The 54,532-nt window shown below is 70.9% G+C and carries 61 protein-coding genes (2 of these 61 running past the window's edge); 35 read left to right on the forward strand and 26 right to left on the reverse strand.

Going from position 1 to position 54,532, the window contains the following annotated elements; all coding sequences use genetic code 11:
- Positions 1–380, forward strand: the 3' portion of a protein-coding gene (locus QWI33_RS07580; protein ID WP_289956467.1) for a hypothetical protein. Its footprint begins 88 nt before the window's first position; the window shows 380 of its 468 coding nt (coding positions 89–468); its start codon lies beyond the left edge, outside the window; its stop codon occupies positions 378–380.
- Positions 377–3,142: a M48 family metalloprotease gene (locus tag QWI33_RS07585; protein ID WP_289956468.1), complete on the forward strand. Its 2,766-nt coding sequence runs from the start codon at positions 377–379 to the stop codon at positions 3,140–3,142. Before QWI33_RS07580 ends, QWI33_RS07585 begins: the two co-directional genes overlap by 4 nt.
- A 127-nt stretch (positions 3,143–3,269) precedes the next feature.
- Here QWI33_RS07585 and QWI33_RS07590 read toward each other — a convergent pair whose 3' ends face one another.
- Positions 3,270–3,941 carry an alpha/beta fold hydrolase gene (locus QWI33_RS07590; protein WP_289956469.1) on the reverse strand — a complete coding sequence of 224 codons (672 nt, stop codon included), beginning with the start codon at positions 3,939–3,941 and terminating at the stop codon, positions 3,270–3,272.
- The gene (locus QWI33_RS07595) at positions 3,934–4,914 is read right to left on the reverse strand and encodes an EamA family transporter (RefSeq protein ID WP_289956470.1); all 981 of its coding nucleotides are present in this window, start codon (positions 4,912–4,914) and stop codon (positions 3,934–3,936) included. Before QWI33_RS07595 ends, QWI33_RS07590 begins: the two co-directional genes overlap by 8 nt.
- Positions 4,915–5,265: 351 nt before the next feature.
- Here QWI33_RS07595 and QWI33_RS07600 point away from each other — a divergent pair, with 351 nt between their 5' ends.
- Entirely contained in the window at positions 5,266–5,868 is a 603-nt protein-coding gene (locus QWI33_RS07600) for an N-acetylmuramoyl-L-alanine amidase family protein (RefSeq protein WP_289956471.1), read from the forward strand.
- Between the two features lie 117 nt (positions 5,869–5,985).
- Here the strand turns inward: QWI33_RS07600 and QWI33_RS07605 are convergent, their stop codons facing one another.
- Together QWI33_RS07605 and QWI33_RS07610 are read right to left on the reverse strand one after the other, a co-directional pair.
- A complete protein-coding gene (locus tag QWI33_RS07605) occupies positions 5,986–6,174 on the reverse strand; it encodes a DUF397 domain-containing protein (protein ID WP_289956472.1) in 189 nt (62 codons plus the stop codon).
- The gene (locus tag QWI33_RS07610; protein WP_289956473.1) at positions 6,107–6,997 is read right to left on the reverse strand and encodes a Scr1 family TA system antitoxin-like transcriptional regulator; all 891 of its coding nucleotides are present in this window, start codon (positions 6,995–6,997) and stop codon (positions 6,107–6,109) included. The genes QWI33_RS07605 and QWI33_RS07610 overlap by 68 nt, the downstream gene beginning before the upstream one ends.
- Before the next feature lie 360 nt (positions 6,998–7,357).
- Between QWI33_RS07610 and QWI33_RS07615 the strand changes: the two genes are divergently transcribed.
- From QWI33_RS07615 to QWI33_RS07635, 5 genes are all read left to right on the forward strand, one after another.
- A complete protein-coding gene (locus QWI33_RS07615; RefSeq protein WP_289956474.1) occupies positions 7,358–7,684 on the forward strand; it encodes a hypothetical protein in 327 nt (108 codons plus the stop codon).
- Positions 7,677–7,973: a hypothetical protein gene (locus tag QWI33_RS07620; protein WP_289956475.1), complete on the forward strand. Its 297-nt coding sequence runs from the start codon at positions 7,677–7,679 to the stop codon at positions 7,971–7,973. Before QWI33_RS07615 ends, QWI33_RS07620 begins: the two co-directional genes overlap by 8 nt.
- Positions 7,974–8,247: 274 nt before the next feature.
- Positions 8,248–8,703: a hypothetical protein gene (locus QWI33_RS07625; protein WP_289956476.1), complete on the forward strand. Its 456-nt coding sequence runs from the start codon at positions 8,248–8,250 to the stop codon at positions 8,701–8,703.
- A gap of 242 nt (positions 8,704–8,945) precedes the next feature.
- A complete protein-coding gene (locus QWI33_RS07630; RefSeq protein ID WP_289956477.1) occupies positions 8,946–9,725 on the forward strand; it encodes an SDR family NAD(P)-dependent oxidoreductase in 780 nt (259 codons plus the stop codon).
- A 106-nt stretch (positions 9,726–9,831) separates the two neighbouring features.
- Entirely contained in the window at positions 9,832–11,037 is a 1,206-nt protein-coding gene (locus QWI33_RS07635) for a sulfotransferase family protein (protein ID WP_289956478.1), read from the forward strand.
- Between the two features lie 57 nt (positions 11,038–11,094).
- On the opposite strand, the gene QWI33_RS07640 is transcribed toward QWI33_RS07635, so the two are convergent.
- Positions 11,095–11,388 (reverse strand): hypothetical protein, encoded by a 294-nt coding sequence (locus QWI33_RS07640; protein ID WP_289956479.1) that lies wholly within the window; start codon positions 11,386–11,388, stop codon positions 11,095–11,097.
- A gap of 265 nt (positions 11,389–11,653) precedes the next feature.
- Here QWI33_RS07640 and QWI33_RS07645 point away from each other — a divergent pair, with 265 nt between their 5' ends.
- The 3 genes from QWI33_RS07645 (at position 11,654) to QWI33_RS07655 (ending at position 13,940) form a co-directional block, all read left to right on the forward strand.
- Complete coding sequence (locus QWI33_RS07645; protein WP_289956480.1) at positions 11,654–12,400, forward strand: SAM-dependent methyltransferase; 747 nt, start codon at positions 11,654–11,656, stop codon at positions 12,398–12,400.
- Positions 12,401–12,515: 115 nt separating this feature from the next.
- Positions 12,516–13,355, forward strand: coding sequence for an alpha/beta fold hydrolase (locus QWI33_RS07650; protein ID WP_289956481.1), 840 nt, complete (start codon positions 12,516–12,518; stop codon positions 13,353–13,355).
- A gap of 291 nt (positions 13,356–13,646) precedes the next feature.
- Complete coding sequence (locus QWI33_RS07655) at positions 13,647–13,940, forward strand: hypothetical protein (protein WP_289956482.1); 294 nt, start codon at positions 13,647–13,649, stop codon at positions 13,938–13,940.
- 224 nt (positions 13,941–14,164) lie between these two features.
- Here QWI33_RS07655 and QWI33_RS07660 read toward each other — a convergent pair whose 3' ends face one another.
- The 4 genes from QWI33_RS07660 to QWI33_RS07675 are packed head-to-tail and all read right to left on the reverse strand — an operon-like array spanning position 14,165 to position 17,257.
- Positions 14,165–15,067 (reverse strand): ABC transporter substrate-binding protein, encoded by a 903-nt coding sequence (locus QWI33_RS07660; protein ID WP_289956483.1) that lies wholly within the window; start codon positions 15,065–15,067, stop codon positions 14,165–14,167.
- On the reverse strand, positions 15,064–15,783 hold the full coding sequence (locus tag QWI33_RS07665) for an ABC transporter permease subunit (RefSeq protein ID WP_289956484.1): 720 nt from the start codon (positions 15,781–15,783) through the stop codon (positions 15,064–15,066). The genes QWI33_RS07660 and QWI33_RS07665 overlap by 4 nt, the downstream gene beginning before the upstream one ends.
- Positions 15,780–16,448 (reverse strand): ABC transporter permease, encoded by a 669-nt coding sequence (locus QWI33_RS07670; RefSeq protein ID WP_289956485.1) that lies wholly within the window; start codon positions 16,446–16,448, stop codon positions 15,780–15,782. Before QWI33_RS07670 ends, QWI33_RS07665 begins: the two co-directional genes overlap by 4 nt.
- Positions 16,445–17,257: an ABC transporter ATP-binding protein gene (locus QWI33_RS07675; protein ID WP_289956486.1), complete on the reverse strand. Its 813-nt coding sequence runs from the start codon at positions 17,255–17,257 to the stop codon at positions 16,445–16,447. Before QWI33_RS07675 ends, QWI33_RS07670 begins: the two co-directional genes overlap by 4 nt.
- Positions 17,258–17,510: 253 nt before the next feature.
- Between QWI33_RS07675 and QWI33_RS07680 the strand changes: the two genes are divergently transcribed.
- Together QWI33_RS07680 and QWI33_RS07685 are read left to right on the forward strand one after the other, a co-directional pair.
- Entirely contained in the window at positions 17,511–18,329 is an 819-nt protein-coding gene (locus QWI33_RS07680) for an NAD(P)H-binding protein (protein WP_289956487.1), read from the forward strand.
- A 149-nt stretch (positions 18,330–18,478) separates the two neighbouring features.
- The gene (locus QWI33_RS07685; RefSeq protein ID WP_289956488.1) at positions 18,479–20,422 is read left to right on the forward strand and encodes a potassium transporter Kup; all 1,944 of its coding nucleotides are present in this window, start codon (positions 18,479–18,481) and stop codon (positions 20,420–20,422) included.
- 51 nt (positions 20,423–20,473) lie between these two features.
- Here QWI33_RS07685 and QWI33_RS07690 read toward each other — a convergent pair whose 3' ends face one another.
- On the reverse strand, positions 20,474–21,340 hold the full coding sequence (locus QWI33_RS07690; RefSeq protein ID WP_289956489.1) for an NmrA family NAD(P)-binding protein: 867 nt from the start codon (positions 21,338–21,340) through the stop codon (positions 20,474–20,476).
- 97 nt (positions 21,341–21,437) lie between these two features.
- On the opposite strand from QWI33_RS07690, the gene QWI33_RS07695 reads away from it, so the two are divergent.
- From QWI33_RS07695 to QWI33_RS07710, 4 genes are all read left to right on the forward strand, one after another.
- Entirely contained in the window at positions 21,438–21,830 is a 393-nt protein-coding gene (locus QWI33_RS07695) for a winged helix-turn-helix transcriptional regulator (protein WP_289956490.1), read from the forward strand.
- Between the two features lie 61 nt (positions 21,831–21,891).
- A complete protein-coding gene (locus tag QWI33_RS07700) occupies positions 21,892–23,007 on the forward strand; it encodes a PP2C family protein-serine/threonine phosphatase (protein WP_289956491.1) in 1,116 nt (371 codons plus the stop codon).
- 298 nt (positions 23,008–23,305) lie between these two features.
- Positions 23,306–26,254, forward strand: a complete 2,949-nt coding sequence (locus QWI33_RS07705) for an RICIN domain-containing protein (protein WP_289956492.1) — start codon at positions 23,306–23,308, stop codon at positions 26,252–26,254.
- 135 nt (positions 26,255–26,389) lie between these two features.
- Positions 26,390–26,983, forward strand: a complete 594-nt coding sequence (locus QWI33_RS07710; protein WP_289956493.1) for a 3'-5' exonuclease — start codon at positions 26,390–26,392, stop codon at positions 26,981–26,983.
- A gap of 6 nt (positions 26,984–26,989) precedes the next feature.
- Here the strand turns inward: QWI33_RS07710 and QWI33_RS07715 are convergent, their stop codons facing one another.
- The 4 genes from QWI33_RS07715 to QWI33_RS07730 form a co-directional block, all read right to left on the reverse strand.
- The gene (locus QWI33_RS07715; protein WP_289956494.1) at positions 26,990–27,496 is read right to left on the reverse strand and encodes an RDD family protein; all 507 of its coding nucleotides are present in this window, start codon (positions 27,494–27,496) and stop codon (positions 26,990–26,992) included.
- 147 nt (positions 27,497–27,643) lie between these two features.
- Entirely contained in the window at positions 27,644–30,148 is a 2,505-nt protein-coding gene (locus QWI33_RS07720; protein WP_289956495.1) for an ATP-binding protein, read from the reverse strand.
- A 200-nt stretch (positions 30,149–30,348) separates the two neighbouring features.
- Positions 30,349–31,293 carry an aldo/keto reductase gene (locus tag QWI33_RS07725; protein WP_289956496.1) on the reverse strand — a complete coding sequence of 315 codons (945 nt, stop codon included), beginning with the start codon at positions 31,291–31,293 and terminating at the stop codon, positions 30,349–30,351.
- 129 nt (positions 31,294–31,422) lie between these two features.
- Positions 31,423–32,196 (reverse strand): SDR family oxidoreductase, encoded by a 774-nt coding sequence (locus tag QWI33_RS07730; RefSeq protein WP_289956497.1) that lies wholly within the window; start codon positions 32,194–32,196, stop codon positions 31,423–31,425.
- Positions 32,197–32,364: 168 nt separating this feature from the next.
- Between QWI33_RS07730 and QWI33_RS07735 the strand changes: the two genes are divergently transcribed.
- The 8 genes from QWI33_RS07735 (at position 32,365) to QWI33_RS07770 (ending at position 37,482) form a co-directional block, all read left to right on the forward strand.
- Complete coding sequence (locus QWI33_RS07735) at positions 32,365–33,216, forward strand: helix-turn-helix transcriptional regulator (RefSeq protein ID WP_289956498.1); 852 nt, start codon at positions 32,365–32,367, stop codon at positions 33,214–33,216.
- A 123-nt stretch (positions 33,217–33,339) separates the two neighbouring features.
- On the forward strand, positions 33,340–33,795 hold the full coding sequence (locus tag QWI33_RS07740) for an SRPBCC domain-containing protein (RefSeq protein ID WP_289956499.1): 456 nt from the start codon (positions 33,340–33,342) through the stop codon (positions 33,793–33,795).
- A complete protein-coding gene (locus tag QWI33_RS07745) occupies positions 33,792–34,145 on the forward strand; it encodes an ArsR/SmtB family transcription factor (protein ID WP_289956500.1) in 354 nt (117 codons plus the stop codon). The genes QWI33_RS07740 and QWI33_RS07745 overlap by 4 nt, the downstream gene beginning before the upstream one ends.
- A gap of 14 nt (positions 34,146–34,159) precedes the next feature.
- A complete protein-coding gene (locus QWI33_RS07750) occupies positions 34,160–34,606 on the forward strand; it encodes an SRPBCC family protein (protein WP_289956501.1) in 447 nt (148 codons plus the stop codon).
- A gap of 112 nt (positions 34,607–34,718) precedes the next feature.
- Positions 34,719–35,267, forward strand: coding sequence for a hypothetical protein (locus QWI33_RS07755; protein WP_289956502.1), 549 nt, complete (start codon positions 34,719–34,721; stop codon positions 35,265–35,267).
- Between the two features lie 50 nt (positions 35,268–35,317).
- Complete coding sequence (locus tag QWI33_RS07760) at positions 35,318–35,980, forward strand: class I SAM-dependent methyltransferase (RefSeq protein ID WP_289956503.1); 663 nt, start codon at positions 35,318–35,320, stop codon at positions 35,978–35,980.
- Positions 35,981–36,043: 63 nt separating this feature from the next.
- Positions 36,044–36,688 (forward strand): TetR/AcrR family transcriptional regulator, encoded by a 645-nt coding sequence (locus QWI33_RS07765; protein ID WP_289956504.1) that lies wholly within the window; start codon positions 36,044–36,046, stop codon positions 36,686–36,688.
- Positions 36,685–37,482, forward strand: a complete 798-nt coding sequence (locus QWI33_RS07770; protein WP_289956505.1) for an NAD(P)H-binding protein — start codon at positions 36,685–36,687, stop codon at positions 37,480–37,482. The genes QWI33_RS07765 and QWI33_RS07770 overlap by 4 nt, the downstream gene beginning before the upstream one ends.
- 16 nt (positions 37,483–37,498) lie before the next feature.
- Here QWI33_RS07770 and QWI33_RS07775 read toward each other — a convergent pair whose 3' ends face one another.
- Entirely contained in the window at positions 37,499–38,785 is a 1,287-nt protein-coding gene (locus QWI33_RS07775) for an APC family permease (protein WP_289956506.1), read from the reverse strand.
- 80 nt (positions 38,786–38,865) lie between these two features.
- Here QWI33_RS07775 and QWI33_RS07780 point away from each other — a divergent pair, with 80 nt between their 5' ends.
- Positions 38,866–39,330, forward strand: coding sequence for an Lrp/AsnC family transcriptional regulator (locus QWI33_RS07780; RefSeq protein ID WP_289956507.1), 465 nt, complete (start codon positions 38,866–38,868; stop codon positions 39,328–39,330).
- Here the strand turns inward: QWI33_RS07780 and QWI33_RS07785 are convergent, their stop codons facing one another.
- Positions 39,331–39,759 carry a hypothetical protein gene (locus tag QWI33_RS07785; RefSeq protein WP_289956508.1) on the reverse strand — a complete coding sequence of 143 codons (429 nt, stop codon included), beginning with the start codon at positions 39,757–39,759 and terminating at the stop codon, positions 39,331–39,333.
- A 93-nt stretch (positions 39,760–39,852) separates the two neighbouring features.
- Here QWI33_RS07785 and QWI33_RS07790 point away from each other — a divergent pair, with 93 nt between their 5' ends.
- Positions 39,853–40,239, forward strand: coding sequence for a MerR family transcriptional regulator (locus QWI33_RS07790; protein ID WP_289956509.1), 387 nt, complete (start codon positions 39,853–39,855; stop codon positions 40,237–40,239).
- Here the strand turns inward: QWI33_RS07790 and QWI33_RS07795 are convergent.
- Entirely contained in the window at positions 40,193–40,813 is a 621-nt protein-coding gene (locus QWI33_RS07795) for a TetR/AcrR family transcriptional regulator (protein WP_289956510.1), read from the reverse strand. The genes QWI33_RS07790 and QWI33_RS07795 overlap by 47 nt on opposite strands.
- A 37-nt stretch (positions 40,814–40,850) precedes the next feature.
- Here QWI33_RS07795 and QWI33_RS07800 point away from each other — a divergent pair, with 37 nt between their 5' ends.
- Both QWI33_RS07800 and QWI33_RS07805 read left to right on the forward strand, forming a co-directional pair.
- The gene (locus tag QWI33_RS07800) at positions 40,851–41,177 is read left to right on the forward strand and encodes a rhodanese-like domain-containing protein (protein ID WP_289956511.1); all 327 of its coding nucleotides are present in this window, start codon (positions 40,851–40,853) and stop codon (positions 41,175–41,177) included.
- Between the two features lie 113 nt (positions 41,178–41,290).
- A complete protein-coding gene (locus tag QWI33_RS07805; protein ID WP_289956512.1) occupies positions 41,291–41,749 on the forward strand; it encodes a DUF2871 domain-containing protein in 459 nt (152 codons plus the stop codon).
- Between the two features lie 54 nt (positions 41,750–41,803).
- On the opposite strand, the gene QWI33_RS07810 is transcribed toward QWI33_RS07805, so the two are convergent.
- Complete coding sequence (locus QWI33_RS07810; RefSeq protein WP_289956513.1) at positions 41,804–42,745, reverse strand: NADP-dependent oxidoreductase; 942 nt, start codon at positions 42,743–42,745, stop codon at positions 41,804–41,806.
- 188 nt (positions 42,746–42,933) lie between these two features.
- Between QWI33_RS07810 and QWI33_RS07815 the strand changes: the two genes are divergently transcribed.
- On the forward strand, positions 42,934–43,551 hold the full coding sequence (locus tag QWI33_RS07815; RefSeq protein WP_289956514.1) for a cellulose binding domain-containing protein: 618 nt from the start codon (positions 42,934–42,936) through the stop codon (positions 43,549–43,551).
- Positions 43,552–43,555: 4 nt separating this feature from the next.
- On the opposite strand, the gene QWI33_RS07820 is transcribed toward QWI33_RS07815, so the two are convergent.
- From QWI33_RS07820 to QWI33_RS07840, 5 genes are all read right to left on the reverse strand, one after another.
- Positions 43,556–44,026, reverse strand: coding sequence for an OsmC family protein (locus tag QWI33_RS07820; RefSeq protein ID WP_289956515.1), 471 nt, complete (start codon positions 44,024–44,026; stop codon positions 43,556–43,558).
- Positions 44,023–45,213, reverse strand: coding sequence for a winged helix DNA-binding domain-containing protein (locus tag QWI33_RS07825; RefSeq protein ID WP_289956516.1), 1,191 nt, complete (start codon positions 45,211–45,213; stop codon positions 44,023–44,025). The genes QWI33_RS07820 and QWI33_RS07825 overlap by 4 nt, the downstream gene beginning before the upstream one ends.
- Positions 45,214–45,218: 5 nt before the next feature.
- Positions 45,219–46,067 carry an NAD(P)H-binding protein gene (locus QWI33_RS07830; RefSeq protein WP_289956517.1) on the reverse strand — a complete coding sequence of 283 codons (849 nt, stop codon included), beginning with the start codon at positions 46,065–46,067 and terminating at the stop codon, positions 45,219–45,221.
- Between the two features lie 134 nt (positions 46,068–46,201).
- Complete coding sequence (locus tag QWI33_RS07835) at positions 46,202–46,630, reverse strand: SRPBCC family protein (protein ID WP_289956518.1); 429 nt, start codon at positions 46,628–46,630, stop codon at positions 46,202–46,204.
- 193 nt (positions 46,631–46,823) lie between these two features.
- Positions 46,824–47,975: an FAD-dependent monooxygenase gene (locus QWI33_RS07840; protein ID WP_289956519.1), complete on the reverse strand. Its 1,152-nt coding sequence runs from the start codon at positions 47,973–47,975 to the stop codon at positions 46,824–46,826.
- 159 nt (positions 47,976–48,134) lie between these two features.
- Between QWI33_RS07840 and QWI33_RS07845 the strand changes: the two genes are divergently transcribed.
- From QWI33_RS07845 to QWI33_RS07865, 5 genes are all read left to right on the forward strand, one after another.
- Positions 48,135–49,073, forward strand: coding sequence for a GntR family transcriptional regulator (locus tag QWI33_RS07845; RefSeq protein WP_289956520.1), 939 nt, complete (start codon positions 48,135–48,137; stop codon positions 49,071–49,073).
- Between the two features lie 42 nt (positions 49,074–49,115).
- Positions 49,116–50,039: an NAD-dependent epimerase/dehydratase family protein gene (locus tag QWI33_RS07850; RefSeq protein WP_289956521.1), complete on the forward strand. Its 924-nt coding sequence runs from the start codon at positions 49,116–49,118 to the stop codon at positions 50,037–50,039.
- Positions 50,040–50,112: 73 nt separating this feature from the next.
- Positions 50,113–50,427, forward strand: coding sequence for a DUF4190 domain-containing protein (locus QWI33_RS07855; RefSeq protein ID WP_289956522.1), 315 nt, complete (start codon positions 50,113–50,115; stop codon positions 50,425–50,427).
- A 41-nt stretch (positions 50,428–50,468) separates the two neighbouring features.
- Positions 50,469–51,608 carry a trypsin-like serine peptidase gene (locus tag QWI33_RS07860; protein ID WP_289956523.1) on the forward strand — a complete coding sequence of 380 codons (1,140 nt, stop codon included), beginning with the start codon at positions 50,469–50,471 and terminating at the stop codon, positions 51,606–51,608.
- 12 nt (positions 51,609–51,620) lie between these two features.
- Positions 51,621–52,628 carry a hypothetical protein gene (locus tag QWI33_RS07865; RefSeq protein WP_289956524.1) on the forward strand — a complete coding sequence of 336 codons (1,008 nt, stop codon included), beginning with the start codon at positions 51,621–51,623 and terminating at the stop codon, positions 52,626–52,628.
- 60 nt (positions 52,629–52,688) lie between these two features.
- On the opposite strand, the gene QWI33_RS07870 is transcribed toward QWI33_RS07865, so the two are convergent.
- From QWI33_RS07870 to QWI33_RS07880, 3 genes are all read right to left on the reverse strand, one after another.
- Positions 52,689–53,390 carry a polysaccharide deacetylase family protein gene (locus tag QWI33_RS07870; protein ID WP_289956525.1) on the reverse strand — a complete coding sequence of 234 codons (702 nt, stop codon included), beginning with the start codon at positions 53,388–53,390 and terminating at the stop codon, positions 52,689–52,691.
- 98 nt (positions 53,391–53,488) lie between these two features.
- A complete protein-coding gene (gene proC, locus QWI33_RS07875; RefSeq protein WP_289956526.1) occupies positions 53,489–54,280 on the reverse strand; it encodes a pyrroline-5-carboxylate reductase in 792 nt (263 codons plus the stop codon).
- Between the two features lie 209 nt (positions 54,281–54,489).
- Positions 54,490–54,532 carry the 3' portion of a DUF1990 domain-containing protein gene (locus tag QWI33_RS07880; protein ID WP_289956527.1) on the reverse strand. It continues 449 nt past the right edge of the window, so only the last 43 of its 492 coding nucleotides appear in the window; the start codon falls outside the window, past its right edge; its stop codon occupies positions 54,490–54,492.

Genomic DNA, 54,532 nt, shown 5'->3' on the forward strand with positions numbered 1-54,532 from the left:
TGCGGCACCTCGACGACCGGACCGTGACGCGTGCGATGCGCCGCCGCCGGGGCCGCAACGAGCCGCTCGGCTTCGGCTCGACCGACCTGGTGCTGCTCGCGACGCCGATCGTGTGGATCGTCGTGGAGCACTTGGTCACCCGCGGCACCGACACCTTGATCGACCGGGCCGCGAAGGGCCTGCGGTCGCGGTTCGGGAAGCGGCAGGCCGACCGCCGCGTACCGCTGCAGCACGACCGGCGGGCCGCCCGCCTGCGGCGCAAGGTCGAAGCCGAGGCGCGCCGCCGCGGACTGTCGGCCGAAGAGGCCGACGCCATCGTCGACGCGCTCTTCCGCCGCTTCGAGCTCGACGACGAGCGGACCGGGCCACCGGAGCGATGAGCGGGCCGCGTCTGGCCGTCGACGCCGCCACGACGCTCCGGTTCGCCCAGCTCGTGGCGCTCATGGTCGTCAGCACCGGCGCCACGATCCTCGAGGCGCGCAACCTGCTCGGCGGGAACCTCGACAGGGCGGAATGCTACCGGGCCGCCGGGGTCAACGCCGAGATCGACACCTACGCGAACGCGGCGGACAGCCTCTCCCGCAACGCGGACGCCGTCGCCGCCTGCCTCGAGCAGTACCCTGCGCCGTCGATGTGGCTGGCGGCCATATGGATCGGCCTGCTGCTCGCCGCGACCCTCCTCCTGTTCAACGCCATGCCGAAGTGGAAGGCGCGGCGAGGCCGGTACGTGCCCCTCGAACTCCTGCCCGGCGGCGCGGCCGCCCGGACGCGGATCGACGAGCTCGCGGACGCCCTCGGACTCGCCGGGTCCAAAGTGGTGGTCGTCGTCGACCCCGTCGCGGCCACCGAGAGCGCGGTCATGTTCGGCAGCAACCGAAGACCGCGCATGCGCATGCACCGGGGGCTCCTCGACGCCAGGGAGACCGAGCCGGAGACGTTCGACGCCGTGGTGCTGCACGAACTGGCGCACCTGAAGAACCGCGACCTCACCATCACCTACCTCGTGATCGCGATGTGGCGCGTGTTCGTGTGGCTCGTGCTCGTCCCGTACCTGATCGTCCGCATCGACCTGTTCTTCGACTCGGTGCGGTTCTACTCGTGGGCGACGAACCTGATCGGGATCAACCTCAAGAACATCGCCGCCACCGGCCTCCTCGCCGTGCTCGTGTACCTCTCGCGCACGGAGGTCCTGCGCGTCAGGGAGATGCGGGCCGACCAGACCGCCAGGTCCCGCCCCGATGTCTGGCCCGCGGCGGCGGTGCGGGAGGACCAGGGCCGCTGGAAGCGGTTCCTGCGGATCTGGCGCGTGCACCCCGACTGGGACACCCGCCGGGCCACAATGGAACGGCCCGAGTCGCTCCAGCGGATCAGGCCGTTCGCGCTGGCGCTCACCGGACTCGCGACCGTGATCATGCTCTACCGGATTCAGTTCGCGTTCACGGAGGTCCCGTGGCCCCTAGTCCCGTCGCTGCTGGCCGCCGCGCTCATCGCCGCCGTCGCGGCGTCCGCGATCCTCGGCGTCTACATCACCCAGGCGGTCGCACTGCGCGACGCGGGCCCGGGAACCGGTGCCGCCGCGGGCTTCTGGTTCGGGCTCGGCATGATGCTGGGCCTGCCGTTCGTGGACGCGGTGTTCTCCTTCACCCGCCTGCCGTCCCACCCGGAGTTCTCGCTCGCGCTCGTGGCCATGGCCGTCCTCTTCGGATGGTGGCTCTCCGAGACCGCGCGGCAGTGGACGGGAACGGGCGTCTCCGCCCCGCGACTGGCGGTCGTCGTCGCCCTGTCGCTGCCGGTCCTGACCATCCTGCTGGTCGTCTGGCGGTACTGGTCCGCCTTCTTCGAAGGCCTGTACCCGTTCTTCGACACCGACACCGTCTCCTCGCAGTGGGGCGACACCGTCGAGTCCAAGGGCGGCGAGGCCGACGGCTTCGCGGCCAGGGCCTTCTACCTGCTCAGTCCGGCGCTGCTGGCGACCGCAGGGCCACTGCTGTTCGCGATGATCGCCTTGATGTGGGCGGCTGCGGTCGTGCCGCGGATCGTCCCCCCGCTGCGGCGCCGGTTCGAGCCGCTGCCGTCCGGTCTCAAGCCCGCCATCGCAGGCGCCGCCGCAGGGCTCGCCGGGATCGCCGCGATCCGACTCGTGCTGGGCCGCTTCGACTTCACGGACGCCACCGGCCCCTACTCGATCCAGTGGTCGCTCTACTACTGGTCCAGTGCGGCAGTGCTGTTCGCCGCTGCGATCGCGGCCGCGGTCGCAGCGAATACGGGCCGCCCGCGCCTACGCCTGCTCCACACGCTCGTCTCGGTGTACTTGGGGATCTGGGCCGGCGTCGCCGGATTCATCGTCGTGACGGCGGCGGACGGCTGCCTCGGCCCGCTGAACGTCTACCAGAGCGAATGCGCCTGGCGCCCCGACCTCGCCTGGCCCGAGATCTCCATGCCGCTCAACCTCCTCGTGGTCGGCTCGCTCGTCGTCGCAGCGGTGGCCGCCGCGCTCGGCTCAGCGGTCCAGCGCCTCGCACGGCGGCCCGAGCGGCCCGAACGGCCGGCCCCCGAAGGCAGGCGGTTCGATCGCGCCGCCGCCCCGGTCGCGATTGCCCTGGTCCTGGCCCTGGCGCTGTTCTTCACCGGCTGGCGCGACCGGCACTACCTGGACATGCTGCTCACGTCCACCGCCGATCCGGGGGTCCTCGAAGGCTGGATCGAACGCGAAGGCGAGCGCCCGCCCGAACTCGTGGCCGAACAGGTCCGCGCCTGGCTCGACGGCGGCGGCTACGACCTGCTCGAGCGGTTCGCCGACGACCTCACCACCATGGACGAGGCCACCGCCGCGTACGTGTCCACTCCGGAGGGCGAACGCACCCTCGACCAGCTCAATGCCGTCCCCGAAGCATGCGACCGCATGACCGCGACGGTCCTCGACGCCGACGACTACTTCGAGATCCCCGACACCGCACTCCAACAGATATGGAGCGACTTCCTCGACCACACGTGGGACCGGGCCGTCACCTGCGCCGACGAGTTCCAGTCCGTGGTCGACGGCGGCGACGGCGAAGTGTGGGCGACGGCAGTGCGCGGGCTCAGGGAGGAGACCATCCCCGAGTACGGGACGCTCACGGAGTCCATCGGCGCGGTCCTCTGACAACGGCGACAACGAGTCGAAGACTCGTGCGGCAGCGGATGCCCCAGCGTGGACGGCGACCGCCGCGGCCACGGCGGCGCGATACCGACCCACTCGACCACCGGCCCCGCGCGCCGACCCGCGCGCTTCAGCGATCCAGTGCAGTCCAGTACGCGTGCAGCCGCTCGGCCAGTTCGCGCGGGTTGGCGAGGGCGATCATGTGGCCGCCGTCGATCTCGTCCGGCTCGATGCCGAGGCGGTCGCGCACCATGCCGCGCACGAACGCGGGCGGGAAGAACCGGTCGTCGCGGCAGAGCAGGAACCGCGTCGGCACGTCCGGCCACGCCTTCAGCGGCGACGGCTCACCGTCGCGCGTCCCCGCCTGCTCGCGGGCGCGCGCATTGCACTCCTCGACCAGCTCGGCGGGCACGCCGTTGTAGAACACGTCGGCCTCGGGGTCGGCCGCCTCCAGGTCGGTGAACCCGCTCGCGCTCCACCAGTCGTTCGGGGCCTCGCCCGGCGCGGGCACCATGGCGGTCACGAAGACCAGCAGCTCGGTGCCGATGCGGGAGCACACGATCGGGGCGACCAAGCCGCCCCATGAATGCGCCACCACCACGAGGTTCGGGCGGTCGCCGCAGGCCTCGACCACCGCGTCGGCATACTCGCCGACGCCGTTCGCGGATTCCTCCAGCGGCAGGTCGACCGCGACCACCTCATGCCCGAGGTCGCGCAGTACCGGCGCGACCAGGTGCCAGTCCCAGCTCGTGCTGCCGCCGCCGTGGATCAGTACGAACGTCGCAGTCTCGTTGTCAGCCATCTTCGGACTCCTTCGCGATCGATTGCTTTCGTTGGGGCCGTTCGGTACTCACCACGAGCACCACTGCGGCGATGACGATCGCGCCGCCCGCGATGATCGGCCCCGTCACCGCTTCTGACAGGACCAGCCAGCCGAGGACGACCGCCACCAGGGGGTTCACGTACGCGTAGGTCGCGACGAGCGAGATGTTCGCGGCCTGCAGCAGCCACACGTACGCCGAGAACGCGACCACCGAACCGAACACTACAAGGTAGCCCCACGCAGCCCATGACCTCGCCGAATACTCGGCCGGTTCGAAACGCTCGCCCCACGCGAAACCCACGACCAGCAGCAGGACCCCGCCGATCGCCATCTCGTACACGGCCGCGACGAACGCGTCCCGCGGCATCCGCAACCGCGGCTGCAGCCACGAACCGAACGCCCACGACGCGGCCGAGAACACCACCAGCGCCACGGTCCAGAACGGGAATTCGCCGCCCACCCCGTTGCCGACGAGCAGCACGGCGAGCCCGGCAAACCCGATCAGCACGCCCAGAGCTGTAGTCCGCTTCGGGCGCTCGCCCGCGAGCACGCGGTACAAGAGGACCCACAGCGGCACCGCCGCGATGAGCAGCGCGACCAGACCCGAGGGGGCCCCACCGCTCTCGGCGATCGTCACCGAGCCTTGGCCGAGGACGGGCAGGAGCAGGCCTATCAGCGCGCACGACAGCACCTCCGCGCGGCTCAGTCGGAGCCGCGCCAAGCCGCCTCGGGCCGCCAGGATGACGCCGAGAACGACGGCGGCGCAGAAGAATCGGCCACCGGCCGCGATCATGGGCGGTATGTCCTCGACCATGATCCGGATGCCGAGGTAGGTCGACCCCCACACGACGTAGACGATGGCGAGCGCGAACCCTACGAGGACCGGCCCCGACGGCTTCGCGCGCCGCGCCTTCCCACCTGGCCCCTGCACGACTTCCGTTGCTGCGGTCATGCTGACACGGTAGGCGTCGGCGGGCGGTATGGAAAGCGAAAACCTTCGTCGATTTCACGCCCCGCTGCGTGACCCTCGCGCCACCCAAGTCGGTCCGCTTCGCGTGATGAACCTGTCGTCGCCAACGAAGCCCGCCGGTGTCCCGCCGGTCCTCCGCCTGGATCATGCAGCTCTGTGCCGCTTTACTGACTTCTAGATGGACATTCGGCGGTTCCGTACGAGTCGAGCGCGACTCGTGCGGGACCCGCCGACGAGGTCTCCACCCCCGGAGCTCCAGTCCCCTCCCGAACGGAGCCAGAAGAAGTGGCACAACGGAATGTTTCGCGGCGGTCCGCCCTGATCGCGGGGACCATGGGACTCGCGTCGCTGCCCTTCGCGGGCAGCGCTGCGCAAGCCCAAGACCTCAGCCTCAACGCGAACCGCAAGATCTTCCTCGACCCCGGCCACGGAGGCCACGACCCCGGCGCAGTTGGGAACGGCCTCCGGGAGAAGGACCTGACGCTCGACATCGCCAAGCGCACCAGGGCCATTCTGGACGACCACGGGTACCAGACGCGGATGTCGCGCACCTCGGATGTCCACGTGGACCTCCCGGACCGGGCGGCCGCCGCGAACGCGTGGGGGGCGCACGTATTCCTGAGCATCCACATCAACGCCGGCGGCGGGACCGGTTTCGAGAGCCACCGCGAAGTGAACGCGACCGATCACACCCGGAGGTTCAATTCCACTGTGCACCGCCGGACCATCGCATGGATGCGCCAAACCGCCTCGATCACCGATCGGGGGACGAAGGAAACGAACTACGTCGTGCTCACCCACGCGAACATGTCCGCGGTGCTCACCGAGAATCTCTTCATCGACAACGAAGCCAACGCCAACCTCCTGAGGTCGCCGAACTTCAGGCAGGACATCGCGATCGGGCACTTCTACGGCGTCGACACCTTTTTCAACTAGCGCGGATGCGGCTTTCATCTGGGCCGACGTACGGCGATTCCCTCCGGTAGCGACAGAAAAGGGCGTGCGGGCATCCGCCCGCACGCCCCGCGAGAGCGAAGGCTCATCGGATGTCGGTCAGTCGCGGTCGGCGACGCGCAGAAGGCCTGTGAAGTCAGAGGAGGTCAGATTGAAGACCGGGGAGTCGTGGCCGAGCTTGGAGTCCCGAACCTGGAAGCCGGCGTCCGTGTTCCGAGCCTCAACGCAGTCGGTCTGCCCGGAGTTGTTGCTGCGGGTGCTCTTCCGCCAGCTGGTGTACTCCACCATCGAGGAACCTTCCAATACCTTGCGAGTTCGATCGCAGGAACCTGCGGGCTTGATCATACAAGCCGATTTTCGTCTCATCGACCACGTGGCGGCTCTGGTCGAGCTGTTCCACGTACACATAGTTGGGCCCCGCGTAGGTTGCCGCATCAGACTCGAACATGTCGAACGCGTAGGTCGCGAAATGCGGCGGCTGGACCACCCGAACCTCGCAGCCGGACAGCGAGTCGACCCAGCGAAGCCGCTCGATCTGCGCGGTTTTCTCGTCTGGAGTGAGCAGGGTCAGATCCGCGAACGCGCTCGCTGGGACATAAAACTCCGCTTGCAGTTGGCTCTGAGCCTTGAACCGCCCGAAGAATCTCTTCGCTCGACGTTCCTTTCGCTTCCAGTTCTTTACCTTGTTCGCGGGATCTTCTACAGGCCCGGCCAGCACCTTCATGTGGTACGCCTCGTCTTGCAAGAGCGCTGACAGCAGCAGCGGGTCCCACTTGACATGGATCGGGTAGGTTCGCTCACCGCTCTCCACGATATAGAGGTTGCGCTTGTCGAGGTCAGAGACCAGCTCTGAGTTCTTGAGGAGCTGATCGCTGACATGCAGGATGAACCTCTTGCGAGCCATTTCAACCTCGGCCTGGTCGCACAGGAGAGACAGATTCCCCTTGTCGGGGATGCGACTCCCGTCGAGCCAGGCTCGGATCGTGGTGGAGCTCTTGCTCATCACCCTTGCGAACTGGTTTGGTGACCACCCCGCATCCTGCGAAATGGTGTTGACCTCGGCGGTCAAGTAGGCCCGAGCGAACTTCTGGTACAAGACCGTGCCTGCCATCCAGTGCTCCCTGCGCTGCGCGAATAACGGTTTGTAGCGATGATCGCACGAACCGCCCAGATTGAATTCATCACGACTCGGCCCAAAATCGGTACACCGTAATGGAGGCTTCACTGCAGTGCACCGAAACGGTGTACCCATCATGGAACTCCGTTTCAGTGCGCCGGAACACCATGGGAGACATAGCTATTGACCAGGCAAAACATCGCCTATGTTGGAGTCATCGCGAGTTGCCTCCCGGCTCGCGTGCGGTGGGAATGCCGGGGAGTCGCTGCCACGCAGCAGCAATGCTTGGCTCTTCGTGGGCTCCTCGGCACTACCACTGTCGGCTATCTGACACTCTCTCCATTGGAGGTCGCGATGTACAACCGAACGGCGAAGCCGAAGCCCGACAACGACCAATCCGCCTCGGACCCGCTGGAGCGGGGCCAGTTCAGCGACGGCCGCCGCGTCTTCGTCGTCCGCGCCTCCAGTACCGACGCACCCGACTCGTTCCAGGTGCACACCAAGGGAAACCAGTCCGAGATCTGCCTGGTCGTCTCAGGCCTGAACACCGGGAACCTCCACGCCACCTGGAGCGAGGAGTGGCGTTCCGCCACCCCCGAGTGGCGCGAGTGGGCGAGGAACAACGCGTTCAAGGCCTTCCACACCGTCAAGACCGCCCAGATCCGGTTCTGCCGTGGCTGACACGACGTTCGACGCCCCGCCCGAACTCGAAGGCGAACACTGTCTCGGCAAGTTCCGGCGGCACCCGGTCGAGTTCTTCGTCATCGTCATCCCGATGCCGCCGGGAACGCCCGTCACCTACCGCGTCGAGTGCGACGATGGCGTTGGCCCGCACGAGGTCTGCAGGTTCAGCGACGCCACCGAGGAACCCGTGATCTGGCGGGGCTCATGGCAGGGGGACGAGTGGTGCTCGTGGATTCTCGGGCGCGCCCGCGCGTTGGTCGCCGATCCGAGCCGTTTCGACTTCTAGACTTGTCTCCGAGGCCGGTCGGGCAAGGTGGAGTCCGACCGGCCTCACCTCTGCCCGGGGCATGGTGACCGCAGTGACCGCGCCCGGAGGGTACGGGCACGTGCCGAATAGCAATAGCTCGACCGCACGCTGAACCCGGAGCGCTCCAACCGATTACGGCCAAGATGCAAGCTCAGTGAGCGTTCGCCGGGACGCCCCAGGAGAAGCGCTCGCGCGCCTCCGCGAGCGAGGCGCGTGACCGTTCTCGTGGCGCAACGTCGCTAATCTTGCGCACATGAGATCGAACCGAGCGCCCCTCGACCTCGACGGTGGCTCCGGTCCCCGTTGGCCCTCGCGGCTCGGGCGGGCCCTGGGGATCACGGCGCTGCAAGTCATCGCCGCAGCCGTCGTGTTCGCGCTCTTCCTGATCCCGGCGTCGAACGCCCCTTCGGAGGGCCCCGACGACTGGGCCGGGTTCGAGTACATCGTCATGGGTGTGTTCGCGGCGCCTGCGGCCGCGGTGATCCTCGGCCTGATCGTCGCGTCCCGCATGCGCATGCCGCTGTACGGCCTCTACGCCTTGCCGGCACTGCTCGCCGCGGCGGGGTACATCGCGCCGTTCATCACCGATCTCCACAGTCTGGATCTCCCGGTCCTCCCGGTCTTCATCGGCGGCAACCTCCTGATCGCGCTCGCCACCGTCCGCCTCCCGCGCCGCCCGAGGCGGCCGCCCACCGGCGTGCCCTTCTGACCGGCCAAGCCGCCCCTAGTCGCAAGCTTCGGATGAGCAAGGCTTTGCTCACATCGATTCCTGGCGTCCAGCCCAGGCGACCCTGACAGTTCCCCAGACCGCCAAGGCCCTTCAAGTCCTCAACGACTCCGAACACCGATCAAGTCGAAGCGAGCTCACTGGGCAGTTGCACCTCCCGGGGTACAGGAGAAGCCCTGCACCTCCTGCGCTGAACGGGCTCCGGCACACCCTAAGGTTCGGGCATGAGCGCACAGGAATACCTCACCGCAATGTTCTCGTTGGAAGGCCGCGTCGCCGTCGTGACCGGCGGCAGCTCGGGCATCGGCAGGGCCATCGCGACCGCGCTGGCCCGTGCGGGCGCGCGGGTCGTGGTCGTGGCGCGGGGCCGGGAGGCGTTGGACGCCACCGTCACCGAGTTGACCGGCTTCGGCTGCGAAGCGGCCTCGGTGAGTGCCGACCTGGGCAGCCGCGAAGGCATCCGCGCCGCCGGCGAAGCGGCGGCGGCGGTCTTCGGCGAGCCCGACATCCTCGTCAACTCCGCCGGGATCAACCTCCGCCCGCCGATGGGCGACATCGACGAAGCGGTGTGGGACGCGACGATGGCCGTGAACCTCGAAGCGCCGTTCCTGCTCGGCCGGCGCTTCGGGCCGGGCATGGCCGAGCGCGGGTTCGGGCGGATCATCCACGTCACCTCGCAGCAGGCGCACCGCGCGTTCGTGCAGAGCGGCGTCTACGGGGTGTCCAAGGGCGCCTTGGAGTCGCTGGCCCGGTCACAGGCGGAGGCGTGGTCGCCGCACGGGGTCACTGCGAACACGCTGGTGCCGGGTTTCGTGCTGACGCCGCTCAATGAGCGGTTGGCCTCCGATCCGGAGCAGGTGGCGGCGCTGGCGGCCCGCACAATGGTCGGGCGCAACGGGTTCGCTGAGGATTTCGCGGGGGCGGCCGTGTTCTTGGCGAGTGGTGCGTCGGGGTACGTGACCGGTCAGGCGGTCTTCGTGGACGGCGGCCTGTCCGTCCACTAGCTCCGGTCGACGGGACGAGCGTCCGCGTGCACTCCGTGCTACTGGGAGTAGTCTGTGCGGACCAGCTGTCACCTTGCGAGCCTTGTGCTTCGAGAGGAACCCCCCAATGAGCCGGACCACCGTCACCGCCGCTGTCGTGAACGCGATGCTGCGGCCTTCGTTCAAGGGCCGGAAGCGGCCCGCCGAGACCTGGCAGCGCATCGTCGCCGCCGTCGAGAAGTCGACCGGATGGTCGACCGCAGGTGACGAGGAGTTCGTCGCCGAGATGGGCTTCCACCTGCAATGCCTTGCCGATGAGCCGATGCTGACGCCGCTCGGCTGGCAGTCGGGCCTCGAGGACGCCAAGGCGCGCTTGCAGAACCGCCTGCGGATTCGCCAGCGGATCATCGAGCACCCCGAGATCGCGGACGAGCGGATCGTGGACCCGGTGTTCGTGGTGGGCCTGCCGCGCACGGCGACCACGTTGGCGCACAAGATCCTCGCCGCTTCGGATGCGCATCGCGGGCCGCTGATGTGGGAGATGATGCACACCGACATCCCGCAGTACCGGGCCGAGGCGGAGAAGACCATCCGGAGCCTGGAGTCCGGGACGCGGATGATGGTGAAGTTCGCGCCCTCGTGGGAGGTCATCCACCCGATTCGGGTGCACTCGCCCGAGGAGTCGCTGCTGGTCCTGCCGCACGGCAGGTACCACCTGTTCCTGCGCGGGGCGCTGCCGGAGTACCGGCAGTGGCTGGACGGGCGGGACTGCACGGGCGACTACCGGTATCTGAAGCGGGCGCTGCAGGTGCTGCAGTACCAGCGGGAGCCGAAGCGGTGGATGCTGAAGTACCCGGCGCACTTGAACGAGCTCGAGGTGATCCGGAAGGTGTTCCCGGATGCGACGTTCGTGTGGACGCACCGGGACCCGACCACGGTGATGGGCTCGGTGTGCTCGCTGATGGAGACGTCGTGGTCGCTGTACCAGCGCCGCATCGACTTCGAGGCGATCGGGCGGGTGGCGCTGAGTCTGCTGGTCGAGTCGATCGAGCAGGGCCGGGCGGCGCGCCTGAAGCTCCCGGCGGAGTCCATCATCGACGTGCCCTACCACCGGTTGAGCTCGGACCCGGTGAACGAGGTGCCGAAGCTGTACAAGGCGATCGACGCCGAGTGGACGGAGAAGGACGCGGGCAACCTGGAGCACGTGCTGGCCCGTCCGCAGAGCGACCGGCGGCACGAGTACTCGCTGTCGCGGTACGGCCTGTCGATCCAGGGCGTGGAGGACGCGTTCTGCGACTACACCCGCATGTGCGGCGCCCTGAACACCCGCTGAGCACGGCGCGAGGGGCGGGCCGATCCTGTGTGGATCGGCCCGCCCCTCGCGGTTCGTCTAGAGGCCGGTCTGGTTCCGGAAGTCCTCTACGGAGCCCTGGGCGCCGTCGACGTGGTCCTGCACCTGGCCTTGGGCGCCTTCGACGCCCTCCTGCACTTGGCCCTGCGCGTTCTCGACGCCTTCCTGGGCCTGCCCCTGCAGGCCCTCGGCGGCGCCGCCGACCTGCTCGCCGAATTGGTCGACCGGTGCGTCCGTGACGCCGCCGATCATCTCCTCGGCCTTCTCCTTGGCGCCGTCGACGGCTCCGGAGAACATGTCCTTCAGTTCATTGAACTTGTCCGCAAAACCCATGGTGTACCCCCTTGTTCGCGTTGACCTGTCCAACTATAGGGGTTTGCACCGAAAAACCTAAATCCTCCGGCACGGGATGTCACAGGCCACTCGCCGAGCGGGCGAAATCAGCTCGACGCGACGGCGGCTCGCGTCGTACACTGCTGCGGCATTCGCAGGCGAACGAGTTTTGGAGATGATTTTTTGAAGGTCCAGGCGCTTGCGGCCGGCTTCGGCCGTCCGCTTTCCGACACCGTCATGACTTCATCGAAAGCAAAGGACCACAGTGGATCTCCCACTCACCTTCGTCATCGCCGAGAGCTCGCACCGCATCCACAACCCCGTCGATAGCCGCAAGCTGGCACAGCTGGGCGAGGCCCTGCGCCTCACTCCCGGCTCGCGGATGCTCGACCTGGCCAGCGGCTCAGGCGAGATGCTCTGCACCTGGGCCCGCGACCACGGGATCGGCGGCACCGGCGTCGACCTCAGCACCGCGTTCACCGCACGGGCGCAGGCCCGCGCCGCCGAACTCGGCGTCGCCGACCGCTGCGAGTTCGTGCACGGCGACGCCGCCGGGCATATCGCAAGCGAACCGGTCGACATCGCCGCCTGCATCGGCGCCACCTGGATCGGCGGCGGCACCGCCGGCACGGTCGCGCTCCTGGAGCAGAGCCTCCGCCCGGGCGGGCTGATGCTCATCGGCGAGTGCTACTGGCGCCAGGACCCGCCGGACGAGGCCACGCTCAAAGGCTGCTACGCCGAGACCAGGTCGAGCTTCTTCGACCTGCCCGGACTGGTCGAGCACTTCGACTCGCTCGGCTACGACGTCGTCGAGATGGTCCTGGCCGACCAGGACAGCTGGGACCGGTACGCGGCCGCGCAGTGGCTGAACATCCGCACATGGCTCGACGACAACCCGGGCCATGAGCTCGCCGAACAGATGCGGCACCAACTGCGAACGGTCCGCATGAACCACGTTCGCTACCAGCGCGACTACCTCGGGTGGGGCGTCTTCGCCCTCATGAAGCGCTAGCGGCATGACGCGGGCCCGGCACCTCGGTGCCGGGCCCGCCTTGCGCCGCAGCGGAACCGGGCCGAAGGGATAGGGTCGAGGCGAGTCGCCACACCCAGCGAGCGGAAGGGCCGCCATGCCCCACATCGAACTCCCCCTCGGCACGATCTCCTATGAGGACACCGGTGCGGGCCCGGTGGTCCTGCTCCTCCACGGGCTCATCCAGAACGCCGCCGTCTGGCGCGCGGTCGCCGCCGATCTGGCCGCCGACCACCGCGTCATCACCCCGACCCTCCCCTACGGCAGCCACGCGGCGCCCATGAAGCCCGGCGCCGACCTGACCCCGCTGAGCACCGCACGCCTCATCGGCGAGTTCGCCGACGCCCTTGGCCTCCCGCCCGACACGGTCTTCGTCGAGAACGACGCCGGACGCCTCCAGCAGCTCGCCGCCGAACGCCCGGACCGGGTGGGCCGCATGGTCATCGCCGGATGCGAGGCCTTCGACAACTACCCGCCCCGAGGGGGCGGCACCCTGCTCCACGCCGCCGCGAGCATCCCCGGCGGCATCCGCCTCCTCGCCCTGGCGCTCACGCCCCGGCCGCTGCGGCGCCTCCCCGGGACCGGCTTCGCCGCCATGACCGCGAAGGGAGTGCCGCACGACCTCACCGACGGCTGGCTCGCGCCGCTGCGCACCGACGCCGCCGTCCGCGCTGACCTCGTCAAGTACCTCAAGGGCACCCGCAAGACCGAGATGCTCGAAGCGGCAGGGAGGCTCGCGGACTTCCCCAATCCGACACTCGTGGTGTGGGGCCGGCAGGACCGGATGATGCCGCCCGAGCACGGCCGCCGCCTCGCCGCGCTCATCCCCGGCGCCGAACTCCTGGAACTGGACGACTGCGGGACCCTCATCCCCGTCGACCGGCCGGAGGCGCTGGCCGCGGCCGTACGCGCGTTCGCCGCCGCGCACCGGGCCTAAAGGTAGTCCCGCAACGAACAAGCACTCAACGAGACATTGAGCCGCCATACCTCGAGTGATCCGTCGGGGCCTCCCGACGAGCAGCTCACGGTGAGCGGGATGATTCCCCAGCACGCTGCCCGCAGCACTCCGGTATTCAACGGCGAGGGCCAGATCCTTCTGGTCCACAGCCGCCGCTTTGACACCGTGCGACGACCCCGACTGCGGCTGATCATGAGTACCGTACGGACGGCGCTCCGGCGGTATCGTAAAAGGCAGCACCCCGAACACTAGAGATCCGGACGCGCCGCCATGCTCGACCCCTTCACCGACGCACCCATTCCGCCCCAGGGCGATCGACCCCCCGAGAACGGCATCGGCATCACCGCGCTCGTCCTCGGGCTGATCGCGTTTGCGCTCCTGTGGGTGCCCATGCTCTACCTCTTCACCTGGCCAGTCGGCCTACTGGCGGTCGTATTCGGCGCCATCGGCCTCAACCGGGCCCGCACCGGCCTCGCCACCAACCGCAGCACTGCGGCCGGCGGGTTCTTCAGCGGGCTCGGCGCACTGGTCGTCATGGCCCTGGCCGTGCTCATCACCCTCTAGGACGACCCACTCCAGTTTCTCTGACGCGTATGCCATCGGTCCAAAGGGGACCGTGCTCGCCCAAGGCGCTCGCCAGAGAGGGCGAATCTGTCGTAGTCGGCGAGTCGAGGACCCATTAGCGCGGAACGCCGCAGGCACCGGGCCTGCGCAACGCCGTCCGCATCGGCCCTGAACGCGAAGCGCCGCCCCCGCCGCGACGGCGGGGGCGGCGTTGTTCGTCGCGGTTAGCCGAGGTTCGCTTCGGCGAGCCAGTCCTTCGCGATCGTCTCGGCCGGCAGCTCCTCGTTCACGCTGCGCGAGTTCATGGCCAGCAGGTCCTCCGGGGTCATCGCCGCGCTCACGGCATTGATGACGGCCGCGGCCTCGTCGTCCACGTTGTCGCTCGCGAGCGGCACCACGTGCGAGGCCAAGAACAGGCCCTTGGTGTCCTGCAAGGAGACCAGGTCGTTCGCCGCGACCGACGGGTCGGCGGTGTAGATGATGGCGAGCTGGATGTCGCCGTCGTTGAGCGCCTGCACCGTGAGCGGGCCGCCGCCGTCCTCAATGGGCGTGAAGCCGACCTCGACGCCGTACGTGTCGAGCAGGCCCTGCGGGCCGTTCGGGCGGTTCTCCGCCTCGGAGTTGGCGCCCATGGTCATCGGCGAGGTCACGTTCGCCAGGTCGTCCACTGTGGTGAGCGACCATTCGTCGGCGAACGCCCGCGTCACCGTGTACGAGTCCTGGTCGGTCGCGGGCGACTGGTCGAGCACCCGCAGGCCGTCAGGGGTGGCCCCCTGCAGGGCCGCGTACACGTCCTCGCTCAGCCGCGCCTCGGTGTCGGGCTCCCAGTACTGCAGCAGCGGGCCCGTGTACTCGGGGAACAGGTCGATCGAGCCGCCCTCGATCTCCGGCAGGTAGGCCTCGCGCTGGCCTATCCGGAACTGGCGGTCCACGGTGAACCCGGCGTCCTCGAGGGACTGGGCGTACACCTCGGCGATGATCTCGCTGGAGTAGTAGTCCTGCGAGCCGATCACGATGGTGTCGCCGTCCGACTCGCCGCTGGAGAGCGGGTCCCCGGACGAGCAGGCCGTGGCGGTCAGGACGGCCGCGAGCGCGACCGCGCCCAAGGCCTTGGAGCGGGTGTTCATACGAGTTCCTTCTCTCGGGGACTTTCGGGCGCGCCCACCGCGTCGTCGGACCGGGCGGTCGCGGCGATGCGCCCGGCCGCCCGGCGCTGCGCGGCGGCGAAGAGGAGTTCGAGCACGAGGGCCAGCGCGGCGACGAGGAGCGCTCCGGCGAGCATCTCGGCGTAGTCGCGGGATTTGAGGCCGGAGAACAGGTAGCGGCCGAGGCCGAAGTCCGCGGTGTAGGCGGCGAGGGTGGCGGTGGCGACGACCTGGAGGGTGGCGGCGCGCAGGCCGCCGATGATCACCGGTGCGGCCAAGGGGATCTCGACTTGGAGGACGACTTGGCGGGGGCTCATGCCGATGGCCTTGGCGGCGCCGGTGGTGTCGGTGCCGACGTTCTGGACGCCCGCGTAGGCGCCGGCGAGGACGGACGGGACGGCGAGCACGATGAGCGCCAGGAGCGGTGCTTCGAGGCCGATGCCGAGGGCGAGGCCGAGGAGGGTGAGGAGGCCGAGGGTGGGGATGGCGCGGGCGGCGCCGGCGATGGCGCCGATGAGGCCGGCGCCTCTGCGGGCGTGTCCGATGAGGATGCCGGCGGGGAGGGCGAGGACCGCGGCGGCGGCGACTGCGGCGAACGTGATGGTGAGGTGCTGGAGGACGCGGGTGGGCACGCCGCCCGGGCCGGTCCAGTGGGCCGGGTCGGTGAGCCAGGCGAGGGCGTCGAGGAAGAGGTTCATACGGTTTTCTCCTGCGGGAGGAGGCGTTCGCGGCGGGTGGCGGCCCAGGGGGTGAGGAGGCGGCCGGCGGTGACGAGGAGGGCGTCGAAGAGGAGGGCGAGTGCCATGGTGGCGATGACGCCGGTGGCGACTTCGGCGGGGATGCCGCGCTGGAAGCCGTCGGTGAGGAGGGTGCCGAGGCTGGGCACGCCGATGAGCGCGCCGATGGTGACGAGGCTGACCGTGGAGACGGCGACGACGCGGATGCCCGCGAGGAGTACGGGGAGGGCGAGGGGGAGGTCGACGCGCCAGAAGACGCTGCGGGGCGAGTGGCCGACGGCGACTGCGGCTTCGCGGACGCGGGGGTCGACGGAGCCGAAGGCGTCGGCGGCGGTGCGCACCAGCAGGGCGACGCCGTAGACGGTGAGGGCGATGACCATGGTGGCGGGCGAGCGCAGGGGGATGCCGAAGATCGCGGGGATGATGATGAGCAGGGGCAGGGCGGGGATGGCGTAGAGGAGGCTGGCGGCGCCGAGGAGCGGGCCGCCGAGGCGGGGGCGCCGCTCGGCGAGGCGTCCGATGGGGACGGCGAGGAGGACGCTGAGCAGGATCGCGGGGGCGCTGAGCAGGAGGTGGTCGCGGGTGAGTTCGATGACCTGCGGCCAGTTCAGGGAGAGCCAGGTCAAGACGCGAGCACCCCCACGGGCCGCCCCGTGGCGTCGACGGCGATGGTGCGGCCGTCCACTTCGGTGGTGTGGAGTTCGCGTTCGGCGCGGTCGGCGCCGACGAAGTCGCGCACGAAGTCGTCGGCGGGCGCGCCGAGGATCTCGGCGGGGGTGCCGCGCTGGGCGATGACGCCGCCTTCGCGCAGGACGACGACCTCGTCGCCGAGGAGGAAGGCCTCGTCGATGTCGTGGGTGACGAACACGATGGTCTTGCGGAGGTCGGCCTGGAGGCGCAGGAGTTCCTCCTGGAGTTCGCGGCGCATGATCGGGTCGACGGCGCCGAAGGGCTCGTCCATGAGCAGGATGTCCGGGTCGGCGGCGAGGGCGCGGGCGACGCCGACGCGCTGCTGCTGGCCGCCGGAGAGCTGGCCGGGGTAGCGGCTGCCGACCTTGGGGTCGAGGCCGACGCGTTCGAGGAGTTCGCCTGCGGCCGTGCGGGCCCGGCGCTTGGGGACGCCGTTGAGGACGGGCACGGTGGCGATGTTGTCGATGACGCTGCGGTGCGGGAGGAGGCCGCCGTGCTGGAGCACGTAGCCGATGGAGCGGCGCAGGGCGACGGGGTCGCGGTCGCGGACGTCCTCGCCGTCGATGAGGACGCGGCCGGAGGTGGGTTCGACCATGCGGTTGACGGTGCGCAGGAGGGTGGACTTGCCCGAGCCGGAGGAGCCGACCAGCACCACGGTGGTGTGGGAGGGGACGACCAGTGAGAAGTCGGCGACGGCCGCTGGATGGCCCGGATAGGTCTTCGACACCGTTTCGAACTCGATCACAGCGGTTCCCTGGAAGATATGGGCAAAGCGGTCACGCACAGTCTATACAACCGAGCGGCGCGCTTTTTCGTACTTGCAATCGAAGCCCGACAGTCCTGAGTGTCCTGTCGGGGCCAAGCGCGCACCGGTCTTAGGACCTGCGGCGGACCGCGCCCGGGCCGCTGGTCCGATGGCGGCGCGCCCCGGCGGCCCTAGCGTTGGGCGGGCCGTCAGGGACCGGATCCCGGTCCCCGCGAACCGAAAGGGCACTGCCATGACCATCCTGATCACCGGCGCGACCGGGAACGTCGGCCGCCACCTCGTCGAGCGGCTGCACGCCGCCGGGCATCCGGTGCGCGCCCTCACCCGCGACCCTGCCAAGGCGGACCTGCCTGCGGGCGTTGACGTCCGGGCCGGGGACTTCACCGACTTCGCGAGCCTCGAGGCCGCCCTCGAAGGCGCCACCGCACTGCACCTCCTCACCACGTTCGGGCCCGGGAACACCACGGTCCCCGGCAGCCGCGACCTGGTCGCCGCCGCGGTCAAGGCCGGCGTGCTGCGCGTGACGCTGCTCTGGAACGGCTACGCCGGGCCCGTCGAGGAGGCGGTGGAGGATTCCGAGCTCGCGTACACGCACCTGCGGCCCGGCGAGTTCATGTCGAACGCGCTCAGCTGGGCCGAGACGATCCGCGCCGGAGGCGTCGTGCGCGAGGCCTACGGCGAGGTCGGGCACTCCCCCGTCGACGTGCGCGACATCGCCGACGTGGCCGCCCTCGCGCTCACCGAGGACGGGCACGCCGGGAAGGCGTACGTCCTCACCGGGCCCGAAGTGCTCACCGCGCCCCAGCAGGTCGCGCGCATCGCTGACGCGATCGGCCGGGACGTGCGGTACGAGGCCGAGGACCGCGAAGACGCCAAGGAGCGCATGCGCGCCCTGGGCATCGAAGAGCAGGCCATCGACTACGTGCTCGACTGGCGGGCCGACCCGCCCGAGTTCGCCAGCCAGGTCTTCCCCACCGTCGCCGAGGTCACCGGCCGGCCCGCGCGGACCTTCGCCGCCTGGGCCCACGACCACGCCGACTCGTTCCGCTAGTGGATCGGCCCCGGCCGGGCCGGGGCCGATTCGCAGGTCACGCCGTGTTCCGGATTACTCCGGTCGGTGGCCGGGAACCCGTTTCGCGCGGTATCGTCCACCGGTCGGACCGGACCGCTGGGCCCGGTCCCCGAGAAGGAGTGACCGTCGTGACCGCCCAGTCCGAGGCAGCGCCGAGCCCAGGACCCGCGCCCACCGCCCGCGGGGCGCTGCGGCTCGCCCTCGTCGTCGGCGCGCTCGGCGTCGTCTTCGGCGACATCGGCACGAGCCCGATCTACGCCCTCCAGACCCTCTTCAACCCCGCCGACCCGCACCCCGTGCCCATCGACGACAACAACGTCTACGGACTCATCTCCCTCATCTTCTGGTCGATGACCCTCATCGTCACCGTCTTCTACGTCGCCCTCGCCATGCGCGCCGACAACGACGGCGAAGGCGGCATCATGGCCCTCATCACCCTCATCCGCCGCCACGGCGCCCACCGCGGCCGCCGCACCACGCTCGTCCTCGCCGCCCTCGGCATCTTCGGCGCCGCGCTCTTCCTCGGCGACAGCATGATCACCCCCGCCATCTCCGTGCTCTCCGCCGTCGAGGGCCTCAAGGTCATCGACCCGCGCCTCGACGTCTGGGTCGTGCCCATCACCGCCGTGATCATCGTGCTGCTCTTCGGGTTCCAGCGCAAAGGCACCGCCGCCATCGGCCGCCTCTTCGGCCCCGTGATGATCATCTGGTTCCTCACCCTCGCCGCGCTCGGCGTCGGCGGGATCGGCCACCACCCCGAGATCCTCCGCGCCCTCTCCCCCGCCTACGCCGCCCAGTTCCTCGCCGGCCACTTCCACATCGCGTTCTTCGCCCTCGCCGCCGTCGTGCTCACCTTCACCGGCGCCGAAGCGCTCTACGCCGACATGGGCCACTTCGGGCGCCGCTCCATCACCGCCGGCTGGATCCTCCTGGTCTTCCCCTCACTCCTGCTCAACTACATGGGCCAGGGCGCGATGATCCTCGAGAGCCCCGCCAACGTGAGCGGCCCGTTCTTCCTCCTCGCACCCGAATGGGGCCGCGCCCCGCTCACCGTCCTCGCCACCGCCGCCACCGTGATCGCCTCCCAGGCCGTCATCACCGGCGCGTACTCCGTCGCCTCCCAGGCCTCCAAACTCGGGTACCTGCCGCGCCTGCGCATCAGCCACACCTCCGAGCACGAGATCGGGCAGATCTACGTGCCCTGGATCAACTGGATGCTCCTGGTCTCCGTGCTCACCCTCGTGTTCGCGTTCCGCAGCTCCGCGTCCCTCGCCTACGCGTACGGCATGGCCGTCATCGGCACCATCACCATCGTGACGCTCCTGTACTGCTACGTCGCCCGCACGCTCTGGCGCGCCCCGCGCTGGCTCGTCCTCACCGGCGGCGGCCTGCTGCTCGCCTTCAACCTGCTGTTCCTCGCCGCCAACACCACCAAGCTCGTCCACGGCGCCTGGCTGCCGCTCGTCATCGGCATCACCGCGTTCACCGTCATGGTCACCTGGCAGCGCGGCCGCGAGATCGTCACCGCCGAACGCCTCCGCCGCGAAGGCCCCCTCGACGGCTTCCTCGCCCGGCTCCAGCAGGGCGAACCCAAGGTCGCCCAAGTGCCCGGCACCGCCGTGTTCCTCAACCGCGGCGCCTTGACCGCGCCACTCGCCATGCGCGCCAACATGGAACGCAACCACGTCCGCCACGCCACCATCGTCGTCATGTCCGTCGAGACCGAGCCCGTGCCGCGCGTCCCCGACGCTGAACGCGTGGTCGTGCGCAGCCTCGGCGCCGCCGACGAGGGCATCGTCCACATCACCGCCCGCTACGGCTACATGGAGCCCCAGGACGTGCCCGCCGCGCTCCGCCTCGCCAAGGCGCAGGCCCCCGGCCGCGGCCTGAAACTGCGCGACACCACGTACTTCCTCTCCACGATCCAACTGCGCGGCGGCCCCGACCCGACCATGGCCGCCTGGCGCAAGCGCCTGTTCATCGCCACCGCCCACATCACCGCCGACGCCGCCGACCACTTCAAACTGCCGCGCGACCACACCGTCATCATGGGCTCCCAGATCGAGGTCTAGACACGCCGAAACGGCCCGCGGGGGCTCCCGCGGGCCGTTCGGTTCGTCGCCTTATGCCCGAGCGGCCGCGAGGCCCTCGGTGATCGAGTGCGCGATCGGGGTCGTCGGACGCCCGATGAGCTTCGCGAGGTCACCGGTCTGCACGGCCAGCACGCCGCGCGAGATGCCCTCGTCGACGCCCACGAAGACCGCCGCGACCGGGTCGGGCAGACCCGCCCCGACCAGGATCTCGCGGTGGACGTCCGCCGGCACCCGGTTGACCGGCAGCTCGGAGCCGAGCTGGCGCGACGCCTCGGCGGCGTACTCCTCGAAGGTCCAGACCTCGTCGCCGCTGAGCTCGTACGCCCGGTTCTCGTGGCCTTCGGCGGTGAGCACGGCGACGGCGGCGGCCGCGTAGTCCGCGCGCGCGGCGGTGGCGACCTTGGCGCCCTCGGCCGAGCTGGTCAAGACGCCGCCGTTGGCGATGGCCGTGCCCAGGCCCCCCGTGTAGACCTCGTGGTAGAAGCCGTTGCGCAGCAGCACGTACGGCAGGCCCGAGTCGATCAGGTACCGCTCGGTGATCTGGTGCTCGCGGGCGAGCTCGATGTCGGCGGCCGGGCCGCCGAGGATGCTGGTGTAGCCCAGGAGCGCGACGTTCGCGCGCTTCGCCGCGTCGATGACCGCCTTGTGCTGCGGCACGCGCTGGCCCACCTCGCTGCCGGAGATGAGGAGGACCTTCTCGCCTTCGCGGAAGGCGTCGACGAGGGAGGCCGGGTCGCTGTAGTCGGCGACGCGGACCTCGACGCCGAGCTCGCCGAAGCGGGCGGCCTTGGCGGCGTCGCGCACGACGACGGCGATCTGCTCCACGGGGACCTCGTTGACGAGGCCTTCGACGACGAGCTGGCCCAGGTTGCCAGTGGCACCGGTGACGACGATCATTGCTTGCTCCTTCAACTGTCGGTTGCGTCTACCATTGCACTTACGAAATGAAAGCACAATCTTTTGGAAAGCACTGTTGCGGAGGTAACATCGCGTCATGAGCACTCAGCGAACCGAACTCGTGCCCGGATTCGAAGTGCAGGCCGCCGGCTGCGAGTCGCGCGTCATCCTCGACCACATCACCGGCCGCTGGGGCACGCTCATTCTGCTGGCACTCCACGAGGGCCCGATGCGCTTCAGCGAAATCCGCCGGGCGATCGAGGGCATCAACGAGAAGGCCCTCGCGCAGAGCCTCAAGCACTTCGAACGCGACGGGATCGTCGACCGCCTCGCCCCCGAGGACGGCTACCCCTCGCGCGTCGAGTACCGCCTCACCGCGACCGGCGCCGGACTCGAAGCGCGACTGCGCGACCTCGTGCTGCACCTCTACGACGAAATGCCGAAGGTGCTCGACTCGCACGCCGAGTTCGACGCGCGCCGCGCGTCCTGATTCTTCACCCGACCTGTTCGAAACCGCAGGTGGCCGCCCCCGGGCGGCCTAGACTCAGCCCATGGCTGCGCAGGTCCCGCGAGCGGGTGAGCTGCGGCCGGGCACGGCCATTCCGCGGTGGGTCCGGCTGCTGCCGATCGGAGCCCTCTTCCTCGGCTCCGCCCTCCAGCTCTTCCGCTCCGACCCCCTCCACGCAGGGATCGCGATGGCGGTCGTGCCCGTGCTCGCCGCGTTCGTGCTCGGCCCCGGCTGGACCGCCGCCATCGCCGCGTTCGCCCTGGCCGTGGTCGCCGCCCCGATCCCGGTCTCGCGCCGGTTCGACGGCGACGACATCGTGGTGGTCGGCATCGTCTTCGCCACCGCCATCGGCATCTCCTGGATCCGCCAGCGCTTCGAGGCCGGGCTCGTGACCATGCTCAGCGTCTCGGAGGCGGCGCAGCGCGCGGTGCTGCCCGAACTGCCCGACCGGGTGGGCGACCTGGCGTGCGCGGGGCTGTACCACTCGGCGCAGCAGGGCGCGAGCATCGGCGGGGACTTCTTCGACGTGCGGCCGAGCCCGTACGGGACGCGGATGATCCTCGGCGACGTGCAGGGGCACGGACTCGAGGCGGTGGGCACCGCTTCGATGCTGCTCTCGGTGTTCCACGAGGCGATCCTGGACGAGGCCGAGCTGTGCGGGGTCGCGTGGCGGCTGGAGCGGCGGCTCCTGGAGGACGGCGCGCACGGGTACGTGCCGGAGGTCTTCGCCTCGGTGCTGCTGGCGGAGTTCATGGAGGAGACGGACGAGCTGCGGCTGCTGTCGTGCGGGCATCCGTCGCCGCTGCTGCTGCGGGGCGAGCGCGTGGAGGAGATCGGGCTGAAGCCCGCGCCGGTGCTGGGGCTGCGGCTGGCGGAGCCGGTGCGGCCGAGCGGGACCGTGGCCATGTCGTTCGGCGAGGAGGACACGCTGCTGGCGTTCTCGGACGGGCTGGTGGAGGCGCGGAACGAGGACGGGGAGTACTACCCGCTGGCGCACCACCTGGACGGGCTGGTGGTGCCGCCTTCGCCGCGGCGGCTGGTGGCGTTCGTGTGGGACGACGCGGAGCGGTTCGCGGCGCGGATGGGCGACGACGTGAGCATCCTGGCGATCACGCGGGTGGCGAGGAGCGCGCGGCGGTCGGCACTGCCCGCGGGGTGAGTGCTCGGTCGGCGCTGCCGACGGCGTGAGGGCGGTTGGTGGAGGCCGTCGGACGGCGACGGATCGGCGCTTGCGGGAGGTCGCCGGGCGAGCGCTGAACGTGAGCGGAGGGTCTGCGCGAATCGGACATCGATGGGCCCCCGGCATCAACCCTGACATCGGGGTGCGACATTTTCGGTTGGCGGGAGCGATTCCAGGTCAGGGTTTTTCAATCCGTTAGACAAAGGGTGTTCACAAGCGTTCGATTGTGTGCGATATTCAGATCACTCGATTGCACCCCCCTTTGAAGGAGACAACGATGTCATCTCCCCGACCGAGGCGCAGGCGCCCACTGGCCGCGGCCGGTGCGGTAGGCCTCGCCGCCGTGATCACCGCGTCCGCCCTGCCGCTCCTCAACGCGGGCGCCAGCGCCCAGGAGACCGAGGCGTCCGACGTGCGCGTCACGCTCGACCCCTCCTACCGCGGCCAGGAGTTCGAAGGCTGGGGCACGAGCCTCGTCTGGTTCGCCAACGCCACCGGCGGCTACCCGGACGAGATCCGGAACCAGCTGGTGGACATGGTCTTCGGCGCCGAAGGCCTCAACCTCAACATCGCCAGGTACAACATCGGCGGCGGCAACGCCCCGAACATCGACAACGAGTACCTGCGCGGCGGCGCCTCCGCCGTCCCCGGCTACTGGGCCGCCCCCGAGGGCACCACCCACGAGGACAAGGACTGGTGGGACCCCGAGAACCCCGAGCACTGGAACTGGGACGCCGACGCCAACCAGCGCTGGTGGATCGACCAGATCAAGGAGGACGTCACCCACTGGGAGGCCTTCTCCAACTCCCCGCCGTACTTCCAGACCGTCTCCGGTTACGTCTCGGGCGGGTTCGACGCGAACACCGACCAGATCCGCACCGACTCGGTCGACGAGTTCGCGACCTACCTGACCGAGGTCATGGCGCACGTCGAGGCCGAGCACGGCATCGAGTTCGACACCGTCGACCCGCTCAACGAGCCCAACACGAACTACTGGGGCACCCAGCTCGGCGCGGACGGCGTGCAGCCGACCGGCGGCGGGCAGGAGGGCGCGCACGCCGGGCCCGAGCTGCAGCAGCTGGTGATCAACGCGCTCGCCGCGCAGCTCTCGGAGTCCGAACTGGACACCGTGATCTCGGCGATGGACGAGACCAACCCGGGCAAGTTCACGACGAACTGGAACGCCTACACCGAGCAGTCCCGGGCGAACGTCGAGCAGATGAACGTCCACACCTACGGCACCGGCGGGCGCACCGGCGTCCGCGACCTCGCCAAGGGCGCCGACAAGCCGCTGTGGATGAGCGAGGTCGGCGGCGCGTGGACCGACGGCCAGGACTACACCTCGATGGAGAACGGCCTGGGCATGGCCACCCGCATCACCGACGACCTGCGCGAGCTGGAGCCGTCGGCGTGGGTGCTGTGGCAGCCGATCGAGGACAAGAACCTGGGCCACAGCTGGGGCTCGATCCAGCTGCCGTTCGACTGCACGGCCGAGGACACCCTCGAGACCTGCGGGATCGAGACGAACACGAAGTACCACACGATCCGCAACTTCACGCACTACATCGAGCCGGGCGACTTCATCATCGGCACCGACGACACCTCGACGACCGCGGCGGTCAAGGCCGACGGCAAGGGCGCGAGCGTGGTCTACACGAACAACGCCGAAGGCGCCGTCAACGTCACGCTCGACCTGTCCAAGTTCGGCTCGGTCAAGCGCGGCGCCACGATCACCCCGGTGGTCACCAGCGCCGACGGCGCGCTCGTGGAGGGCGAGCCGGTGCGGGTGCGCGGCGACGCCGCGACCCTCACGGTGCCGGGCAAGTCCGTCACCACGTTCATCGTCGAGGGCGTCTCGGGCGTCGACGGCGACGCGGCGATGGTCCAGGACGACCACGTGTACCGGTTCGACGGCGTGCAGAGCGGCAAGTCGCTCGCGCCGTCCGAGGACGGCACGGGCATCGTGCTCGAGACCGACGACGCCGCCAGCGCCGCGCAGCTGTGGGAGGTCGAGCAGCTGACCGACGGCTACTCCAACCGCGAGCTGTACTCGATCACCAACGCCGCCGACGGCACCCGCCTGGCGGTGTCCGATGAGGGCCTGGCGGTGCTCGAGGAGGCCGAGGACGATCCTGCCGAGGCCGCGCAGTGGTACCTGTCGACGACGGGCGACGGCACGTACGTGCCGGTGAACCGGGCCACGGGCCTGGTGCTCGACGTGTGGGGCGAGGCGACGGCCGACGGCTCGCCGGTCCAGACGTACACGCCGACCGCGGCGAGCAACCAGCGCTGGGCCGTGACCGACGAGACGGTGCTGGCAGCGGCGCAGATCGAGGCGTACACGGTGCCGGGCTTCGTGCCCGAGCTGCCCGCCGCGGTCCCGGGCGTGTACCGGGACGGCGAGCGCGGGGCGCTGCCGGTGGAGTGGAAGATGCCGAACGAGTCCAAGTGGGACAAGACGGGGACGGTGACCGTGAAGGGCACGGCGACCGACCCGCTGGGGAACACGTTCCGCGCCAAGGCGGTCGTCAGCGTCGACACGTTCAGCGAGACGGCCCCGGCCGCGGCGAAGACGTACCCGGGCTTCACCCCTGATCTGCCGGGGACCGTGATCGCCTTGGGCGACAGGGGCACCGAGGCCCCGGTGCCGGTGGTGTGGGAGGAGGCGCCCAAGGGGGCGTTCGACGACTACGGCACCGTGACGCTGGAGGGCACGGCGACCTTGATCGACGGGACGGAGCTCTCGGCGCTGATCGAGGTCGAGGTGACCGACCCGATCGAGGTCAACGTGGCCGTGAACGACGGCGTGACGACCTCGGCGACGTTCACGGAGCCGGGCTATTCGACTGAGGCCCTGCGCAACGGGAACCTGACGGACAAGGCCTGGTCGAACTGGAAGTCGGGCCCGTTCAACACCGAGGAGACCATCACGGTCACGCTGCCGGAGGCGCGCGACGTGACGCGCGTGGTCTCGCACTTCTGGAGCGACGGCGGCCGCAACAGCTACGCCGACACGCTCCAGGTGCAGTACCTGGACGCGGAGGGCCAGTGGCAGAACGCGGGCGGCGTCGTGGACGTGCCGACCGGTGAGGCGCCGGTCATCGACGTCGAGGTGAACGCCGAGACCTCGGCGGTCCGCGTCGCCATGACCGCCGGGTCCGGCGGCACGGTCGGCTGGATCATCCTCAGCGAGATCGAGGTGTACGCGAAGGCTCCGGCCGTTTAGGACGGCGGCCGGATCCGCCGTAGCGAGTGAAGAAGGCCCTTGCCGCCGTTCGGCGGCAAGGGCCTTCGGCCTGCGGGGCGACGAGCGGGGCCGGCGCTCCTGCTAACCTTCGGGCTCGTTGCGGAAGGGCGGCAGATGGACTCTTGGGTGGCGATCGACTTCGAGACCGCCAACGGCAGCAGGGCCAGCGCCTGCTCGGTGGCGGTGGCGCGGGTCAAGGGCGAGGAGGTCGTCGACCGGTTCGCGACCCTCATCCGGCCCCCGGCCGAGCACGGCCGGTTCGAGTACCGCAACACCCGGATCCACGGCATCCAGGCCTCCGATGTGGTCGGTGCGCCCCGGTGGCGGCAGGTGTGGGCGCGGCTGGACGAGTTCGTGGGCGACGACCCGCTGGTGGCGCACAACGCGTCCTTCGACACCTCGGTCATCCGGGCCGCGAACAGCGCGGCGGGCATCCCGTGGCCCGCGATGCGCTACGCCTGCACCATGGTCATCGCCAAGCAGACCTGGCCGATGCCCTCGTACCGGCTGCCCGACGTGGCCGCCGCCGCGGGCGTGAGCCTGGTCCGCCACCACGAGGCGGCGTCGGACACGCTCGCCGCGGCGGGCATCCTCGTCGCGCAGCAGCGCGCGCACGGCGTCGACTCGATCGACGGGCTCATGACGTCGGCCCGGGTCTCCTGGGGCCGGATCTACGACGGCGGCTACGACACGTGCCGCCGCAAGTGAACCTGGTCAGACCTGCGAGGGGTCCCGCGGCGTGAGCGGGTAGCCCTCCTCCTGCAGTCTGCGGGTCCGCGCCACGTCGATGCTGGTCCGCGCCGGCTCACCGCCGGGACCGAGGCCGCCACCGGTCACCACCGCGGCGACCAGGAGCGGCAGCAGGATGGTGCGCACCAGCATGGCCCAGGGGCCCTTGGCGCCGATCCGGCCGCCGTCGCGGTTGCGCACCAGCCGGGTCCCGGTGCACGCACCGCCGAGCGCGCGCCCGTTGCGGAACCAGAGGCCGTACACGAGCGGCACGGCGAACAGCAGGACGAGCGCGATGATCACGGCGCCCCCGTCGCTGATCTGCTGCGTCTCCGGCCGGGACTGGTCGACGATCACGAAGGCCACGAAGGCGAACGCGAAGCCGAGCACGAACACGACGAAGTCGATCAACCAGGCGAACAGCGACGCCCATCCGCCGGCGGGGATGTAGGGCGTGCCGTTGCCGAACGTCTGGATCTTCGAAGCTGCCATGGCAGGCAGACTAGCGCCCGAACGCGAGGGCCGCCGTCACGGCCCACAGTGCTTGACCTGGGTCTCGAACGCCGCCGGGTGGACCGGTGCGGCGATCCCGCCGCTATCCCGCCGGTCGTGCGCCCCGCGAACCGCCCGGACCGGATGTCATCCGCCGACCGCTCCTCGGACCCCTACGCCCGCACCGCTACCGGAGGCGCCCAATCGCTCGGCGACCGCAGCGGCCTCCGGCACGCCGCACGCTTCGTACCCCTCGGCGGCGAGGTGCAGGTGGTGCCGTGCGCCGGCCGCGTCGCCGCGCAGGGACGCGGTGTCGGCGAGGCCGTGGTGGGCCCGTGCGAGCTCGAAGGTGTCCTGGTGGGAGGCGGCGATCGCGGCGGCCCGTTCGAGCTCGGCGACCGCCTCGTCGATCCGGCCCGAGGCGGTGAGCGCGCGGCCGAGGTCGTTGCGGGCGGTCCGCTCCAGCGACGGGTCCGCGAGCCGCACCGCGTCCTCGACGGCCCGTTCGAGCCGCGTCGCGGCCTCGCCCGCCCGGCCTGAGCGGAGCAGGTCCACGCCCAGCTCGATGAGGGTCGCGGTCACGTCGGCCGTGGCCCCTTCGCCGCGGTAGGCCCGGAGGCTGGCGGTGTGCATGGCCGCGGCCTTGGCCGGGTCGCCGAGTTCGCGTTCGAGGACGCCGCGGAAGACCCCGATGCGGATGCGGTTGTGCTCGTCGCCCGCGTCCAGGCGCCGCTCCGCGGCCGCGAGGCGGCGCTCGGTCGCCGCGAACCGCCCGAGCCGCAGCATCGGGACGACCATGTTGGTGCTGATGAGCGCCGCCGCCGCCGTGTCCCCGGCCGCTTCCGCCTGCGCCAGTGCGGCCTCGTGCACCTCGATCGATTCGGCGAACCGCCCGGACCGCCGGTAGAGGATGCCGATGTTGGCCAGTGTCAGTGCCGCGTCGCCGAACTCGCCGAGGTCGCGTTTGAGGGCGACGGACCGGTGGAGGTAGCCGATCGCCTCGCGGTGGCGGCCCGCCGCGACGAGCTGGCGGCCCGCGTCGCCGAGGGTGAACGCCTCCTTGCGGGTGTCGCCGGTGCGGCGGGCGATGTCGAGGGCGATCCGGTTGACGGCGGTGTGCGGGCTGTCGCGCATGCGCCCGCCGAGGTCGGTGTCGGGGTCGTGCACGAAGAACGCGTTGAAGGCCGTCGCGAGGTGCCAGGCTTCCTCGAGCCGGTCGGCGCGGGCCGCGGCGACCACGGCGGCCTCGAGGTTGCCGCGTTCGGTCTGGAACCACGAGAGCGCGGCGGTCTGGTCCGCGAACCCGGGCAGGCCGGCGTCGTGGGCGGCCGCGCCATCGGTGAAGCGGCGCTTGTTCGGGTGGAGCCGGGCGGCCGCGTGGTAGGCGAAGTGGAGGTGGACGCCGAGCATCCGGCCGAGCGCCTCGTCCAGGTCGGCCTGCGCGTCTTCAATGCCGGCGAGCCGGGTCGCGAAGAGCCGCACCAGGTCGTGCAGGCGGTAGCGGCCGTGCGAGCGGGTCTCGGCGAGGTGGACGTCGACCAGGGATTCGAGCATGGCCGTGGCCCGCTCGGGGGCTTCTCCGCAGAGCGCCGCGGCGGCGTGGGCGTCCACGTCGTCGCCGGGGACGAGGCCCAGGCGCCGCAGCAGGAGGCGGTGGGCGGGGTCGAGTTCGAGGTAGGAGGCGCGCAGGGCCGCGGCGACGCCGCGGTGGCCCATGTCGAGCTCGTCGAGGAGCCGGTCCTCGTCGGCGAGGCGGTCCAGCAGGTCCTCGGCCTGCCACAGTGGACGGCTGTGGAGACGGGCCGCGGCCAGGCCCATCGCCAGGGGCAGCCGCCCGCAGCGTTCGGCGATCGCGACGGCCTCGTCCGCGGTGACCCGGTCGGCGAGGGCGGCGCCGATCATCGCCACGGCCTCGCGCATCGGCGGCGGCTCCAGCGGCACCGAGTGCGCACCGGCCACAGCGGACAGGTCGCGGCGGCTCGTGGCGAGGACCAGGCTCACCGAGGTGCCCGGGAGCAGCGCTTCCACCTGCTCGGCGCTCGCGGCGTTGTCGAGCACCAGGAGCACGCGGCGGTCGGCGAGGACGCTGCGGTAACGGGCCGTGAGCTCGTCCGTGTCGTCGGGCAGCGCCCGCTCGGCGACGTCGAGGCCGCGCAGCACGCGCGTCAGCACCGACCGCAGGCCCGGGCGGGGGCCCGCGGGCCGGCTGAAACCGTGGAGGTCGATGAACAGCTGCCCGTCCGGGTAGCGGGGGGCGAGGCCGTGGGCGACCCGGACCGCGAGCGAGGTCTTGCCGACGCCCGCCATGCCGTGCACGGCGACGACGGCGGCCCCGTCGTCGACCGCGGCGGTGATCGCGTCAAGGTGGTCCGCCCGGCCGGCGAACGCCGTGAGCGCCCTCGGCAGTTCGCGGGGCACCAGCGTGAGCGGGTCCCGCACGCGGGTCAGCAGCGCCTGCCCCTCCCCCGCCAGGCCCAGTGCCTCGGCGAGGAGGCGCACGGTCTTCGGTTGCGGCCGTACCCTTCCCGATTCGATGTCGCGGATGGTGCGGATGCCGACCCCCGATTTGAGGGCGAGCTCCTCCTGGGTCATCGCCGCCCGCTGCCGGAGCAGCCGGAGACTGCTGAGGTCGTCGGACGCTTCATCGGGCATATCGCCATGATAGGGCCGAACGGTGAACGGGCGGGTGCGCGTCGCGGCGGGCCGGCGGGCGCCACGGCTGCGCTCGGGGCGTTCCCGCCGCTGTTCCGCCGGTACTCCGCCTCGCCGAACGCACCGAACGCACGCAGACTGGTCTCGGCGCCGCAGGCCGGCCTCGGGAGACGCCGCGGCCCGCCCCTTTCGCGGTTCGCCTACGCCCCGATGACGTCGGAGAGTGCGGTGAGCTCGTCCGCCTCGTCCCGCGTCAGCTCCAGTTCGGCCGAGGCCAGGAGCGGGTCGAGCTGGTCCACGGTGCGCGCGCCCGCGATCGGCGCGGTGATGCCGGGCCGGGTGCGCGTCCACGCCAGCGCGACCGAGGCGATGGCGACGCCCCGGTCCTGCGCGATCCGGTCGAGCTTCTCGATGATCGCGAGGCCGGACGGGTTGAGGTGCTTGGCGGCCGAGTCGCCGCGGACGCTGTGCTTGAGGTCGGCCTCGGTGCGGTACTTGCCGGTGAGGAACCCGGAGGCGAGCGCGTGGTACGGGAGGCCGCTGAGGCCCTCGGCCACGGCGATGTCGCGCAGGCCGGGCTCGAAGGTGCTGCGGCTGACCAGGCTGTACTTGGGCTGCAGGGCGACCGGGCGGGCCGCGCCGATCGACGCGGTGATGTCGAGCCATTCGCGGACCCGCTCGGGGCTGTAGTTCGAGACGGCGATGTGGCGGACCTTGCCGGCGGTCACGAGGTCGTTGAAGGCGGTGACGGTCTCCTCGAGCGGCGTGTCGTGGTCGTCGAAGTGGGCGTAGTAGACGTCGATGGCCTCGACGCCGAGGCGTTTGAGGGAGGCTTCGGCGGCGGCCCTGACGTTCGGTCCGGCCAGGCCCTTGAACTGGGGGTGCTGGGAGACCTTGGTGGCGACGAGCAGGTTCTTGTGGCGGTTCTTGGCGAGCCAGGTGCCGATGACGGTCTCGGACTCGCCGCCGGAGTTGCCCGGGGCCCAGGCCGAGTACGAGTCGGCGGTGTCGACGAGGTTGCCGCCGGCGGCGGTGAACGCGTCGAGGACGGCGTGCGCCTCGGCCTCTTCGGTGTTCCACCCGAAGGTGTTGGTGCCCAGGACGATGGGGTGGATCTCGATGTCGGTCCTGCCGAGCTTGGCCATGTCGAACCTCCGTGCTGTCTGTGCTTGCCGGGACGCGTGGCGCCCTTGCCGATAGTGCTCCGACGGCAATCCTGCCACGCGTCCCGCCGACACAGCCCCCGTTTGTGAACGATCGTCCGGAACCCGGTCCTAGACCTGGCCGGTGGGCATGACGGTGATCTCGGGGATGTTGACGCGGGCGGGCTGCTGCGCCAGGAAGGCGACGGCCTCGGCGATGTCGGAGGATTCGAGGACCTCGTAGGCGGCGAACGCTTCGGCGAGCCACTCGTTGACGCCGTCGTCGGTGACGTGGGCCTGCAGCTCGCTGCGGACGATCCCCGGCTCGACGGCCGAGACGCGCACCCGCTGGGGGCCGAGTTCGGCGCGCAGGTTGCGGGACATGTGGCTGACGAACGCCTTCGATCCGGTGTAGACGGCGAACTTGGGGAAGACGCCGGTGGCCGCGATCGACGAGGTGTTGACCAGGTCGGCCACGCCCTTGTCCGCGGCGGCCGCGACGAGCTGCGGGGTGAAGGCGCCGATGGCGTTCATCAGACCGGTGATGTTCAGGTCGATCTGGCGCTGCCACAGGTCGGTGCGCAGTTCGTTGACGCCCGAGGGCAGCATGACGCCGGCGTTGTTGAACAGGAGGTCGGCGGTGCCGAGTTCGGCTTGGACGCGCTCGGCGGCGGCGTTCAGGGAGTCGAGGTCGGTGACGTCGACGGGCAGCGCGAGGGCGGTGCCGCCGAGCTTCTCGATGCGGTCGGCGAGGTCCTTGAGGCGGTCGGCGCGGCGGGCCAGGAGGGCCACTGCCGCTCCGCGCTCGGCGAGGAGTTCGGCGGTGGCCTCGCCGATGCCGCTGGAGGCGCCGGTGATGACGGCGACGCGGTTCGCGAGCGGCAGGTTCGTGTTCACAGTGGACATCTGATTCCTTCGGTGTGCTTGGCGTTCAGGGCGGTTGCTCCGTCCTGCGACCAACTACAGCACCGGTTCGGCCCCGATGCCGCCGCTAGAAAGGCCTTCTCGTGACTGGCCCCGCCAGTACCACCCTCGGCCCGGCGGGGGTGCCGGACCCGGGGCACCATTGGTGGCATGGACCGACGCGCTGAGATCTCGGACTTCCTCCGCACCAGGAGGGCCCGCGTGCGCCCGCAGGACGCGGGCCTGCGCGACGACGGGCGCGTCCGGCGCGTCCCGGGCCTGCGCCGCGACGAGGTGGCGCGGCTGGCGAACATGAGCGTCGAGTACTACACGCGCCTGGAGCAGGGCCGGGCCGCCAACCCGTCGCCGGAGGTCCTTGAGGCGCTGGCGGAGGCGCTGCGGCTCGACCAGGCCGAACGCGACCACCTGGTGGACCTGGCCGGTCGCCGCAGGCCGCGCAAGCGCGGGCCGATCGCGGCGCAGCGGGTGCGGCCCGGCCTGCTCCTGATGCTGCAGAACCTGGACGGCGTCCCGGCGTTCCTCCTCGGCAGGCGGATGGACGTGCTCGCCTCGAACCGCCTGGCGAAGGCCGTGATCGCCGACTTCGACGCGATGCCCGCGAAGCAGCGGAACATGGCCCGGTGGAGCCTGCTCGCCCCGGAGGCGAAGGAGCTGGTGGTCGACTGGGAGACCATGGCCCGCGACAACGTGGCGGCGCTGCGGTACGAGGCCGGGCGGCACCCCGAGGACCGGCAGCTCGCCGACCTGGTGGGTGAGTTGACCCTCGGCTGCCCGGAGTTCAGCGCGTGGTGGAACGACCACGACGTCCTGCGGCGCACGCACGGGGTCAAGCGGTACGTCAACCCGCTGGTCGGTGAGTTGGAGTTCGCCTACGAGGCCTTCGCGCTCCCTGACGATCCCGACCAGTCGCTGTGCGTCTACAACGTCGAGCCCGGCTCGAAGAGCGCCGAGGCGCTGCGCCTGCTCGACAGCTGGACCGCCCCGGCCGCACAGCGACCCTGAGTATTTTCACCGGCTTGACCAGGTGATTCGGTTCCTGATCCGACTTTTAGCAACGAAAGGTTGCACGTTCCCGCCGCTTGCGGTAGCGTGATACGCAACCAAACGTTGCGAAAGGAAGCGATCATGGAACACGGATCGATCGAGCGGGAGATCCGCATCGAGGCCTCGCCCGAGGTCGTCTTCGACGTGGTGAGCAGCCCCGAGCACCTCAAGGCCTGGTGGCCCGACGAGGCGGAGCTCTCACCGGAGGGCAACGGCCGCATCGGGTTCGACAAGGGCGGCGAAGGGACCGACTGGGAGCAGTTCACCGTGGTGGACGCGATGGCGCCCCGGCACTTCTCGTTCCGGTGGACCCACCCGGCGGGCGAAGCGGCCGTCCCCGGCAACTCGTACCTGGTCGTCTTCGAGCTCGAGCCCGCCGGCACCGGCACGCTCCTGAAGATGACCGAGACCGGCTTCCGCGAGCGCGGCTGGGCCGAGGCCAAGGTCGCCGCCGAGTACGCCGACCACGGGAACGGCTGGGACTACTTCCTGCCGCGCCTGGTGCCGTACGCCGAGAAGGTCGGGGCCGGGCGATGAGCACCGCGGTCGACGACGACCTCTGGTCGGCGATCGGCGACCCGACCCGCCGCCGCATGCTCGACCTGCTGCTCGGCAGCGGCAGCGGCACGGCCACCAGCCTCAGCGAGCACCTGCCGGTCACCCGCCAGGCCGTCGCGAAGCACCTCGCCGTCCTCGACCGCGTCGGCCTCGTGCACGCCGCGACCAGTGGGCGCGAGAAGCACTTCCGCGTGGACGAGACCCAGCTGGCGCGCGCCGTCGCCCAGCTCGAAGAGGTCGGATCCTCGTGGGACTCCCGGCTCCAGCGCATCAAGCGCCTCGCCGAGACCATCGAGAAGCAGCGGCAAGAGACCGAGAACGAACGCTAGAAGGGAACCTGATCATGGTGGACATCCTGCACCGCATCGCCGCCAAGGGCGCGGCCGCGGAACAGACCTACGACGCACTGACCACACTGGAGGGCCTCTCCAGGTGGTGGACCGAGAACACGACCGGCACCACGGACGTGGGCGGGCGCATCTCGTTCAAGTTCGAGAACGGCGACTTCGAGATGGAGGTCGCCGGGCTCGAGCAGGGGAAGCACGTCCTCTGGGAGGTCGTCGGCGGCAGCGCGCCCGAGTGGATCGGCACGAAGATCCACTGGGACCTGCGCGAGGAGGACGACTACACGGTCGTGCTGTTCAAGCACGAAGGGTGGGCCGAGCCCGTCGAGTTCATGCACCACTGCAGCACCAAGTGGGGCTCGTTCCTGCTGAGCCTCAAGCAGCTCCTGGAGACCGGCCGGGGCGCGCCGTGGCCGCACGACCCGCACATCGACAACTGGGGCTGAGCCGCAGGGGAAGCGGGGAGGGCCGATGCCCTCCCCGCTTCTTGCTACCCGTGAGTAACCATACGGTGGCGGTGGATGACGGGTTTGCCCCCACTGGATATGATTCGCGACCATGACGACCATCTTCGAGGTGTTGACCTGGGGCCGTGAGGGAACCAGGGTCGACGGCCGGCTCACCAGCCGCCTCGGGCGCGGCACCCGGTTCCCGTGCGGGACCGAGTTCGGGCTGCAGCTGCTCATGGACGCCTGGTTCCAGGGCTTCGGCACGATGGCGCTCGACCTCGGCACCGCCAAGGAGTTCGAGGAGTGCTTCGAACTGTTCCTCGGCAAGCAGGTCTGGACCGACGACGAGGGCCACCTCCTCGACGCGGCCACCAAAGCGCCCGTGCAGCCCCGGGTGAAGGCGGCCGACCACTACGCCGACCGGCTCGACGGCTCCGCCGGCAGCTCCGGCGGCTACCGCTACCTCGTCCTCAAACCGCAGGGCGAGGAGTTCCTGCGCCGCGCCGCCGCGATCATCGCGTCCTTCGCGATCGAGAGCGAACCCGGCGGCGAGAAGGCCCGCTTCACCATCGAGGCCGCCGACCCGCGGTATGTGGCCCACATGGAGCGGCACCTCTACTTCCAGACCGCCTTCAACGGCCGCCTCCCCGCCGCTTGAGCACCGACGCGTGCGCGGCCCCGGGAGACCGCCACCGGTAGGGTCCCCGCATGGGAGACAACGGGTACGAGCGCACCACTCGCGAACGATACGACCACTTCGCCGGCGAGTACTTCGAGCGGTTCCGGGACTCGATGGGCGACCGGACCTTCGACCGCTCGATGATCGCGGCGTTCACCGAACTCGTGCAGGCCTCGGGGAACCGGCAGGTGCTCGACATCGGCTGCGGGCCGGGCCATGTCACCGAGTACCTGGCCGGACTGGGCCTGGACGCGCGCGGGGTCGACCTCTCCCCCGAGATGATCGCGATCGCCCGCAGGGCCTACCCGGACCTCGCGTTCGCGACCGGCGACATGACCGCGGTCGACCTGCCCGACGGCACGCTCGGCGGGATGCTGTCGCGCTCCTCGATCATCCACACCCCGCCCGAAGCGCTGCCCGCGGTCTTCGAGGAATGGCTCCGGCTGCTCGCGCCCGGCGGGCACCTGCTGCTGATCTTCCAGGCGCACACCGACACCTCGCAGCTCGCGTGGGCGTTCGACCACGCGGTGACGACCGCGTACCGGCTCTCGGTCGGCCGCCTCGCGGACCTCCTGGCCGCGACCGGGTTCCAGGAGGTCGTCCGCCAGATCGTGGCCGCGGAAGAGGACGACCACCGCGGCTTCCACTGCGGCTACCTGCTCGTGCGCAAGCCGGGAGGCACGGAGGAGTGAGGTAATCATCCTCACAGATAATTCAATTATCCATTTGGTTGATTAACTGGTAGCGTCTTCGGCATGGAACCGAAGAGGCCCGCTCGTCGCACCCCCGAACCCGCCGAGCGGGTGCGGGACGCCGAGCGCACCAAGCGGAAGCTGCTCGACGCGGCCCTGACCGAGTACGCCGCCAACGGCTACGACGGGGCCCGCGTCGGGGAGATCGCCGCGCGCGCCGGCGTGAACAAGCAGCTCATCAGCTACTACTTCGGCGGCAAGGAAGGCCTGTTCCGCGCCATGCAGCGCGAATGGCTCGACCACGAGCGCGACCAGGCCGGCCCGGACGTGCCCGCCGACGACGTCATGCGCTGGTACCTGCGCGACAACCTCAAGGACCCGCGGATCGGCCGCCTCGCCCTCTGGCAGGCCCTCGCCGAGGACCTCCCCGAAGAGGAGTCCCAAGAGGACGCCGACCGCGAACTCGGGCAGATGCGCGAACGCCAGGCGCGCGGCGAGATCGCCGCCGAACTCGACCCGGCCGCCGTGCAGATCGCGATGATGGGCATGACACTCGCCCCGGTCGCCTTCCGCCGCACCGCGAAACGCCTCTTCGGCGTCGACATCGACGACCCCGAATTCGAGACCCGATACGGCGACACCCTGTCTCGCATCCTCGCGAGGCTCGCCGAGGAAACCGAACACCACTCCGAAAGGAACACCTCATGACCGTGCTCGTGACCGGCGCCCGAGGCGCCATCGCCCGCAACGTGATCGACCTCCTGCTCGAGGCGTCCACGCCCGTGCGCGCCGCCAGCCGCGTCCCCGGCGCGGCCGACCTCCCCAAAGGCGTCGAACCCGTGCGGGTCGACTTCACCGCACCCGAGACCCTCGCGCCCGCACTGGAAGGCGTCGAGAAGGTCTTCATGTACGCCGCCCACGAAGGCATCGACGCGTTCATCGCCGCCGCGCAGGAGGCCGGGGTGAAGCACATCGTGCTCCTGTCCTCCGCGGCCTCGGCCGACCCCGAGAGCGAGATCGGCGCCATGCACGTCGCGGCCGAGCGCCCCTTGGAGGCCTCCGGCATCCCGTGGACCTTCGTCCGCCCGGCCATGTTCGCCAGCAACTCGCTCTGGTGGGCCGAGTCCATCCGGGGCGAGGGCGCAGTTCGCCTGCCCTACCCGGACGCACCGGTCAACCCGATCCATGAGCGCGACATCGCCGAGGTCGCCTACGCCGCCCTCACCGACGACGGCCACGAAGGCCGCATCCACGTGATCGACGGACCCGGGCACCTCACGCAGCGCCGCCAGATCGAGCTCATCGGCGAGGCCCTCGGCCGCGAGATCGCCGTCGAGGCGCTGCCGCGCGAAGTGGCCGCGAAGTACATGCCGGAGTCGCTGCTCGACATGCTCGCCGCCGGCTCGACCGAGGTCTGGGGCCCCACCTCGGAGGCCGTCACCGGCCGCCCGGCCCGCACCTACGCGGACTGGGTCGCCGACCACGTCGACGACTTCCGCTGACCTGCAAGGAAACCAGTTACGCCCCCTGCCGCACCGCAACCGGGTGCGGCAGGGGGCGCCCTCGTCGCAGACGCAGGTAGGCGAGGGCCAGTACGGCGATCCCCAAGGGCAGCAGCAGGTACCAGGAGAGCGCGGTGCCGATGGCGGCCGTGCACGCCGTCGCGAGCAGCGCGCGGACGCGGGCCCGGCCCGAGAGCAGCCGGACCGCCGCCGCGCACGCCAGGACCGTGACCCCGGCGAGGACCGCCGAGGTCGCGCGCATCTGCACGTCGAGGCCGAGCCCGAACCAGGTCGCCCCGAGGAACGCGGTCCCCGAGAGGACCGCGAGCACCGCGAGGCTGCGGTGCGGGGTACGGCCGGGCTCGTGGCCCTTGGCCAGCGGCGCGGGCATCGCGCCGTCGCGCGCGAGCGCCGCCCCGAGCCGGGAGGCCCCGGCGATGAAGGTGTTCATGGCGCCCAGGCTGAGCAGGGCCGCGCAGACGGCGGTGAGCGGCGCCGCCGCCGGACCGAAGCCGTACGCGAGCAGGTCCGTGAGCGGCACGGCCGAATCGGCGGCGCCCCCGCCGAGCACGCCCGCGGTGGCGGTCGCGAGCGCCAGGTAGACCGTGGCGACGATGAGCAGGGCGAGCGCGGTGACACGGCGCAGCTGCCGGGTGGGGTCGGTGAACTCGCCGGAGAGGTGGCTCGCGGCCTCCCAGCCGGAGAACGCGTAGAACAGGACCGCGGCGGCGGAGAAGACGCCCGCGAGGCCGTGCGGTGCGAACGGGCGCAGGTTCGCCGGGTCGAAGTGCGGCAGGGCGGCCGCGCACGCGACCGCGAGGAGCGCGATGAGCAGCCCCATGAGGATCAGCTGCGCGCCGCCGGAGAGGCGCAGGCCGATGTGGTTGGCGGCGAACGCGATCGCCAGGAGCATCGCGGCGATGGCGGTGACGGCGGTGCCGCCGAGCCCGGCGGCGTCGGCGATGTAGGCCGCGCCGACGAGCGCGGCCGAGCTGGCGCCCACGGGGATGACGCTGAAGAACCACCACCCGCAGACGGCGGCGGCGCGGTCGCCGAAGGCCGCGCGGGTGAACGTCGCGACGCCGCCCGCGTCCGGCCTGCGCGCGGCCAGCTCGGCGAAGGTGGCGGCGACCGGGATCGAGAGGACGAGGAGCGCGACCCAGGCGAGGAGGGCGGCGGGCCCGGCCGCTTTCGCGGCCAGGCCGGGCAGGGCCAGCACCCCGGGGCCGAGGATCGCGCCGAGGTAGAGGGCGGTGCCGCGCGCGGTCCCCAGGGAGCCGTGCGGCGGTGGTCGGTCGTTCATGTGGAGCAACGCTAAGCGGGCGTTCGGCCGCACCGGGGGTCTGCCGAACGTTCGGCCGGTATCGGGGCGATAATCCGCGGATGGACGAACTTGACGCATCGATCGTGCGGTTGCTCCAGTCGGATGCGCGGCTGTCGAACCGGGAGCTGGCCCGCCGGCTCGGGGTCGCGCCGTCCACCGCGCTGGAGCGGGTCCGGGCGCTGACGAAGCGCGGGGTGATCCGCGGCTACGGCGCCGATGTGGACCTCGCGGCGCTCGGCCGGCGCGCGGAGGCGCTGGTGTCGGTGCAGCTGCGCCAGCACCAGCGGTCCTCGTACGAGTCGTTCCGGGAGACCGTGGGCTCGTGGCCGGAGGTCGTGACCCTGTTCGTGGTCTCCGGCGGCAGCGACATCGTGATCCACGTGGCCGTGTCCGATGTCGAACGGCTGCATGCGTTCCTGGTCGACCGGCTCGGCACGCGGCCCGAGGTCGCGCGGTTCCAGACCTCGATGGTGTTCCAGCGCCACCACAACCGGGTGCTCGAGCCGCTGCCGCCCGAGGACTAGTCAGGCCCGGCGGGCCCGGTTCCAGAGTCCGAGCTGCACGGCGCCCCAGGCGGCCTCGACGACGAGGAAGCCCCACAGCAGCTGCGGGCCGCCTTGGGCGAGGGCGTTGACCATCGCCGCGGAGAACAGGACGCGGGCGAACCCGTCGAAGAGGCCGTGCAGCACTTGGGGACGGACGACCCGCAGCACCGACCAGACCACGACGACCGATCCCATCAGGTTGGCGTAGAAGACCTGCATGAGGTCGAGTTCGGGGAAGCCGCGCAGGCCGAGCGCGCCGCTCAGGGCGTCGAGCGCGCCGTGCAGGAGCATGAACGTCCAGGGCGTGGCGAAGCCGGCGGTCACGATGAGGTCGTAGACCGCGCTGGAGCGGACGAGCCGCAGGTATGCGTCGGATCGGCTCGGGGCCGAGAGGGTCAGGGCGGTCATGGCGGGGCTCCATTCGTTCGGGTGGCGGGGACGGCCTACCGTAAACGGTGGAGTGCACTCCAAGGTCAAGTCGAAGCGGAGCGGGGAGGCAGTGTGCGCATCGGCGAGCTGTCGGAGCGGTCGGGCCTGAGCAGGGACGCCATCCGGTTCTACGAGAAGACCGGGTTGGTCGAATCACACCGCTCCCCCAACGGCTACCGCGAGTTCGCGGCGGACGCGGTCCCGTGGCTCGCGTACGTGCGCACGGCGCAGCGGCTGGGGTTCTCGCTCGCGGAGATCGCCGCGCACGGCGCGGAGCTCAGGGAGGCGCCGGATTCGGCCGCCGCGCTCTCGGCGCTGTTCGCGGCGAAGATCGCGGTCGTCGACGCGAAGATGGCCGAGCTGGCCTCCCTGCGCGAAGAGCTGGCCGAGCGGGCGGGCACCGCGTGCCCGCTCAGGCCCGACCCGCCGCGGTCCACATTCGGCGCACGCCCGACCTGACGCGCTCCTCCCCCAGCTCGGGCAGCAGCGCGGTCAGCAGCTCGGCGTCGACCATCGCGAGCAGGGCGTGCGCCGTGTGCTCGGCGTCCTCGTCGCGCGGCAGCAGGATCGCGACATGGCGGTGCCAGAAGCGGTAGGCGCCGATGCGGTACCGCGCGCCCGGACTCGCCGTCTCGGACATGCGCACGAGCGGCAGGTACTCGAGCGCGTAGTCCAGGTACGCGTCCGCGAAGGCCGTGAGGCGGTCCCGTTCGGGCGCACCGGGTCCCAGCGGCGGCGGGCCGCTGAGGACCGCTTCCTGGAGCACGCGCTCGCGCGCGTCCAGGAGCGCCGCGGCGAGCCCGGCCTTGTCGCCGAAGCGGCGGAACAGCGTGCCCTTGCCGACCCCGGCGGCGGCGGCGACCTTGTCCATCGAGACGGCCTCGACCCCTTGATCGGCGAAGAGCCGGGCCGCCGCGTCCAGGATCGCGGCGCGGTTGCGGGCCGCGTCGGCGCGCTCCTTCGGCGGCGGCGTGCGCAGCAGCTCAAGCGGGGTTGCAGAAACGGACCGTGGTCCGTTAATATCGTCGTACACATCTGGACTATAGTCCACTTACTTGGAAGGCGATGCCATGACCGCGCTCATCACCCGCGAGGAACTCCAGGCCGCGATCGCGAGCGGCACCGTGACCGTCCTCGACGCCCTCGGCGGCGAGTACCACGCGAAGCAGCACCTGCCCGGGGCGCTCCCGCTCGTGCTCGCCGAGGTCGACGCCCGCGCACCGGAGCTCCTGCCCGACCGCGACGCCGCGATCGTCACCTACTGCTCGAACGAGGCCTGCCCCAACAGCGGCCAGGTCGCCGAGCGGCTCCAAGGCCTCGGCTACACGAACGTGCGCAAGTACAAAGAGGGCATCGAGGACTGGACCGGCGCGGGCCTGCCCGTCGAATCCGCCTGAGCCGCAACCGGTGCGGCCGCTCCTGAGGCGGGCGGCCGCACCGCGGGGCGCTACGGTGGCCTCGCGACACCCGCATCACCCGCCCCACCGGTGACCGATCCCCGAGGTACCACGTGAAACTGCTCTTCCACACCGCCAACATCTACATGATCCTGGGCCTGGTCAGCGGCCTGTACTACCGCGAGCTCACCCATCTCAGCGGCTTCGAGGGCGAGACGAGGCTGAGCGTCGTCCACACCCACCTGCTCGCACTCGGCATGCTGTTCTTCCTCATCGCGCTCGCCCTGGAGAAGGTCTTCGCCCTCAGCGAGAGCCGCCTCTTCAAGTGGTTCTACTGGGTCTACAACGGCGGCCTGGCACTCACGGTGGCCGTGCTGATCCTGCGCGGGACGCTGACGGTGCTCGACGCCGAGCCGACCGGCGCCGCCGACTCGGCCCTCGCCGGCATCGCCGGATTCGGGCACATCGTGCTCACGGTCGGCCTGATCCTGTTCTTCCACACCATCGAGAAGCGCATCAAGGCGGAGCAGCGCCCCGAGGAGGCCGCCGAGCCCGAGCCGGCCCCGGCCTAGACGAGAACGAAGCGGGGCCGGAGGCGTGCGCCTCCGGCCCCGCCTTCATGCGGGCTACTCGATGAGGAGCACGGTCTTGCCGCGGGACTTGCCCGCCATCAAGCGCGCCAAGGCCTCCGCGGCGTCCTCCAGCGGGACCTCGAAGTCGATGCGCATCCGCAGCTGCCCCAGCTCGACCGCATCGGCGAGGGACTTGAGCGTCGCCGGGCGGGCGTCGGCGTAGAGGTTCGCGCCGCGCAGGCCGCGCGTGGCGAGCACCTCGTCGTCGACCGCCCCGTTCGAGGAGACGATCACCCCGTTCGGCTTGAGCAGCGCCGCGATCGGCTCGATCTCCCCGCGACCTGAGATGAGGTCCACAATGGCGTCGATGCCGTCGGGGTGGGCCGAGCGCACCTGCTCGGCGACGGGGCCCTGGGTGAAGTCGACGGTCTCGGCCGCGCCGAGCTCGCGCAGGTAGTCGGCGGTCGCGGGGTCGGTGGTGCCGATGACCCTGACGCCCTGCGCGGCGGCGAACTGCACGGCGGCCTGCCCGACACCGCCGGACGCGCCGTTGACGAGCAGCGTGCAGCCGGGGCCGATCCCGGTGCCCTCCACGAAGTCGTGGGCCGCCGCACCCGCGGTCGGCAGGGCCGCGGCGGTGCCGAACGAGAGGCCGGCGGGCATCCGGGCGAGCTTGGCGGCCTTGGCGACCGCGAACTCCGCGTAGGAGCCGCGGCCCTGCTGGACGTCCATGAACTGGCCGAAGACCCGCTCACCGGGCGCGAAGTCCGCGCCCTCGCCGACCCGCTCCACCGTGCCCGCCCCGTCGGAGCCGAGCACGAGCGGGAAGGCGTGCTCCACCGATCCGCGCATCGCGCCCTCGACGACCTTCCAGTCGAAGGGGTTCACCCCCGCCGCGGCGAGGCGCACGAGCACTTCGTCGGGGCCCGGATCGGGAACGGGAAGCTCGACCAGCCTCGGCTCGGTATCGAAATCGGTGACTACGACGGCACGCATGGACATCCCTTCGGTTCGGCCCGGATCCGCGCCGGCCACCGGCGCGGGTCCAGGCAGTTCGGGTTTGCGCGCGGGGCCTCGTACACCGCATCTCAGGTACTCTGCTCCCTGGCTCTACACAATAGAGTCCCGCGCCCTGCCCATAGGCCGCAAACCCCGCAAACCCGATCCTGCCCGAGGAGTTCCCCATGCGCCCATGGATGAACCGCGCCGTGCGCCGCGGACGCATCCACGGCCGCCTGATGCTCGTGCTCATCGCGGTCGCCGTCCTCGTCTCGGCCGCCGCGGTCTGGCAGTTCAGCGCGCTCCGCGACGACCACGACCCCGACCTCGCCCGCTTCGACGACGAGGAGACCGCCACCACCGAGAGCGCCGCGGCCGTCGCCGAGACCCCGCCGAGCAGCGCCCCGGCACCGCCCTCCCCCACCGTCTCCGCATCGCCGACCGAGGCCGCCTCGAGCAGCGCGGCCGCGAGCGAGCCGGCCGGGACCACGGAGGCGATCGTCACCGGCCCGCAGTGCACGGCCTCGCTGACCCTCGACAACGAGTGGAGCGAATCGGTGTCGGTCACCGTCACCATCGCCAACACCGGCGCCGACCCGGTCGACGGCTGGGAGGTGCAGATCGGGATCAAGCACCTGAGTGTGACCGCGACCTGGGGCATCGCCCATATCGAGGGTGAGCGGTACGGCGACGTCCTGTTCAACGCCGCGATCGACGCGGGCGAGAGCGTCGACGCGAGCTTCCAGGCCGAGGTGCAGGGACGCTACGAGATCCCGGAGACGGTGCCCTGCACGCCGGTCTGATCGGTCATCCGATGTGGATGGTCGGGCGGTGGTGGACCGGGAAGTTCACCGAGTTCGCGATGAAGCAGTCCTTGCTCGCGTCGTGGTGGAGCGCCAGCGCGCGGTCGGCCTTCTCGGGGTCGGCGATCGTGACGACCGGGGCGAGGGTCACCTCCGTGAAGCGCCCGCCGTGCCCGTCCTCGCCCATGGTGCCGGTCGCGGTGTCCTCGTAGGCGGTGACGACGAGGCGCTCACGCGCGCACAGCGACAGGTAGGTGAGCATGTGGCAGTCGGCGAGGCTGGCGACCAGCAGCTCCTCGGGGTTCCAGCGCTCGGGCTGGCCGCGGAACGCGGGGTCGGCGCTGGCCTGGATCACGGGCTTCCCGGCGGCGAGAAGATCGTGGTCGCGTCCGTAGGCGCGGTAGTTCGCGGTGCCTTCGCCGGTGTTGCCGGTCCAGCGCATCGTGATCTCGTAGTGGTGCTCGCGACCGCTCATGGCGGGCTCCTTCCGGTTCGGGGGCGGGGCGGTGGCCGAAATCGTAACCGAGGGGCCAGCAGCACGGTCCGGCCTGCGGGGAGCCGCGGCCACCAGTGGTGGTAGCGGGAGTACGCATCGGGGTCGCGGTCGGCGAGGAGCGCGGCGAGCGCTTCGGCTTCGGCGGCGAGCCCGGTCCAGTCGTCGTCGGTGAGGGGCCGGAGCGCGGTCGCCTCGATGCCGGCGGGGGTGGTGCGCCAGACGCCGGCGGCGCGGCCGTCGACCAGGATCATCGGGAGGACGTCGCCGTTGTTGCGGATGACGGCGGCGCGCAGGTCGGCGGGGATGGTGCGGCTGCGGTCGTGGTAGGCGAGGAAGACGTTGTCCCACATGGCCATCAGGCGGGGCGGTGCGGGGGTCTGGGGGTCGGGGATCGCGGCGTCGGGGAGGTCGTAGAGGGTTTCGCCTTGCGGGCCCTGGTGTTGGCGGAGTCGTTCGCCGAGGGCTGCGACGGCCTGTTTGACCCTGCCGCGCTGGACCATCGCGAACTGGGCGACGTCGGGGATCGAGGCGGGGCCGAATCCGGCGAGGTAGCGCAGGACGAGGTCGGCGAGCGCGTGGTCGGCGGCGTCGCGGTCGCCGAGGGCGGGCCGGTCGGGCGGGGCGAGGTAGGCGACCTTCTCGTTGAACCGCCAGGGGCCGCCGAGCGGGACGCGCAGGAGCGGCGCGTACTGGCGGATGCCGGGCCAGGCGGCTTTCGCGGTGTCGGGGCCGAGCCGTTCGGCGAGCAGGGCTTCGCAGTCGCGGGCCGTGCGGGGCTCGGTGGTGAACGGGAGGAGGTCCGCGGCGTGCCGGGCGGCTTCGGTCGCGGTGATGCCGGCTTCGGTGATGCGGGTGCCGAGTTTGGCGGCGTAGAGGGAGGGCTCGGTGGCTTCGCGGAACGGCCGGTAGTCGGCGGCGGCGACGGCGTGGAGGGTCATGCGGATGGGGTTGCCGCGCACGAGGTCGAAGGCGGTGAACGCGTGGTCGAGGTCGGCGGGGTCGAAGCCCGAGATGCGGTTCCACAGTCCGATGTAGGGGGACGCGGGCGACTGGGCCTGGACGGCGACGGCGGCGCGGACGGCGTCGACCACGCCGTTCGGGCGGCGTTGCAGGAGGGACTGCCGGTCGAGGGTGGCGCGGTTGAGGTGGTCGGCGGTGAGCTGCATGGGCGTTAGCGTCGCAGGTACTCGGCGAAGGTCGTCGGGGGCGTCCCGGTGAGCCGTTCGACGTCGCCGGGCGCGGCGGCGAAGCGGGCTTCGCGTACGGAGCGGAACATGCTGGCGTAGGCCTCGATGAGCCACTCGGGTCCGCCGTCGGCGGCGAGGCGTTCGCGGTAGTCGGCGTCGTCGATCGGCTTGTACCGCAAGGGCTTTCCGTGCGCCGCGGTCGCGGCGGCGGCGATCTGGTCGCCGGTGAGGGCTTCGGGGCCGGTGAGGTCGACGGCGCCTTCGATGCGGGCGGTCGCGGCGGCGGCCAGCGCGCGGGCGACGTCCTCGCGGGCGACGAGGGAGGTGCCGGCGTCGCCGAGCGGCAGGGCGAGTTCGCCGGTGTCCGTTGCGATGCCGTTCGAAGCGGTGCCGTTCGCAGCGGAGCCGAGCCAGGTGGCGGTGAAGAAGTCGGCGAAGACGGAGGTGCGGGCGAGGCAGTGGGGGCGGTCGGCGAGGAGGGCTTCGGTCTCCCGGTGGCCGGGTGCGTAGTAGAAGCGCGAGTCCGGGGCGATGTCGATGATGCTGGTGTAGACGATGTGCACGTCGGGCGGGCAGGCGGCGATGATGTTGCGGTGGTGGCGGGCCATCGTCTCGGCGGTGCCGTCGCTGGAGACCATCACGAGGGTGTCGAGGCCGCGGAACGCCTCGGTCAGGGACGCGGGCTCGTCGTAGTCGGCGCGCCGGGCGGTGGGGCCGGGCGGGAGGGCTTCGGGGCGCCGGGCGAGGGCGAGGAGGTCGTCGCGTCCTGCGGCGAGGAGGTGGCGGATGACGGCCGAGCCGATGCCGCCGGTCGCGCCGGTGATGCCGATCATGCCGGCTCCGTTCAAGGTTCGGCCCCGGTCGCTGGTGCGGCCGGGGCGGTGGGGCTCCAATGGTGCCTGAACGGAGGGGGGCGGGCGCGTCGGGGCCGGCTCCTGGTGGGCCGGCCCCGGCGCCTCCGCGGGGATCAGGCTTTTGCGAGGTAGGCGAGGCAGGAGTCGAGCAGCATCTGGCTGCCCTCCTTGGCCATGTCGTGCTCCTCTTTGGTGGAGCAGGTCTGCGAGATGGTGAGGCGGGTGCGGTTCTCGCCGAGGTCGACCAGATCGAGGCGCATGACCTCTTCGCCGCCGCCGGGCGTGTCCATGCCCATGACGAGCAGTTCGTTCTCGACGACCTCGATGTAGCGGCCGGTGATCGGGAACTCCTGGCCGTCGGGGGTGACGACGGTGGCGGTGTAGCGGCCGTTCGGAGTCGGGTCCATGGACACCGAGCCCGGCTTCGAGTAGCTCCAGGCCTCGTACGGCGCGTCCTCGGTCCAGGCGGCCCAGACGGCGTCGACGGGGGCGTCGGCTTCGGCGGTGAGGGTGTAGGTGCGGGCGGTCTCGTCGGTGCTCATCTCGGATCTCCTCGGTTCGTGTCGTTCGGTGCTATGCCCATTAGGACGCCGCGGCCGTTCCGGATTCATCGGTACCGCGAAAAATTGTTTTCGATCCGCGTGATGGGCTGCCTGAGCAGTGGGAGCCCGGTTGGAGCGGGGTGGGAGCGGGCAGGGGTGCGGGTGCGGTGCGTGCCGTTGCGGCCCTTGGCTGCTAGTCGAGGAGCGCGTCCAGGTCGATGGCGTTCTTGGCCTCGTCGGTGCGGGCGGTGCGGACCTCCGGGGGCGTCGCCTGCGGGTCCATGAGGGCCAGCGCCTGGTTGACCTCCACGAAGGGGCGCATGCGCCGCTCGTAGCGGGCGAACGCCAGTTCGTGGTCGCCGGTGCGGCCCAGTTCGAGGGCGAGGACGTAGGCGCCGACGAGGGCGAGGCTCGTGCCCTGGCCGGAGAGGGGCGCGGCGCAGTGGGCGGCGTCCCCGACGAGGGTCACGCGCCCCGCGGACCAGGTGTCCATGCGGATCTGGGCCATGGCGTCGAAGTAGAAGTCGTCGGCCTTCCACATCCGTTCGAGGAAGCCCGGGACCTCCCAGCCGAAGCCGGTCACGTGGTCGGCGACGAGCTGCTTCTGCGCCTGGGTGTCGCGGTGGTCGTAGTCGATGGGTGCGGCCGCGAAGCCGAGGTAGATCCGCAGTTCGGTGTTGTCGCGGACGGTCATGACCGCGCCGCCGGTGGCGCCGCCGTCGTTCGAAGGACCGTTGAACCAGGTCTGCCACCGGTCCAGGCCGAGGTAGTTCTCCTGGCTGAAGACGCCGAGGTAGGTGCCGAGGTGGTGGAGGTACTGCGCTTCGGGTCCGAAGGCGGTCTTGCGGGTGTTGGAGTGGAGGCCGTCGGCGCCGACGACGAGGTCGAAGCGGCGGGTCGGGGCGCGCTCGAACTCGACGGTGACGCCGTCGGTCCCCTGGTGGATCGCGGTGATGGAGTCGTCGTAGCGGTATTCGATGCCGTGGGTCTGCTCGTGGATGAGGTCGACGAGGTCGTCGCGGAGGATCTCGATGTCGTCGGAGTCGAGGCTGCCGGAGGAGAGGGCGAACTCCTCGGAGCGGAAGACCTCGTTGCCCGCGGGGTCGAGCATGTTCATGCCGTTGGTGTGGTTCTTGAGGGCTTGGGCGCGGTCTTCGAGCCCCATGCGGCGCAGGACCTGGAGGGCGGCGCCGCGGATGTCGACGGCCTGGCCGCCGCGGCGGGGCTGCGGGGCGCGCTCGACGACGACGGGGGTGAGGCCCTGCTCGCGGAGCCAGTAGGCGAGGGCGGTGCCGGCGATGCTGGAGCCGGAGATGAGAACGGTGCGGTTGAGGACGGCGGTCATGGGTTCCTCCGGATACGTTGTACTGAGTTGCTGGGGACTACCGTATGAAAATCGCGGTTGACCTGCAAATACGTCCTTGAACTGCCCTAGTACAGGTGAGGGTCTGGAGGCGGGGTGCGGTTAGGATCTGTCGTAGTACAGACCTGAGGGAGGGCCGCCGTGGCCGAGCCGACCGAGCCGCCGTACGCGCGCATCGCCGCCGAGCTGAGCAGGCGCATCGCCGATCGGGAGCTGGCTCCGGGCGACAAGGTGCCGTCCACTCGGCAGGTCGCCCAGGAATTCGGTGTGGCACTGGCCACAGCGACGAAGGCGTTGGACGTGCTGCGCGCCGAGGGACTGGTGATCACGCGGCCGCGCTCGGGCACGGTGGTCGCGCCGAGGCGCGCCGCCGCCAGGGGCGCCGAGGCCGCGGAACTCACCCGGGAGCGCCTGCTCGCCGAGGCGGTCGAGATCGCCGACGGCGAAGGGCTGGAAGCGGTCTCGATGCGCGCGGTCGCCAGCCGGTGCGGGGTGGCGCCGATGTCGCTGTACCGGTTCGTGGAGGACAAGGACGAGCTGGTGACCGCGATGGCGGACGCGGTCTACGGGTCCACGGCGTTCGACCGCGACCCGGCCGCGCCGTGGCGGTCCCAAGTGGAGTCGCTGTCGCGGGAGCTGTGGCGGCTGCACCGCGCCCACCCCTGGCTCGGGCGGACCCAGCCGCTCACCAGGCCGCTGCCGCTGCCGAACATCATCAGGCTCGGGGACCGCCTCCTCGGCGCGCTCGAAGGGCTCGGCCTCCCGCCGCACCGGTACTTCGAGCTGCACATCCTGCTGTTCAGCCACATCCTCGGCCTGGCCGCGAACTTCGAGGCCGACCACGCCGCCGTCTCCGAGACCGGCCTGTCCTCGGACGAGTGGACCGACCTCCAGTACCAGCCGCTGTTCGGCGATCCGGCCTTCGTGAGCGCGCACCCGCACTTCTCGAAGCTCTTCGGACACTTCGGCGCCCTGCAGGAGGGGTACGACCTCGACCTCGACGGCCTCTTCGAGCTGGGCCTGGGCCTGATCCTCGACGGCGCCGAGGCCCTGGCCGCGCGGATGGACTCCGCCTCGTAGGTTTCATGACAGCGTTACCGACCAGGAGACCGGGAGCACCCCATGCCAGACCTGCACGTCGTCCTCGGCGCCACCGGCGCCATCGGCTCGTCCGTCGTCGCCGAGCTCACCGCACGCGGGCATGAAGTCCGCGCAGTGAGCCGCAATGCCGAAGGCCCGCAAGGATTCCAGGCGGACATCACCACCGCCGACGGCGCCGCCGCGGCCTGCGCGGGAGCGGCCGTGGTCTACCAGTGCGCGCAGCCGCCCTACGCCCGGTGGGCCGAGGAGTTCGTCGGCCTCACCGACACCGTCCTCACCGGAGTCGAGAAGGCCGGGGCGCGGCTCGTCATGGCCGACAACCTGTACATGTACGGGCCCGTCCAAGAGCCCCTCCACGAGGGCCTGCCGAACGCCGCCGCGTTCCCGAAGGGCCGCGCCCGCGCCCGGGTCGCCGAGATGATCCTCAACGCCCACCGAGAAGGGCGCGTCAGCGCCAGCCTCGGCCGCGCCTCCGACTACTTCGGACCCGGCGGCCTGAACACCATCCTCGGACCCCAGATCTTCGCCGCCGCGGTCGCCGGGAAGACCGCCCGCTGGATCGGCGAACCGGACGAGCCGCACACCGTCTCCTACCTGCCCGACATCGCCGCCGGGCTCGTCACCCTGGGCGAGCACCCCAAGGCCGACGGATACGCGTGGCACCTGCCGGTCGCGCCGCCGACCACCGGCACCGAGTTCCTGGACCTGGTGTGGGAGGCCGCCGGCGGGAGACCCAGGAGCGCCTCGCTCGGCCGCGGCATGCAGCGCCTGATCGGCGCGTTCAATCCGGTCGTCAAGGAGCTCGGCGAGACCTGGTACCAGCGCGACCGCGACTGGATCGTGGACGACACCGCCTTCCGCGCCGCCTTCCCCGAGCACGTCCGGGTGACCCCGCTCGACCAGGCGATCGCCGCCACCGTGACCTGGTTCAAGCGCCGGGCCTGATTCCCCGAAACTCCTCAGACCAGCCGCATCCCTTCGTAGACTGCGCACACTCACCGTCTGCATTGGAGGCGTCATGACGCAGGAGTACGGACCGGGCGCGCAGGTCACCATGCCCAGAGAGATGAACGGGCTCGCCATCGGCGCGTTCGTGCTCTCCATCGTCGGGCTGTGCAGCCCGATCGGCATCCTCGCCCTCATCCTCGGCTATGTGGCGAAGAGCCAGATCAAGTCCCGCAACAACTCCGGCAGCGGACTCGCCAACACGGCGATCATCCTCGGCTGGATCTCCATTCTCGTCGTCGTCGTGTTCGGCATCGCGCTGGCCGTCGGCGGCTGGGAGAGCTGGTCCGACCGCATGGAGGACTACAAGAACGACTACAGCAACTGACCTGGCACGACCGAACCACGCGACGAACGGAAGAGGTCCACTTGCAGGCCAGACGCGCACTCGCCCGAGCCGCCGCCACCGCTCTCACGGCCGCCGCGGCGATCGTCTGGGCACCGCACGCGACCGCCGCCGAGCCGCCGCAGTACCGGTCCGACCAGATCGGCCAGCGCGAGCCGGCCGGCATCGAGCTCGACCCCGGCGGCGCGGAGACGATCGCGCACGCGGACGCGGCGTTCATCAAGGTCCGCTTCGACCAGGTCGAACTCGGCGCGCGGGACGCGATCACCGTCGCGGGTCCGGACGGCGCCGAGTCCTATGAGTACCAGGCGGGCGACGTCGAGGACGGCGGGCTGTGGGCCCTCTCGATCGAGGGCGAGGCCGCGGAGGTGCGGCTCCACGACGCCGACGACGGCACGGCCGCATCGGCGCGCGTCGCCGAGTACTCGCGGGGGCTCAACGAGGCCGAACTCGCGAGCCGCCCGGGCCCGGCCCGGGCGGAGAGCGTCTGCGGACGCGACGACTCGCTCCACGCCGTGTGCTACAAGGAGACCGACCCCGTCGCGTACGGTGCGTCCCGGTCGGTCGCGCGCCTCCTCATCGGCGGCGAGTCGTACTGCACCGGCTGGATCGCCGGGGTCGACCGGCTCCTCACCAACAACCACTGCTTCAGTTCGAGCGCCAAGGCGCGTGTGACCGAGGTGCAGTTCGGGTACGAGTGCATCAGTTGCGCGGGCGGTGCGACGTGGACACCGCTCAAGGTGAGCGGCGCGGGGGTGCTGACGACCGACTGGGGGCTGGACTTCACGCTGTTCACCGTGGCCGAACCGGAGCGGATCGCGCACCTGCCCGCGCTGCAGGCCAGTTCGGCGCCCGTGGGACTGCACGAGCAGATCTACATTCCCGAGCACCCGGGCGGGGGGCCGCTGCGGATCGCGTCGGCCAGCTCGTCCGAGCCGCCCGGGCTCGGCTCGAACTGCCTGGTCGGCGGCGCGGTCCGCGACGGGCGCGTCGCGGACACGGACTTCGCGTACCGGTGCGACACCGAGGGCGGGTCGTCGGGCTCGCCGGTGATCAGCCGTTCGACCGGCCAGGTCGTGGGCCTCCACCACTTCGGAGGGTGCCCGAACCAGGCCGTGCGGATGGACCTGGTCTACCCGCTGATCGCGCCCTACCTGACCTGATCGGAGCGGCACGTGGGCGAGGAGACGACCGAGGCGGCCACGCCCGAGGAGGCCGCAGCGGTGCCCGAGCCGCAATGGCGCAAGAGCGCGGGGCACGTGGTCCGCTGGGTCCTGGCCGCGCTCGCGTGCGTGCTCGCCGTCGTGGCCGTCACCGGTTCGGTGGCGGCCTATTACGCGCGGCTCGAGCTGCTCGACACCGATCGGTTCACCGAGCGGACCGCGGTGATCGCGGAGGACGAGCAGGTGCAGGCCGGTATCGCGGCGCTGATCGCCCGGGAGATCGAGCAGGCGCTGGACGTCGAGCGGATCTCGGCGGAGGCGAACGCGTGGATCGGTGCCGAGACGGCCCCGGCGCTGGTCGAGTCGCTGGTGGCCTCGGCGGTGGAGACCCTGCAGGGCTACATCCGGAACGAGGTCGACGCGTTCGTGGCGAGTCCGCGGTTCCTCGAGGTGTGGGACGCCGCCGTGCGCGAGGCGCACCGTTCGCTGGTCTCGGCGCTCGAGGGCGAGAACGCGGGGTCGATCCAGGCGGAGGGGAACACGCTCGTACTCGACCTGGGGAAGGTCGTGTCGATCGTCAAGGAGCGCATGGTCGAGGCGGACGTGGCGCTCGCGGCGGACATCCCCGAGGTCGAGGCCGACTACGTGCTGCTCGACTCCGAGCAGGTGCCGGAGCTGCAGCGCACCGTGGACCGGTTGGACTGGGCGGCGACCTGGCTGCCGTGGATCGCGGTGGGACTCTTGCTGGTCGCGCTGGTCCTGATGCCGCGCCGCTGGGTCGCGGTGCTCGTGATCGGCGCGCTCGGGGCGGTGCTCGCGGGTGCGGCGCTGTGGGCGATCGCCGCGGGGCGGCCGGTCTTCATCGAGAACGCGGGCGATGCGGCGTTCGCGCCGATCACCTACGACGCGTTCACGAACGGGCTCCGTGCGGCCTACACGCTGATGCTGTGGGCCGGGGCGGCGTTGGCCGTGACGGCGGTCGTGGTGCTGTTCCCGCGCCGCAGGCGCGCGGCACCGTAATGGCCGCTTCCCTTGCGCTGCAGGCAGTGCGAGGGAAGCGGCCGAATGAGCCGGGTCTGCTTAGGCGGTGGGGCTGCACTTCGGGGAGATGCCGAACTTGTAGCCCTTGGCGGCCAGCTGCGGCAGCGCGATCTCCAGCGCCTCCACGGTCTGCGAGCGGTCGCCGCCGCCGTCGTGCATGAGCACCACGTCGCCGGGGGTGGCGCCGAGCAGCACGTTGACGATCGCGTCGACGCCCGGCCGGGCCCAGTCGCGGGTGTCCTCGTTCCACAGCTGCCGCTGGAGTCCGGCGGCGGTGATCGCCTGGTTGACGGTGGTGTTGTGCGCGCCGTACGGCGGGCGGAAGCAGTTCACTTCGGCGCCGTGGCTTTCGAGCAGATTCTGGGTGCGGCCGATCTGCGAGTCCATCTGGGCGCGGGTCAGGGTGGTCATGTCCGGGTGGTCCCAGGTGTGGTTGCCGAGCGTGTGGCCGCCTTCCAGGATGGCGTCGACACGGGCGGGGTCGCGCTGCGCGTTCTGGCCGAGCAGGAAGAACGTCGCCTTGGCGTTGTTCGCCTCCAGGACTTCGAGGATGTCGTCGGTGTAGGCGCCGCCGGGGCCGTCGTCGAAGGTGAGGAAGATCTGGCCGTTCCAGGGGTCGGCCGCCGCGGCGGCTTCCGGGGCGGCTTCGGGGGCGGCGTCCTGGGCGTTGGCCGGGGCCGCGAGGAAGAGGGAGGCGGTGACCGCAGCGGCTGCGACCACCATGAGGCGAAGACGTTTCATGCACCCATCGTGGCGTGTCTCGCTTTATGGCGCAACGAGGCAGTTCTCACGAAAGTCGCTTGTGTACCGGGACAACCAACCGGGCGGGCCGGAGCGTATCAGGCCCCTGGAAGTTCACCGCCGCGCTCGGCCGCGGCGGCGACGGCGGCCCTGATCGCTTCGTCCACATTCGACTCGTCCAGGGAGGCGAGGGCGGCCTCCGTGGTGCCGCCGGGAGTCGCGATCCGCTCCAGGAGCGCGGCGGGCGGCTCGTCCGAGTCCTGCAGGTGCAGGCACGCGCCGAGCAGCATCTGGTCGATCAGGACGCGGGCGTCGACCGGGTCCATGCCGCCGTCGACGGCGGCGTTCGTCATCGAATCGGCGAGGTAGTACAGGAACGCCGGACCCGAACCGGCGACGGCCGTGATGAGATCCATCATGGACTCATCGGCGATGACGGTGACCCCGATGCGGTCGAACAGGTCCTCGATCTCGGTCAGGTCGGTGCCCTCGGCCGCGGCCAGCGCGGTGGCCGCCCGGCGGGCGCGGGCGGCGATGTTGGTCATGGCGCGCACGGCCGTGGTGCCCGGGGGGAGGCGCTCGGCGAGCCTGGCGAGGGGCACGCCCGCGGCGAGGGAGACGACGACCGCCTCGGGCGCGAGGGAGGGGCCGATCGCGGAGAGCAGGGGCCCGACCGCGACGGGCGGGACGGCGATGATCACGACGTCGGCTTCGGCGACCGCGCTCGGGTTGTCGGTGCCGACCTCGACGCCGTACGCGTCGGCGAGCCGGGCGGCGCGCTCGGCGGGCAGGGCGGTGGCCCAGATCTGGGCGGGCGGCAGGCCGGAGTCGATGAGCCCGGCGAGCACCGCCTCGCCGAGATGGCCGACGCCGAGCAGCGCGATGTCCATGTCCTCACCTCCGTGTCAGCGCTCCACAGTCCGAAATCTACGGGCCGGGCCTCCCGGGAACCGGGAATCAGGGTAAATGCCGCTTATGCGGCTTTTCGGGCAACGCTTTCGAGTCGTACGTGTGTGCTATTAGCGAGGTTAGCGAGTCGTGGACGCGCGCCCGTCGCGACGCTGCCGATCCGTGAGTTCGCACTCTCGCCTGCGAGCCGTCAGGACGTACCGCAGGCCTCGCGCATCGTGTCGACGAAGTGG

It is taken from the genome of Glycomyces tritici (genome assembly GCF_030403505.1).

Coding starts and splice junctions, on each gene's coding strand:
- QWI33_RS07585 (WP_289956468.1), top strand. CDS start 377: ATGAGCGGGCCGCGTCTGGCCGTCGACGCCGCCACGACGCTCCGGTTC.
- QWI33_RS07590 (WP_289956469.1), bottom strand. CDS start 3,941: ATGGCTGACAACGAGACTGCGACGTTCGTACTGATCCACGGCGGCGGC.
- QWI33_RS07595 (WP_289956470.1), bottom strand. CDS start 4,914: ATGACCGCAGCAACGGAAGTCGTGCAGGGGCCAGGTGGGAAGGCGCGG.
- QWI33_RS07600 (WP_289956471.1), top strand. CDS start 5,266: ATGGGACTCGCGTCGCTGCCCTTCGCGGGCAGCGCTGCGCAAGCCCAA.
- QWI33_RS07605 (WP_289956472.1), bottom strand. CDS start 6,174: ATGGTGGAGTACACCAGCTGGCGGAAGAGCACCCGCAGCAACAACTCC.
- QWI33_RS07610 (WP_289956473.1), bottom strand. CDS start 6,997: ATGGCAGGCACGGTCTTGTACCAGAAGTTCGCTCGGGCCTACTTGACC.
- QWI33_RS07615 (WP_289956474.1), top strand. CDS start 7,358: ATGTACAACCGAACGGCGAAGCCGAAGCCCGACAACGACCAATCCGCC.
- QWI33_RS07625 (WP_289956476.1), top strand. CDS start 8,248: ATGAGATCGAACCGAGCGCCCCTCGACCTCGACGGTGGCTCCGGTCCC.
- QWI33_RS07630 (WP_289956477.1), top strand. CDS start 8,946: ATGAGCGCACAGGAATACCTCACCGCAATGTTCTCGTTGGAAGGCCGC.
- QWI33_RS07635 (WP_289956478.1), top strand. CDS start 9,832: ATGAGCCGGACCACCGTCACCGCCGCTGTCGTGAACGCGATGCTGCGG.
- QWI33_RS07640 (WP_289956479.1), bottom strand. CDS start 11,388: ATGGGTTTTGCGGACAAGTTCAATGAACTGAAGGACATGTTCTCCGGA.
- QWI33_RS07650 (WP_289956481.1), top strand. CDS start 12,516: ATGCCCCACATCGAACTCCCCCTCGGCACGATCTCCTATGAGGACACC.
- QWI33_RS07655 (WP_289956482.1), top strand. CDS start 13,647: ATGCTCGACCCCTTCACCGACGCACCCATTCCGCCCCAGGGCGATCGA.
- QWI33_RS07660 (WP_289956483.1), bottom strand. CDS start 15,067: ATGAACACCCGCTCCAAGGCCTTGGGCGCGGTCGCGCTCGCGGCCGTC.
- QWI33_RS07665 (WP_289956484.1), bottom strand. CDS start 15,783: ATGAACCTCTTCCTCGACGCCCTCGCCTGGCTCACCGACCCGGCCCAC.
- QWI33_RS07680 (WP_289956487.1), top strand. CDS start 17,511: ATGACCATCCTGATCACCGGCGCGACCGGGAACGTCGGCCGCCACCTC.
- QWI33_RS07690 (WP_289956489.1), bottom strand. CDS start 21,340: ATGATCGTCGTCACCGGTGCCACTGGCAACCTGGGCCAGCTCGTCGTC.
- QWI33_RS07695 (WP_289956490.1), top strand. CDS start 21,438: ATGAGCACTCAGCGAACCGAACTCGTGCCCGGATTCGAAGTGCAGGCC.
- QWI33_RS07700 (WP_289956491.1), top strand. CDS start 21,892: ATGGCTGCGCAGGTCCCGCGAGCGGGTGAGCTGCGGCCGGGCACGGCC.
- QWI33_RS07705 (WP_289956492.1), top strand. CDS start 23,306: ATGTCATCTCCCCGACCGAGGCGCAGGCGCCCACTGGCCGCGGCCGGT.
- QWI33_RS07710 (WP_289956493.1), top strand. CDS start 26,390: ATGGACTCTTGGGTGGCGATCGACTTCGAGACCGCCAACGGCAGCAGG.
- QWI33_RS07715 (WP_289956494.1), bottom strand. CDS start 27,496: ATGGCAGCTTCGAAGATCCAGACGTTCGGCAACGGCACGCCCTACATC.
- QWI33_RS07720 (WP_289956495.1), bottom strand. CDS start 30,148: ATGCCCGATGAAGCGTCCGACGACCTCAGCAGTCTCCGGCTGCTCCGG.
- QWI33_RS07725 (WP_289956496.1), bottom strand. CDS start 31,293: ATGGCCAAGCTCGGCAGGACCGACATCGAGATCCACCCCATCGTCCTG.
- QWI33_RS07730 (WP_289956497.1), bottom strand. CDS start 32,196: ATGTCCACTGTGAACACGAACCTGCCGCTCGCGAACCGCGTCGCCGTC.
- QWI33_RS07735 (WP_289956498.1), top strand. CDS start 32,365: ATGGACCGACGCGCTGAGATCTCGGACTTCCTCCGCACCAGGAGGGCC.
- QWI33_RS07740 (WP_289956499.1), top strand. CDS start 33,340: ATGGAACACGGATCGATCGAGCGGGAGATCCGCATCGAGGCCTCGCCC.
- QWI33_RS07745 (WP_289956500.1), top strand. CDS start 33,792: ATGAGCACCGCGGTCGACGACGACCTCTGGTCGGCGATCGGCGACCCG.
- QWI33_RS07750 (WP_289956501.1), top strand. CDS start 34,160: ATGGTGGACATCCTGCACCGCATCGCCGCCAAGGGCGCGGCCGCGGAA.
- QWI33_RS07755 (WP_289956502.1), top strand. CDS start 34,719: ATGACGACCATCTTCGAGGTGTTGACCTGGGGCCGTGAGGGAACCAGG.
- QWI33_RS07760 (WP_289956503.1), top strand. CDS start 35,318: ATGGGAGACAACGGGTACGAGCGCACCACTCGCGAACGATACGACCAC.
- QWI33_RS07765 (WP_289956504.1), top strand. CDS start 36,044: ATGGAACCGAAGAGGCCCGCTCGTCGCACCCCCGAACCCGCCGAGCGG.
- QWI33_RS07770 (WP_289956505.1), top strand. CDS start 36,685: ATGACCGTGCTCGTGACCGGCGCCCGAGGCGCCATCGCCCGCAACGTG.
- QWI33_RS07775 (WP_289956506.1), bottom strand. CDS start 38,785: ATGAACGACCGACCACCGCCGCACGGCTCCCTGGGGACCGCGCGCGGC.
- QWI33_RS07780 (WP_289956507.1), top strand. CDS start 38,866: ATGGACGAACTTGACGCATCGATCGTGCGGTTGCTCCAGTCGGATGCG.
- QWI33_RS07785 (WP_289956508.1), bottom strand. CDS start 39,759: ATGACCGCCCTGACCCTCTCGGCCCCGAGCCGATCCGACGCATACCTG.
- QWI33_RS07800 (WP_289956511.1), top strand. CDS start 40,851: ATGACCGCGCTCATCACCCGCGAGGAACTCCAGGCCGCGATCGCGAGC.
- QWI33_RS07810 (WP_289956513.1), bottom strand. CDS start 42,745: ATGCGTGCCGTCGTAGTCACCGATTTCGATACCGAGCCGAGGCTGGTC.
- QWI33_RS07815 (WP_289956514.1), top strand. CDS start 42,934: ATGCGCCCATGGATGAACCGCGCCGTGCGCCGCGGACGCATCCACGGC.
- QWI33_RS07820 (WP_289956515.1), bottom strand. CDS start 44,026: ATGAGCGGTCGCGAGCACCACTACGAGATCACGATGCGCTGGACCGGC.
- QWI33_RS07825 (WP_289956516.1), bottom strand. CDS start 45,213: ATGCAGCTCACCGCCGACCACCTCAACCGCGCCACCCTCGACCGGCAG.
- QWI33_RS07830 (WP_289956517.1), bottom strand. CDS start 46,067: ATGATCGGCATCACCGGCGCGACCGGCGGCATCGGCTCGGCCGTCATC.
- QWI33_RS07835 (WP_289956518.1), bottom strand. CDS start 46,630: ATGAGCACCGACGAGACCGCCCGCACCTACACCCTCACCGCCGAAGCC.
- QWI33_RS07840 (WP_289956519.1), bottom strand. CDS start 47,975: ATGACCGCCGTCCTCAACCGCACCGTTCTCATCTCCGGCTCCAGCATC.
- QWI33_RS07850 (WP_289956521.1), top strand. CDS start 49,116: ATGCCAGACCTGCACGTCGTCCTCGGCGCCACCGGCGCCATCGGCTCG.
- QWI33_RS07855 (WP_289956522.1), top strand. CDS start 50,113: ATGACGCAGGAGTACGGACCGGGCGCGCAGGTCACCATGCCCAGAGAG.
- QWI33_RS07870 (WP_289956525.1), bottom strand. CDS start 53,390: ATGAAACGTCTTCGCCTCATGGTGGTCGCAGCCGCTGCGGTCACCGCC.
- proC (WP_289956526.1), bottom strand. CDS start 54,280: ATGGACATCGCGCTGCTCGGCGTCGGCCATCTCGGCGAGGCGGTGCTC.